This window comes from Nocardia sp. NPDC023852 (assembly GCF_040639505.1).
Classification (GTDB): domain Bacteria; phylum Actinomycetota; class Actinomycetes; order Mycobacteriales; family Mycobacteriaceae; genus Nocardia.
In genome coordinates this window covers 1-57,671 of record NZ_JBFAAB010000014.1, presented here as the reverse complement: position 1 = coordinate 57,671, position 57,671 = coordinate 1, and the positions used below count along the sequence as shown (strand labels likewise).

General features: G+C 66.3%; 46 protein-coding genes and 1 pseudogene (1 of these 47 running past the window's edge). 19 read left to right on the top strand and 28 right to left on the bottom strand.

Annotation, left to right across the window (positions count from 1 at the left end; all coding sequences use genetic code 11):
- A protein-coding gene (locus AB0H00_RS19590) for a non-ribosomal peptide synthase/polyketide synthase (RefSeq protein WP_357268002.1) crosses the window boundary here: on the bottom strand, positions 1-669 show its 5' portion. The gene continues 23,802 nt to the left of window position 1, outside the view; 669 of the gene's 24,471 nt are visible here — the first part of the coding sequence; the start codon lies at positions 667-669; its stop codon lies beyond the left edge, outside the window.
- Positions 670-2,259: 1,590 nt separating this feature from the next.
- Here AB0H00_RS19590 and AB0H00_RS19585 point away from each other — a divergent pair.
- The gene (locus AB0H00_RS19585) at positions 2,260-3,030 is read left to right on the top strand and encodes an MHYT domain-containing protein (RefSeq protein WP_357268000.1); all 771 of its coding nucleotides are present in this window, start codon (positions 2,260-2,262) and stop codon (positions 3,028-3,030) included.
- A gap of 69 nt (positions 3,031-3,099) precedes the next feature.
- On the opposite strand, the gene AB0H00_RS19580 is transcribed toward AB0H00_RS19585, so the two are convergent.
- On the bottom strand, positions 3,100-4,293 hold the full coding sequence (locus tag AB0H00_RS19580; RefSeq protein WP_357267999.1) for a 4-hydroxybenzoate 3-monooxygenase: 1,194 nt from the start codon (positions 4,291-4,293) through the stop codon (positions 3,100-3,102).
- A gap of 174 nt (positions 4,294-4,467) precedes the next feature.
- Entirely contained in the window at positions 4,468-4,926 is a 459-nt protein-coding gene (locus tag AB0H00_RS19575; RefSeq protein WP_357267997.1) for a MarR family transcriptional regulator, read from the bottom strand.
- Positions 4,927-5,260: 334 nt separating this feature from the next.
- On the opposite strand from AB0H00_RS19575, the gene AB0H00_RS19570 reads away from it, so the two are divergent.
- From AB0H00_RS19570 to AB0H00_RS19535, 8 genes and pseudogenes are all read left to right on the top strand, one after another.
- Positions 5,261-6,712 (top strand): aldehyde dehydrogenase family protein, encoded by a 1,452-nt coding sequence (locus AB0H00_RS19570; RefSeq protein WP_357267995.1) that lies wholly within the window; start codon positions 5,261-5,263, stop codon positions 6,710-6,712.
- A gap of 26 nt (positions 6,713-6,738) precedes the next feature.
- A complete protein-coding gene (locus AB0H00_RS19565; RefSeq protein WP_357267993.1) occupies positions 6,739-7,842 on the top strand; it encodes an NAD(P)-dependent alcohol dehydrogenase in 1,104 nt (367 codons plus the stop codon).
- A gap of 32 nt (positions 7,843-7,874) precedes the next feature.
- Entirely contained in the window at positions 7,875-8,798 is a 924-nt protein-coding gene (locus AB0H00_RS19560) for an SDR family NAD(P)-dependent oxidoreductase (protein ID WP_357267991.1), read from the top strand.
- Between the two features lie 220 nt (positions 8,799-9,018).
- Entirely contained in the window at positions 9,019-9,894 is an 876-nt protein-coding gene (locus AB0H00_RS19555; protein WP_357267989.1) for an amidohydrolase family protein, read from the top strand.
- Positions 9,891-11,426, top strand: a complete 1,536-nt coding sequence (locus AB0H00_RS19550; RefSeq protein ID WP_357267987.1) for a long-chain fatty acid--CoA ligase — start codon at positions 9,891-9,893, stop codon at positions 11,424-11,426. The genes AB0H00_RS19555 and AB0H00_RS19550 overlap by 4 nt, the downstream gene beginning before the upstream one ends.
- 21 nt (positions 11,427-11,447) lie before the next feature.
- Entirely contained in the window at positions 11,448-11,912 is a 465-nt protein-coding gene (locus AB0H00_RS19545) for a MaoC family dehydratase (RefSeq protein ID WP_357267986.1), read from the top strand.
- Positions 11,913-12,013: 101 nt separating this feature from the next.
- Positions 12,014-12,397 (top strand): annotated as a pseudogene (locus AB0H00_RS19540) (transposase); the annotation flags it as partial.
- 447 nt (positions 12,398-12,844) lie between these two features.
- The gene (locus AB0H00_RS19535; protein ID WP_357267984.1) at positions 12,845-15,253 is read left to right on the top strand and encodes an ATP-binding protein; all 2,409 of its coding nucleotides are present in this window, start codon (positions 12,845-12,847) and stop codon (positions 15,251-15,253) included.
- On the opposite strand, the gene AB0H00_RS19530 is transcribed toward AB0H00_RS19535, so the two are convergent.
- From AB0H00_RS19530 to AB0H00_RS19510, 5 genes are all read right to left on the bottom strand, one after another.
- The gene (locus tag AB0H00_RS19530) at positions 15,250-16,041 is read right to left on the bottom strand and encodes an alpha/beta hydrolase (RefSeq protein ID WP_357267982.1); all 792 of its coding nucleotides are present in this window, start codon (positions 16,039-16,041) and stop codon (positions 15,250-15,252) included. The two genes, AB0H00_RS19535 and AB0H00_RS19530, sit on opposite strands and share 4 nt — an antisense overlap.
- A gap of 57 nt (positions 16,042-16,098) precedes the next feature.
- Entirely contained in the window at positions 16,099-17,034 is a 936-nt protein-coding gene (locus AB0H00_RS19525; RefSeq protein WP_357267980.1) for a PDR/VanB family oxidoreductase, read from the bottom strand.
- Positions 17,031-17,219: a hypothetical protein gene (locus AB0H00_RS19520; RefSeq protein WP_357267978.1), complete on the bottom strand. Its 189-nt coding sequence runs from the start codon at positions 17,217-17,219 to the stop codon at positions 17,031-17,033. Before AB0H00_RS19520 ends, AB0H00_RS19525 begins: the two co-directional genes overlap by 4 nt.
- Positions 17,216-18,298, bottom strand: coding sequence for an aromatic ring-hydroxylating dioxygenase subunit alpha (locus tag AB0H00_RS19515; protein WP_357267976.1), 1,083 nt, complete (start codon positions 18,296-18,298; stop codon positions 17,216-17,218). The genes AB0H00_RS19520 and AB0H00_RS19515 overlap by 4 nt, the downstream gene beginning before the upstream one ends.
- A gap of 102 nt (positions 18,299-18,400) precedes the next feature.
- The gene (locus tag AB0H00_RS19510) at positions 18,401-19,144 is read right to left on the bottom strand and encodes an IclR family transcriptional regulator (protein ID WP_357267974.1); all 744 of its coding nucleotides are present in this window, start codon (positions 19,142-19,144) and stop codon (positions 18,401-18,403) included.
- Positions 19,145-19,507: 363 nt separating this feature from the next.
- Between AB0H00_RS19510 and AB0H00_RS19505 the strand changes: the two genes are divergently transcribed.
- A complete protein-coding gene (locus AB0H00_RS19505) occupies positions 19,508-22,861 on the top strand; it encodes a protein kinase (RefSeq protein ID WP_357267972.1) in 3,354 nt (1,117 codons plus the stop codon).
- Between the two features lie 204 nt (positions 22,862-23,065).
- Here the strand turns inward: AB0H00_RS19505 and AB0H00_RS19500 are convergent, their stop codons facing one another.
- Genes AB0H00_RS19500 through AB0H00_RS19490 form a run of 3 tightly spaced genes read right to left on the bottom strand, consistent with a single transcriptional unit; the run spans position 23,066 to position 26,607 of the window.
- Positions 23,066-24,595 (bottom strand): long-chain fatty acid--CoA ligase, encoded by a 1,530-nt coding sequence (locus AB0H00_RS19500; protein ID WP_357267970.1) that lies wholly within the window; start codon positions 24,593-24,595, stop codon positions 23,066-23,068.
- A 37-nt stretch (positions 24,596-24,632) separates the two neighbouring features.
- Positions 24,633-25,760, bottom strand: coding sequence for a DUF5938 domain-containing protein (locus AB0H00_RS19495; protein ID WP_357267968.1), 1,128 nt, complete (start codon positions 25,758-25,760; stop codon positions 24,633-24,635).
- 43 nt (positions 25,761-25,803) lie between these two features.
- A complete protein-coding gene (locus AB0H00_RS19490; protein ID WP_357267966.1) occupies positions 25,804-26,607 on the bottom strand; it encodes an SDR family NAD(P)-dependent oxidoreductase in 804 nt (267 codons plus the stop codon).
- Between the two features lie 232 nt (positions 26,608-26,839).
- Between AB0H00_RS19490 and AB0H00_RS19485 the strand changes: the two genes are divergently transcribed.
- A complete protein-coding gene (locus tag AB0H00_RS19485) occupies positions 26,840-27,475 on the top strand; it encodes a TetR/AcrR family transcriptional regulator (protein WP_357268147.1) in 636 nt (211 codons plus the stop codon).
- A gap of 162 nt (positions 27,476-27,637) precedes the next feature.
- Here the strand turns inward: AB0H00_RS19485 and AB0H00_RS19480 are convergent, their stop codons facing one another.
- Positions 27,638-27,970 (bottom strand): hypothetical protein, encoded by a 333-nt coding sequence (locus tag AB0H00_RS19480; RefSeq protein WP_357267965.1) that lies wholly within the window; start codon positions 27,968-27,970, stop codon positions 27,638-27,640.
- 165 nt (positions 27,971-28,135) lie between these two features.
- Here AB0H00_RS19480 and AB0H00_RS19475 point away from each other — a divergent pair, with 165 nt between their 5' ends.
- Both AB0H00_RS19475 and AB0H00_RS19470 read left to right on the top strand, forming a co-directional pair.
- On the top strand, positions 28,136-28,276 hold the full coding sequence (locus AB0H00_RS19475; RefSeq protein WP_357267963.1) for a hypothetical protein: 141 nt from the start codon (positions 28,136-28,138) through the stop codon (positions 28,274-28,276).
- A 185-nt stretch (positions 28,277-28,461) separates the two neighbouring features.
- On the top strand, positions 28,462-29,337 hold the full coding sequence (locus tag AB0H00_RS19470; RefSeq protein WP_357267961.1) for a TIGR03619 family F420-dependent LLM class oxidoreductase: 876 nt from the start codon (positions 28,462-28,464) through the stop codon (positions 29,335-29,337).
- Between the two features lie 159 nt (positions 29,338-29,496).
- Here AB0H00_RS19470 and AB0H00_RS19465 read toward each other — a convergent pair whose 3' ends face one another.
- The 3 genes from AB0H00_RS19465 to AB0H00_RS19455 form a co-directional block, all read right to left on the bottom strand.
- Positions 29,497-30,462: a fructosamine kinase family protein gene (locus AB0H00_RS19465; protein ID WP_357267959.1), complete on the bottom strand. Its 966-nt coding sequence runs from the start codon at positions 30,460-30,462 to the stop codon at positions 29,497-29,499.
- Positions 30,459-31,238 (bottom strand): helix-turn-helix transcriptional regulator, encoded by a 780-nt coding sequence (locus tag AB0H00_RS19460; protein ID WP_357267957.1) that lies wholly within the window; start codon positions 31,236-31,238, stop codon positions 30,459-30,461. The genes AB0H00_RS19465 and AB0H00_RS19460 overlap by 4 nt, the downstream gene beginning before the upstream one ends.
- A gap of 70 nt (positions 31,239-31,308) precedes the next feature.
- Positions 31,309-31,554: a DUF3237 family protein gene (locus AB0H00_RS19455; RefSeq protein WP_357267955.1), complete on the bottom strand. Its 246-nt coding sequence runs from the start codon at positions 31,552-31,554 to the stop codon at positions 31,309-31,311.
- 337 nt (positions 31,555-31,891) lie between these two features.
- Between AB0H00_RS19455 and AB0H00_RS19450 the strand changes: the two genes are divergently transcribed.
- On the top strand, positions 31,892-32,122 hold the full coding sequence (locus tag AB0H00_RS19450; protein WP_357267953.1) for a DUF6480 family protein: 231 nt from the start codon (positions 31,892-31,894) through the stop codon (positions 32,120-32,122).
- A 42-nt stretch (positions 32,123-32,164) separates the two neighbouring features.
- On the opposite strand, the gene AB0H00_RS19445 is transcribed toward AB0H00_RS19450, so the two are convergent.
- Positions 32,165-36,730 carry a cation-translocating P-type ATPase gene (locus AB0H00_RS19445; protein WP_357267951.1) on the bottom strand — a complete coding sequence of 1,522 codons (4,566 nt, stop codon included), beginning with the start codon at positions 36,728-36,730 and terminating at the stop codon, positions 32,165-32,167.
- Between the two features lie 153 nt (positions 36,731-36,883).
- Positions 36,884-38,077: a zinc-dependent alcohol dehydrogenase gene (locus AB0H00_RS19440; protein WP_357267949.1), complete on the bottom strand. Its 1,194-nt coding sequence runs from the start codon at positions 38,075-38,077 to the stop codon at positions 36,884-36,886.
- Positions 38,078-38,335: 258 nt separating this feature from the next.
- On the opposite strand from AB0H00_RS19440, the gene AB0H00_RS19435 reads away from it, so the two are divergent.
- Together AB0H00_RS19435 and AB0H00_RS19430 are read left to right on the top strand one after the other, a co-directional pair.
- On the top strand, positions 38,336-39,799 hold the full coding sequence (locus AB0H00_RS19435; RefSeq protein ID WP_357267947.1) for an ornithine decarboxylase: 1,464 nt from the start codon (positions 38,336-38,338) through the stop codon (positions 39,797-39,799).
- Between the two features lie 33 nt (positions 39,800-39,832).
- Positions 39,833-40,444: an NAD(P)H-dependent oxidoreductase gene (locus AB0H00_RS19430; protein WP_357267945.1), complete on the top strand. Its 612-nt coding sequence runs from the start codon at positions 39,833-39,835 to the stop codon at positions 40,442-40,444.
- Between the two features lie 40 nt (positions 40,445-40,484).
- Here AB0H00_RS19430 and AB0H00_RS19425 read toward each other — a convergent pair whose 3' ends face one another.
- A complete protein-coding gene (locus AB0H00_RS19425; RefSeq protein WP_357267943.1) occupies positions 40,485-40,985 on the bottom strand; it encodes a hemerythrin domain-containing protein in 501 nt (166 codons plus the stop codon).
- Between the two features lie 156 nt (positions 40,986-41,141).
- On the opposite strand from AB0H00_RS19425, the gene AB0H00_RS19420 reads away from it, so the two are divergent.
- Entirely contained in the window at positions 41,142-41,624 is a 483-nt protein-coding gene (locus tag AB0H00_RS19420; protein WP_357267941.1) for a CinA family protein, read from the top strand.
- Positions 41,625-41,640: 16 nt separating this feature from the next.
- Here AB0H00_RS19420 and AB0H00_RS19415 read toward each other — a convergent pair whose 3' ends face one another.
- From AB0H00_RS19415 to AB0H00_RS19390, 6 genes are all read right to left on the bottom strand, one after another.
- Positions 41,641-41,850: a CDGSH iron-sulfur domain-containing protein gene (locus AB0H00_RS19415; RefSeq protein ID WP_357267939.1), complete on the bottom strand. Its 210-nt coding sequence runs from the start codon at positions 41,848-41,850 to the stop codon at positions 41,641-41,643.
- Between the two features lie 98 nt (positions 41,851-41,948).
- Positions 41,949-42,929 carry an iron-containing redox enzyme family protein gene (locus tag AB0H00_RS19410; RefSeq protein ID WP_357267937.1) on the bottom strand — a complete coding sequence of 327 codons (981 nt, stop codon included), beginning with the start codon at positions 42,927-42,929 and terminating at the stop codon, positions 41,949-41,951.
- Positions 42,930-43,136: 207 nt separating this feature from the next.
- Positions 43,137-43,472: an Lsr2 family protein gene (locus tag AB0H00_RS19405; RefSeq protein ID WP_357267935.1), complete on the bottom strand. Its 336-nt coding sequence runs from the start codon at positions 43,470-43,472 to the stop codon at positions 43,137-43,139.
- Between the two features lie 322 nt (positions 43,473-43,794).
- Positions 43,795-45,006, bottom strand: coding sequence for an alkane 1-monooxygenase (locus tag AB0H00_RS19400; protein ID WP_357268145.1), 1,212 nt, complete (start codon positions 45,004-45,006; stop codon positions 43,795-43,797).
- 528 nt (positions 45,007-45,534) lie between these two features.
- A complete protein-coding gene (locus tag AB0H00_RS19395; RefSeq protein WP_357267933.1) occupies positions 45,535-45,951 on the bottom strand; it encodes a low affinity iron permease family protein in 417 nt (138 codons plus the stop codon).
- 436 nt (positions 45,952-46,387) lie between these two features.
- Positions 46,388-46,792 (bottom strand): hypothetical protein, encoded by a 405-nt coding sequence (locus tag AB0H00_RS19390; protein ID WP_357268144.1) that lies wholly within the window; start codon positions 46,790-46,792, stop codon positions 46,388-46,390.
- 470 nt (positions 46,793-47,262) lie between these two features.
- Between AB0H00_RS19390 and AB0H00_RS19385 the strand changes: the two genes are divergently transcribed.
- The gene (locus tag AB0H00_RS19385) at positions 47,263-49,896 is read left to right on the top strand and encodes a LuxR C-terminal-related transcriptional regulator (protein WP_357267931.1); all 2,634 of its coding nucleotides are present in this window, start codon (positions 47,263-47,265) and stop codon (positions 49,894-49,896) included.
- A gap of 55 nt (positions 49,897-49,951) precedes the next feature.
- Positions 49,952-51,607 (top strand): alkaline phosphatase D family protein, encoded by a 1,656-nt coding sequence (locus AB0H00_RS19380; protein WP_357267929.1) that lies wholly within the window; start codon positions 49,952-49,954, stop codon positions 51,605-51,607.
- Positions 51,608-51,626: 19 nt separating this feature from the next.
- On the opposite strand, the gene AB0H00_RS19375 is transcribed toward AB0H00_RS19380, so the two are convergent.
- From AB0H00_RS19375 to AB0H00_RS19360, 4 genes are all read right to left on the bottom strand, one after another.
- Positions 51,627-52,760, bottom strand: coding sequence for a metallophosphoesterase (locus tag AB0H00_RS19375; RefSeq protein ID WP_357268142.1), 1,134 nt, complete (start codon positions 52,758-52,760; stop codon positions 51,627-51,629).
- Positions 52,761-52,924: 164 nt separating this feature from the next.
- A complete protein-coding gene (trpB, locus tag AB0H00_RS19370) occupies positions 52,925-54,166 on the bottom strand; it encodes a tryptophan synthase subunit beta (protein WP_357267928.1) in 1,242 nt (413 codons plus the stop codon).
- Between the two features lie 269 nt (positions 54,167-54,435).
- Positions 54,436-55,662, bottom strand: coding sequence for a serine hydrolase (locus AB0H00_RS19365; protein WP_357267926.1), 1,227 nt, complete (start codon positions 55,660-55,662; stop codon positions 54,436-54,438).
- Between the two features lie 374 nt (positions 55,663-56,036).
- Positions 56,037-57,257 (bottom strand): hypothetical protein, encoded by a 1,221-nt coding sequence (locus AB0H00_RS19360; protein WP_357267924.1) that lies wholly within the window; start codon positions 57,255-57,257, stop codon positions 56,037-56,039.
- Positions 57,258-57,671: the final 414 nt, after the last annotated feature.

The following is a 57,671-nucleotide window of genomic DNA, read 5'->3' as shown; positions in this document are numbered from 1 at the left end:
GGTGCGGCCGGACAGACTCACCGGCGTAGGAAGGTCGGCAACCTTGTCGAGCCAGTACGCTTTGTCGTTTTCGAACCGAGAGCTGGCGCGATAAGCACGCTCCGCTTCGATGACGTCGCGCAACCCGGCCGCCACCAACCGCGCAGGGGGCCTGTTCTCGACGATAGCGTTGTAGTGCTCGGCCATCCGGCTCACGACATTGAACGCGCCGTAACCGTCGATCACGAGGTGATGGGCACGTCCGTACCAGAGATACCGGTTCTCGGCGAGCCGGATGAGCCGCATCGCGGTGAGCCGGTCACGGCTGAGGTCGACGGCCTTGGTGTTGTAGTCGCGGCGCATCCATTCCATCGCCGCCGCAAACGGATCGTCCGCACCGCTGACATCCAGCACGGACTCGTCGTAGACGATGCTGCGATCGACGAATTGATATGGGCGACCGTCGGACTCGACTACCCGTACCACCAGGGACTCGGTCTCATGCCCGGCCTTGTTCACCGCCCGACTGAATGCATCGAGGTCTACCGGGCCTTCGATCTCGACGTACTGCGCGATGTTGACAGCCGGTCCGCCGGGCATGTTGTCCGCGAACCACATGCCGTACTGCGCCCTGGAGAGCGGAATCAGACCCAGATCGTGGTCGTCGGTTCCGGCTGACTGCAGATTCATCCTATGACCCCTCATTCAGACTCGGAGGCACTGAGGCACGGCCGTACTACGCAGCCCTGCCCGTGTCCGACATTTGCCGTTATATGCACTTCGTCTACGTCGAAGCGGCGCGGACCCCTGCTTCCGAACGCGCCGATCATGTACAGCGTTTGATCCACTCCGGCCGCGCCCAGGAATCCCTTCCCAGTGCCGACCGGCCTTGCACGGAGACCACCCACCTCTCATTTGGCGATGTTTTCCAACATCTCAAAATCTGAAAAGCAGGACTTTTGGACATGCAGATGATCGTCCAGGCCCACGTACGATCAGCTATCTAACAGCATTCGCGCTCAGTCTAGACACACCCAACCCTCAAACCTGCGTGGAAGGCGGGCGTTTCGATCTTCGGTTCGCAGGAATCGGCCGCGAAGACCGCGCTCGATCCTGTCATACGGGCGCAGGGTACTCCGCAAAATTTCCTGTCATCGAAGGGAATTCGGTGCAAACTACCCGAATTGGACATGACGATCACTTGCAGGAGATCCTCGCCCACAGGGGCGGACCCGACCATGGATGGCCGCCGCCGCACCCGTCGGCGGCTACCGTTCAGGCGACCGTGGGACGCCACTCCCCCTCCAGGTACCCCCGGTAGAGAAGTATAGCAATGGAATGGCAATTCCAAACGGCGCCCTCTGAATCAGGAATTAATACTGTTTTCCCAAGGGCGCGAGGCGAATTCGACACCGCCCGAGCCTTCGACGAAACGGCGTTCGCCCGCTCAGCCGAGAACAATAAATCGGGCAATTTCTACAAAATCCGATAATTCCCTCACGACACAATCGGAACTGGCCCGATTTTGGTGGACCGGCGGGGTTCCCATTTCGGGCTGAATGCCTTCTGGATCTCATTTTCGACGGGACATTCCTGCGATTCTCCCCAGCGGTTCCCGTGCGATCCCGGTGACGAAGGCCGGGCGCCATGCGCCGCGTCGATCAGCTGCGCATGCCGAATCACGTTGAGGAACAGGGTTTCTACGCCGCCTCTGGGATCACGAACAGACGCCACCATGGCTGCGTGTCACGGCGGGAGAGCAATCCCGTTGAGCGGGAGCGGGTCGAATGATGTCGATCGATACCATTTCCCGCTCGGACGGATATGGCCGGGCGCACTTGCGACAAAGCCCCTGACAGTGGTCGATAATCGCAGGCCTGAGCCGCGCGCCAAGGCGAGACGGCCCCGTACGGCGCGGTTTTCAGCCCGGCCACGTCTGAGTTTTGGTAGCCGGGAGGAATGTCGATGTACTCGACCGAGGCCATGGGTTTCCCAACACGTCCCACCGGGGGCAATGCGGTGTGACACAGCGCGGGTTGGCCCGTTCGACATGTGAGCCGAGAGTTTTCCGGCAGCCCTGATGGTTTCCAGCCCTCCAGAAGATCGAGTCGTGCGCTCTGACCGCCGCTACTCGCCAGCAGCGGTTGACGCATCGAGCGGTAGGGATCCGGCGCGTCCTGCGAATTTTACGGAGAATCGTGCTCTTTATTGCCTACCTGCTGGTATCTCTGTAGCCTCCGTCATCAACGCTCGCTGAAGATCCTCGATCGTGGAGTTCGCATGCTGGAAATCGACCACTTCAGCTATGGCTGGCTAACCCCTGCCATCGCCTACATCATGTCCGTCACCGGTTCGCTGCTCGGGCTTCGCTGTGCCGCCCGGGCGGAAGCAGGGAGCCGCGGTTGGCTCCTCGCCGCGGCGGTCGCCATCGGTGGTACCGGCATCTGGGTTATGCATTTCATCGCGATGCTCGGGTTCTCCATCCACGGCGCAGCTATTCGCTACAACGTTCCGATCACCCTGATGAGCGCAGTTCTCGCGATGGCGGTGGTCTGGTTCGGCCTGTTCATCGCGAACAATTCGATGTGGCGACCGTTCGCCCTACCCGCCGGTGGCGCGATCACCGGGCTCGGGGTAGCTGCCATGCACTATGCGGGCATGTACGCGATGAAGTCCGACGCGATCATCGACTACGACGGTCGAGTGGTGGCGCTGTCATTGGTGATCGCGGTGGTCGCGGCGACGGCGGCACTGTGGTTCGCTCTGCACGTTCGGGGTGTGTTCGTCACCGTCTGCGCGGCATTGGTAATGGGTGTTGCCGTATGCGGAATGCACTACACAGGAATGTTCGCGATGCATGCGCAGTCGCCTGGGCACCCGCACTCGCCCACGGGAGCAGGTGCGGCAGAGTTGCTGACCCCGCTCATGGTCAGTGTCAGCATGGTCACCATGCTGCTGCTCCTGCACATCGGCATCACCGACGTCGACGATCAGCCCGCCGCGCCTGCTCACGAACCACACTCTGCCCCATATTGGCCGACTCGGAATTGAGCCGAGTCGCACCCCCGTGCCGCACTGTTCCGAGCCACGGCAACGGGCTCACCTCGACAATCGAACGCGTCATCGAACCGGCCATCCGGTGTAAGCCTCGGCGAGGTAACGTGAGCCCGCTTCCGACCCGACGACGGAGCGTAGTTCGCCCAGTTGACGTCGGTCGTCGAAGTCGGCGGCGTTGTCGAGCCGGTGCAGCATGGTGGTCATCCAGTACGAGAAGTGCTGCGCCTTCCAGACTCGTTCGAGTGCACGCGCGGTGTACTGGTCCAGGGAGTCGACATCGTTCTTCGAGATCGCGAACTCCAGTGTCTGGGCGAGCACATGTACGTCGGCGAGGGCAAGGTTCAGGCCTTTGGCACCGGTAGGCGGGACGGTGTGAGCGGCGTCGCCGGCGAGCAGCATGCGTCCGTACCTCATCGGTTCCTGAACGAAGCTGCGGAAGGGCAACACCGCTTTCTCGATGATCGGGCCTTCGGCCAGGCGGAGCCCGTCTTCACCGGCGAGCCTGTGCTGCAGTTCGTTCCATATTCGGTCGTCCGACCACTGCCCGACATCTTCGGTTGCGTCGCACTGGAAATACATCCGCTGCACCGTGTCAGTGCGTTGACTGATCAAGGCGAATCCGCGGTCCGAACGTGCGTAGACGAGTTCATCCGCACTGCGCGGCGCGCGGGCGAGTATTCCGAACCACGCGAACGGGTATTCCCGAAAGTATTGCCGCCGTTGGGCTTCCGGTACTTCGTGGCGACAGATGCCGCGGGATCCATCCGCGCCGACGAGGTAATCGCAGCGAATCTCTCGCCTGGCACCGTCTTCGTCGGTGAACCGGATACCCGGCGTGGAGCTCGTGATATCGATGACTCGGGTATCGGTCACGCCGAAACGAATGTCGCCTTCGTCGCGGTCTCGTGCGTTGGCCAGATCGATGAAGACGTCCGTTTGGGGGTAGAGCCACGTCGACGCGCCGACGAGGGATTGGAAGTCGATGCGGTAACTGGTTCCATCGAAGCGCAGGTCGATTCCTTTGTGTTTGTGCCCCTCGGTGAGAACGCGGTCGGAGACACCGCTGTCGACAAGCATTCGGACGCTGTCCGGTTCGAGGATGCCGGCGCGATGGGTGTGTTCGATCTCGGTACGGGTGCGGGTGTCGACCGCGATCGAGTCGATGCCGGACAGGGCGAGCAGGTGCGACAGCATCAGTCCGGCTGGACCGGCGCCGACGATGCCGATGGCGGTCCGGACAACGTTGGGCTGAGCCATGGCGAGGTTCCTTCGGTCGAAGATCAGATCTGGTTTTCGGTTGTCAGCAACGGTCCGACCAGTGCGAAGCCGAGATTTGCGGCCGGGACGCCGCAGTAGCTGCGTGCGGCCGTCGCGCCAGGCGCCCGCGGCACGGGTCGCCCAAGCGTGTGACATCGCGCCTCGACGTGGCGGTCAGGACAATGCGTGCCACGCACGGGTCAGCGCCAGACGGAAATCTTCCGCTTCCTCGGGCGAGAGGCTGCTGACCATTCGCTGTTCGAGTTCGGCCACCTGGTCGGCGACATCGGCGAGTAGTTGCCGTCCAGCATCGGTCAGGTGGATCAGCAGCTCACGCCGATTACGTGAGTTTCGTTCCCGCCGAATAAGGCCGCCCTTTTCCAGCGTGCGCACCATGTCCGCCATCGATTGCGCGGTGACGAACGAATCCCGCGCCAGCTGCGCCGCGGGCAGCCCTTCGTGACGTTCGAGCACGGTCAAGGCGGTGTACTGCAGCGCGGTGATTCCGAACGGGCGCAACAGCTCGTCGAGATGGGCCCGCACCGCGAGTTCGACCCGTTTCACCGCGTACAGCAGGGAAGCACGGCCGACGCCGTACTGGCCGGCCGACAGGTCCGTAGCCGACACCGTCATGAACACCCCTCGGGTCCACCCCACACCGTCGCGGGCATCGAACCGGAACGTTCGACGAGTAGAGGATAAACTATTAACAGGAATCCTGTCGATGATGAGGGCCGACCCGGACGCGCGACATCTTCCGACAAGGCGACGACAGAAGATTGACAGGAATCCTGTTGATAGGGCATAGTGGCTTCTATCACATAAACCATCAGGTTTCCTGTCAATATAGCCTTAGCTATCGGCCGGACCTCACCAAGACGCCAACGGCATCCGCACGCCCGGCAAGCCCGAGATTCGGCACAGCCGCTGCCGCAGTCCGAACTTGTAGAAACTGGATCGAAATACCATGTTCGACAACAATATTCACGGTCAACTATTCATCGGTGGGCAATGGCGCGACTCGGACTCGGGTGGCCGCACCGACGTCATCGATCCGTCTACCGGGCGAGTGATCGGCACCGTCGCCGACGCCGATGTCGCCGACGCCGACGCGGCGGTCGCCGCCGCCAAGGACGCGTTCGTGCGCGACGAGTGGGCCGGATTGAGCGGGCGTGAACGCGCCGGCATTCTGCACCGCGTCGCCGACCTGGTGCGCGAGAACGCCGACGAGATCGTGCGCCTGGAGAGCCTGGACGTCGGCAAGCCGGTCGCCTTGTGCCGTCAGGTCGACGTGGTAACCACCGCCGAACAGTACGAGTACTGCGCGGCACTGGCGCAGACCCTCGACGGCGCCACCCGCAAAGTCCCGCTCAATGCGTTCGCCTATACCCGCCGGGAGCCGTTGGGTGTGGTCGCGGCGATCACCCCGTTCAACTTTCCGCTGATCCTGTCCACTTCCAAGATCGCTCCGGCCTTGGCGGCCGGAAACGTCGTGGTGCACAAGCCGGCGGAGGACACCCCTCTCAGCGCATTGTTCATGGCAAGCCTGTTCGAGCAGGCCGGTATACCTGCCGGAGTTGTCAACGTCGTGACCGGCTCGGGTTCGGTGATCGGGGAGGCTTTGCTGAAACACCCGGGGGTGGACAAGATCGCCTTCACCGGCTCGACGTCCATCGGTCGGCACGCCGCGAGCGTCGCCGGGGAGGCGCTGAAGCCGGTCACGATGGAGCTAGGCGGCAACGCCGCGCACATTGTCTTCGAAGACGCCGACGTGGAGAAAGCGATCGGCGCGATCATCAAGGGCTTCGTGTTCAACACCGGTCAGTTCTGCATGGGCGGGCCGCGCCTGCTGGTCGCGCGACCGCTCTACGACACGATCGTCAGGATCCTCGCCGACGCCGTCCCCGAGGTGCCGGTCGGCGCTCCGAGGGATCCGGAAACAGTTGTCGGCCCGATGGCCGCCGACCGTCATGTGAAAAAGGTCGAAGAGTATGTCGCGCTCGCACGCCAGGAAGGCGGCCGCGTCATCTGTGGTGGCGAGCGAATCGACCTGAACGGCGGCTATTACTACAAACCCACCGTCATCGCCGACCTCGCCAACGACTCCCGCGTCGTGCAGGAAGAGATTTTCGGCCCCGTCCTTACCGTGCAGCCGTTCGACACCGAAGACGAAGCGATCGACATGGCCAACTGCACACCCTACGGCCTCGCGTCCGGCCTGCAGACCACCGATCTGGCCCGAGCGCATCGCGTCGCCGACAAGCTGCAGGCCGGGATCGTCTGGGTCAACGACTGGGCCATGCTCGATCCCGCGATCCCGTTCGGCGGTGTCAAAGACTCCGGATTCGGCCGCGAATACGGACCGGAAGCGCTCGCCTCCTACACCAAGGTCAAATCCGTCGTCGTCTCACTCGACTGAGCTGACCACCGCAAAGGAATCCCGTCATGATCACCACCACGGCTGCCGTCGTAGCGAGCGGCGGAGCGCCCTTCACCCTCGTCGATGTCGAGCTCGACGAACCACGACCCGACGAAGCGATCGTGCGGATGGTAGCGGCCGGACTGTGCCACACCGACCTCGGCGTCGCGAGCGGCGGGTTGCCCTTCCCGCTCCCCGGCGTACTCGGCCACGAAGGTGCCGGAATCGTCGAACGCGTCGGATCCTCGATCACTTCCGTGGTACCCGGCGACCACGTAATCCTGTCTTTCACCTCGTGCGGCCGGTGCGGAAACTGCCACGATGGGCATCCCGCCTATTGCGCATCCTGGCTGCCGCTCAACCTGATCGGCGGCGTCCGCGCCGACGGCAGCCATACCGTCACACGTGCCGGCGTACCCGTTGGCGCGCATTTCTTCGGCCAGTCCTCGTTCAGCAGGCACACGCTGGTCGACGAACGCAGCATGGTCAAGATCGCCCCCGACGTGCCGCTGGAGTCGGTTGCCCCGCTCGGGTGCGGCATCCAGACGGGAGTCGGTGCTGTCTGGAACGTGCTCCAACCACGACCCGGCGCAAACATCGTGGTCCTCGGCGCGGGCGCGGTCGGACTGTCGGCGGTGATGGCAGCCGCGCTATCGCCGGCAACCACGATCATCGCCGTCGACAGGGTCGCTGAACGCCTCGAGCTCGCCCGCGAACTCGGCGCCACCCATATCGTCGATGCCGACGACACGGACATTGCGAGCGCGGTCGGGGAGATCACCGGTGCAGCCGGTGCCGACGGGGCCGTGGAAACCACCGGCAGTCTCAGCGTGCTGCGCACGGGCGCCGACGTCCTCGCCCCGCGCGGCACCCTCGTCATCGTCGGCGCGCCACCATTCGGATCCGAAGTCGCCCTCGACGTGAACGCCATGCTCCCCGGCCGAAAGGTGATCGGTCTCACCCTCGGCGACGGCGAAACCCAGACCATGATACCTGCGCTCGTCGCCCTCGTCCGTAGCGGCAGATTGCCCGTCGACAGACTCATCACCCGCTACCCCTTCGAGGGCATCGGACAAGCAGCGCAGGACATGGCGTCCGGCAAGACGATCAAACCCGTCCTCACCTTCTGACCTCCACGTCCACCCCTTCCGGAAGGAACCCCATGGATCTCACTGGCAAAGTCGCGATCGTCACCGGCAGTGGTCAAGGTCTCGGCCTGGCCTACGCCAGGGCGTTGGCCGAAGCCGGCGCCGCCGTCGTGGTCAACGATGTCGCCGAGGATCGGGCCGAGAAGGCCGCCGCCGAGATCGCCGAAGCCGGTGGTCGCGCTCTCGCTGTTCCCGTCGCCGTGGGCACCACCGAAGCCGCGCAGACGCTCGTCGATCACGCCGTCGATACGTTCGGGCGACTCGACGCGATCGTCACCAACGCCGGCATCCTGCGGGACAAGGTGCTGTGGAACATGTCAGACGACGATTTCGACGCCGTCATTCACGTGCACCTCCGTGGCACGTTCACGTGTGTACGGGAAGCCGTCAAACATTTCCGTGCGGCCGGACACGGCGGTCGCGTGGTGCTGGCCGGCTCGCCCGCCGGCCAGCGCGGCAACTTCGGTCAAACCAACTACGCCGCCGCCAAAGCGGGCATCGCCGCCATGGCACGCACCTGGGCCATGGAGTGCGCGAAAGCCGGCGTCACCGTCAACGCAGTCATACCCAACGCGGCCACCGCGATGACCGAAACCATCCCATTTCTCGCCCCTTACGTCCAAGATTTGAAACAGGGCGAACCAATTCCGTCCGTCGTTCGGCGGGCGGCTTCGTTCGGCGGCCCCGAAGACGTTGCCGGCTTGATCGTGTTCCTCGCGTCCGACGAATCCGTCGGCGTCACCGGCCAATGCATCGGTATCGGTGGTGACCGCCTCTCACTCTGGTCGCACCCGAGCGAGATCCGCAGCGCATTCCTCGACGGCGGTTGGACCGCCGAGGCGATCGCCGAGGCGTTCGACTCTTCCATCGGCGAACAGCTCGAAACCTACGGAATTCCGCTGCCCAAGATCCCGACGACCCAGAAGAAGCCGGCATGAGCGGTACGGGCCCGGAGACGGCAGCTCGCGTAACCACGCAGGGCCCCCGCTCATGCCACAAACGACACAGCATGAGCGGTACGGGCCCGGAGACGGCAGCCTGCGTAACCACGCAGGGCCCCCGCTCATGCCACAAACGACACAGCATGAGCGGTACGGGCCCGGAGGCGGCTAGCTTGCATAACCACAGCGGGCCCGCGAAGCCCGAGGAGGGCACAGTATGAGCCTCGACCTGGACAATCTCGTCGCGATTGACGTGCACACCCACGCGGAAACCGACGGTTGCGGTCACTACTCGCTTCCCGACGACCTGCGCGCAGGCGCCGACAAGTACTTCGGCGCCGAGTCCGGACCTCCGACCCTCGACGAGATGGCCGCCTACTACCGGCAGCGCCGGATGGCCGCGGTCGTGTTCACCGTCGACGCCGAATCCGCGCTCGGCCATCGCCGGCTCAGCAACGACGACATCGCGGCCGCCGCCGCCGAGCACGACGACGTTCTCATCCCGTTCGGGAGCATCGATCCGGCCAAAGGCAAAGTCGCAGTCCGGGAAGCGCGACGATTGGTCACCGAGCACGGCGTGCGGGGCTTCAAGTTCCACCCGAGCCTGCAAGCGTTCTGGCCCAACGACCGTGCCGTGTACCCGCTGTACGAAACCATCAGTGAACTCGGTGTCCCTGCCCTTTTCCACTCTGGACAGACCGGTATCGGATCCGGTCTTCCGGGCGGCGGCGGCATCAGGCTCAAGTACTCCAACCCGATGCTGCTGGATGACGTGGCGGTCGACTTTCCTGACCTCACCATCATCATCGCCCACCCGTCGTTTCCGTGGCAGGACGAAGCGTTGGCCGTGGCGACGCACAAACCGAAGGTCTACATCGACCTGTCCGGTTGGTCACCGAAATACTTTCCTGCGCAACTGATCAAGTACGCGAACAGCCTGCTCGGACGGAAAGTATTGTTCGGCTCCGACTTTCCGCTGATCTCACCGGACCGCTGGATGAGGGATTTCGACCAGCTCGACATCAAAGATGAGATCCGACCACTGATCCTGCGTGAAAACGCCATCACCGCATTGGGGTTGACAGCGCCATGATCGATCAAGGAATCGGCTCCTGGCCACGTCGCCGCGCTCGCATGGAACCGCACGCGCTCGCCCTCGTCCAGGGCGAACGCCACCTCGACTACGCGGGTCTGGCCGAGCGCACCGACGCACTCGCCTGTGCCCTTGCCGAACTCGGAGTCGGCAAAGGCGACCGCGTCGCATACCTCGGACCCAACGACATCGCGACCTTCGAAACTCTTTTCGCCACTACGCGTCTCGGTGCGATATTCGTCGCCTTGAACACGCGTCTCGCCGCACGCGAGATCGGCTACATGCTCGACGACAGCGACCCCATCGTGTTGGTCGTCGACCCAGCCAGTGAAGCGATCGGAGCCGACGCGATCTCGCACACCGCTAGGCCACCGCGCCTGCTGCGACTCCGGGCGAACGGCGACAGCAGATACGAGCGCGCGCTCAGCGAGCACATCGGAAGCACACCGTCTGTTGCGCCAGTCGGGCTCGACGACCCCGCGCTGATCCTCTACACGTCGGGAACCACCGGCCGACCCAAAGGCGCCGTGCTCACCCACGGGAACATCACCTGGAACACGCTGGCCCAGTTCGCTCACTTCAGCCTCAGCCGCGAAGACGTCAGCCTCTGCTCGGCTCCCCTGTTCCACGTCCTCGGGTTAGGCCAGATCACGTTGCCCACCTTGTATGCCGGTGGCACGGTAATCGTCATCCCCAAGTTCGAGCCGAGCGACTTCCTCGCCACCATCGAACGGGAGAAGGCCACGGCATTCCCACTCGCGCCCACCATGCTGCAGATGCTATGCGAACTTCCCGAATGGGCCGATGCCGATCTGTCCAGCATTCGTGTGGTCGCGTTCGGCGGCTCCCCGGTCGTGGAACGCGTCGCCACAGCGTGGCTCGCGCGTGGAATCCAAGTGCTGCAGGGCTACGGCATGACCGAGGCGGCCCCCGGCGTGTTCATGGCCCTGAGACACGGGGCAAACGCGCATCCCCTCTCGGTCGGGGTCCCCCACTTCTTCACCGACGTCGCCTTGCTCACCGGCGACGGCGAAATCATCGACGGCCCTGGTCGAGGCGAGCTCCTGGTCCGGGGCCCCCATGTCTTCGCCGGGTACTGGCACCGCCCCCAAGCCACCCGAGAGGCATTCATCGACGGATGGTTTCGCACCGGCGACATCGTGCGCATCGACGACGACGGTTGGGCTTACATCGTCGACCGCGTCAAGGACATCATCATTTCCGGCGGCGAGAACATCTACCCGGCTGAAGTCGAAGCCGTCATCACCCAGCTCGACAGCATCACCGAATGCGCCGTCGTCGCCGTTCCTGACGAGCAATGGGGCGAAGTCGGGTTGGCGTTCATCGTGGCACGCCCCGGCCACGCCGCTGACGAACACACGATTCGCGCACACCTCGAGGCAAACCTCGCCCGATACAAGATTCCCAGGTATTTCGTCTACCGGGAAAACCTGCCGCGCAACGCGAGCGGCAAGATCCAGCGGCTCGGGCTCCGCGACGCTGCCCGACAGAATCTACAACCCGCGCCCTGACCGGCAAAGAAAGCGACCGTCATGACCACTACCGTCAGCCAGCCCACCGACCTGCTCGACCTCGTCGGCGCCAACCTCGGCAGCAGCGACTGGATCGAAATCCCCCAGAGCGACATCGATATGTTCGCCAAAGCCACCCATGACGAACAGTGGATCCACACCGACGTCGAACGTGCGAAGGCCGGCCCCTTCCAAGGCACCATCGCCCACGGCTATCTGACATTGTCGCTGCTCATCCCGCTCTGGTCGGAGATCCTCGTGATCGAACATCGCGGCATGGCGATCAACTACGGCCTCAACAAGGTCCGCTTCCCCGCGCCCGTCCCCGCCGGATCCAAAGTCCGGCTCAGCGCCACCCTCGCCGACGTGACAGACCTCGGCGGCGGCGGCGTCCAAGTCACCGTCGACGCCACCATGGAACGCGAAAGCTCCGACAAACCCGTCTGCATCGCCCAAATGGTGCACCGCTACTTCGCCGAAAAGTGACAGTCCCGCCGACCGCAGGCCGGGGGGACTGTCTGAAAGACGGCGGATCTGACCTTGGTCTGACTGGCCGAGCCTGATGGTTCGGTGGGAAGGATCATCTGATGTCGGAGACACTCGAATCCGTGGTGGATGCGGTGGATCACAAGAAGCTGGCCGAGCAGCTGCTGGCCCAGGCCGAGCAGCAGGGCGTCGAGTTGCTCGGCCCGGGCGGGTTGTTGAACCAGCTCACCAAGAACGTGCTCGAAATCGCCCTCGAGGCGGAGATGACCGAGCATGTGGGCTATGAGAAAAACGACCCGGCTGGTCGCGGGACGGGCAACTCCCGCAATGGGACTTGATCGAAGACGGTGCTGACCGAGATCGGGCCGGTCGAGATCGAGGTGCCACGGGATACGAATTCGTCGTTCGAACCACAGATCGTCAAGAAGCGTCAGCGGCGGCTGACCGGGATCGATGAGATCGTCTTGTCCTTGACCGCGAGGGGTGCGCGCTCGCACCGACAGCGCTGTGGTGGGTAAAGGCGATGAGGATGCAGCGCCGGTGTCGCCTTCGTCTCCAGGTCAGCCGTACCGCTGTCGATCGCACCGGCCGGTATCGGCTGGCCGTCCTGCGCGCGCAACTGGTGATCTGTCGCTTGGCGTATAACGCGCGGACCGCTGGACGCGGTCACGGTGCTCCAGTCCCAGCCGACGCACCCAGCAATCTCCGTCGAGGTCGATGTGCTGTCTCCTCGGGTTGCGAGGGGCCGTCGCCGGAAGATCGTCGATCGTCCCTCTGCGTCTGCGTCTGCGGCAGATGTCCCTGATGCCGGTCTGCGGCCTCGGCGTACTCACGACGACCACCCAGTGGCACGCGATCGAGGTCATGCCCCCACCCGAACCGAGAGACAATAACGCTATCCGTTCGAGTTGCAGAAGGGATGGTGGCCCCCGATGAGCGACGTCGTCGATTTCCGTCGGTTGTTCGAATCGGCGCCGGGGCTGATTCTGGTTCTCGATCCCAGTCTGCACATCGTGGCGGTGACCGACGCGTATGCGCGGGCGACTATGACCGAACGCGCGCAGATTCTCGGGCGTGGCGTCTTCGAGATCTTTCCCGACAACCCCGAGGACGCGGATGCCGAGGGAGTGCGGAACCTGCGGGTGTCGCTGGAGCGGGTTCTGCGCGATCGGGTCACCGATGCGATGCCGGTCCAGCGCTACGACGTCCGCCGTCCGAACAGCACGTTCGAGGAGAGGTTCTGGAGCGTGTCCAACTCCCCGGTCATCGACTCGTCCGGCGAGCTGCGCTACATCATCAATCGTGTCGAGGACGTCACCGAGTTCATCCGACTGCAGGCCTCCGGCGCAGCTCAGCGGCGGGAAGCCGCCGCGCTGCGCGCCACGACACGGCAGATGGAACAGGAGGTCTTCGCCCGCGCACGCGAGGTGGCCGAGGCCAACCGCCAGCTCAAGGAGGCCAACGCCGAACTGGCCGATCTGTATGCGCGCACCAAGGAGCTCGATGAACTCAAAAGCCAATTCTTCGCCAACGTCAGCCATGAACTGCGCACTCCCCTGATGCTGATCCTGGCGCCCGCGCAGAAACTGCTGGACGCGACTACCAACGACAGCTCGAACCGCGCAGACCTCGAGCTGATCATTCGCAATGCACGGATGCTGGTCGGGCAAGTCAACAATCTGCTCGACGCGTCCAAGCTCGAGGCCGGCGGAGTCCAGCCCGATTACGCTCGCGTCGATGTTGCCGAGCTGGCTCGGCTCAGCTCGGCCCACTTCGAATCTTTGGCTGTCGATCGCGGGGTCGGATTCACCGTCGATGCCCGGCAGCCGATCACTGCCACCCTCGATCCCGAGCACCTGCAGCGGATACTGGTGAACCTGCTGTCCAACGCGTTCAAATTCTCCGAGTCGGGCGGCACGGTGCGCTGTTCGGTGTACGCGGGTCGAAATGATCGACTGATCATCGAGGTCGCCGACAGCGGTCCCGGTATACCGGCGGAGAAGCGGTCGGTGGTATTCGACCGGTTCCGGCAAATCGATGGCGGACCCACCCGCACGGTCGGCGGCACCGGCCTGGGCTTGAGCATCGTCCGTGATCTTGTCCGGCTGCACCGAGGTGAAGTCAGCATCACCACTGCGCCGGAAGGCGGGGCGATGGTGATCGTGGACCTGCCTCGGACCGCGCCTGCGGGCACTCCGGTCCGCGCGGTGCCCCCGGACACCGAGGTGGAGCGACAGCTCCGCGATCCGGTCGAAGCGATCGCGGAACTGACTTCCATGGCGGACGCGGTGCCAGGGCGGTCCCTGGCCGCTCCGCCGTCCAGGCCGGTGGTAGTGGTTGTCGAAGACAACGCCGACCTCAACGCTATGATCCGGCAGGCATTGTCCGGACCCTACCGCGTGCTCGCGGCCTTCGACGGCCGGTCCGGGCTGGAGCTGGCGCGGTCGAGCCGTCCGGACCTGATCATCTGCGACCTCATGATGCCGCGGTTGAGCGGAGATCAGTTGCTCGCCGAGGTGCGGGCCGACCCGGTGCTGGCGAACACGCCGGTGCTGATACTGAGCGCCCGCGCCGACGACCAGTCGCGGCTGGCGCTGCTGCGGGCCGGCGCCAACGACTACCTGCCGAAACCGTTCCCGCTCAGCGAACTTCACGCACGCGCGGACAACCTGGTAAATCTACGGCTCGCCGAAGCCCGCCTGCGGACTGTACGGATCGCCGGCGAGCGTGAACGCATAGCAATCGAATTGCATCGCACCGTGGTTCACCGGTTGTTTTCGATCAGCCTGCAGCTGAGCGGAATACGGTCACTCGCCAGGCGACCCGCTGTTACCCACCGCCTCGACGACGCAGTCGCCGAACTCGACACTGTGATCAACCAGATCCGCTACACCATCAACGAACTCGACCCGCGATCCGAGGACGGCGGGTTTCGGGCACAGCTGCTGGAACTGATCAGCGAGACCGCCGAGACGCTGGCAGCCCGCTCCGAAGTCTCCTTCACCGGACCACTCGACACGATCGACGAAACCCTCACCGCCGCTGTCTACGACGCCATACGGCACCTGATGACCGTGATCATCCGCCGCGCAACGGCCACGGAAATCGCCCTGCAGGCCACGCTCGATACCGATCTTGTCGTGACGGTCAAGGAAAAGGCGGATGCCGCAGCATACTCGGCGACAAGCCGTGGCGACCCGGGACTGCTTTCCGAGCAACTCGCGAACCACGCTGCGGCCCTCGCCATCACGACACCATGTCCCGGCGAAACCGCGTGGACGTGGACGATACCCGGACCTCGCGCGGATTTCGCGCAGCCAGGGGAGCCTCTACAGTCCTAGGCGGCCGCCTGATGGGCATCCAGGAAGGCCCGCACCAGCGCGGTAAGCTCGGTCGGCTTCTCGAAGAACACCACATGGCCGCTGTCGATTTCGGCGTATCGGCTGTGCTGGATCGCGGCGTGCAGGTCGCGGGTGTGTTGAACGGGAACCAACTGGTCCTGGGTGCAGCCGACCACGAGGGTCGGAGCCGTGATGCGGCGTAACTCGTCGCGAATATCGACATCCCGGTTGATGGCGATCTGGCCGAGTGTGCCCGGTTCCGGTCGCACCGACCGTAGCCCAGCCAATCCCTCGTGACCGAGCTGGCTCAGAAACGCCGGGCTGAATGCCAACAGCGGACCGACCCCCGAGGCAATATCGGCTTCAGCGATCAGCGAGGCCGCCCACGTCTGCAGAACCAGCTGCATTCGGGGGTCTTCGCTGGTCGACCAGCCCGCCACCAACACCAGTCTTCGCACGAGATCGGGACGACGTGCGGCGAGCGCCGCCGCGACGACAGCACCCAGTGAGAAGCCCAAGAGGTCGACCGGGCCGGTGCTCGCCTGGTCGATGACCGCGACGATCTGGTCGACCAGCAGCTCCAGCCTCGGTCCGCCGTCAGGTTCAGTGGTCTTGCCGCTGCCGGCGTAGTCGGGTGTCAGGACGGTGTAGCGGTCGGTGAACGCGGTCAGCAGATGTCCGAAGTTCGACTCGGCGCTCATACTGCTGCCGTGGACGAGGACCAACCCGGGACCGGAGCCTGAGCTCGAGTAGTGCACATCCGTACCAGAGACATGGACAATGGGCATGAGGGTGAACCTTTCGCGAGGGGGGGGGACGTACTCGTGCCGTCCTGGTGGTCGGGTCTACAGGTCGAGGACGAGCCTGGGTGTCCGGGCACGGGACCGGCAGATCATCATCAGATCGGTGTCCTTCGCGTCCAATAGGCTGTCGCGATGGTCAGGGAGTCCGTCGAGGACGACGGTTTCGCAGGTGCCGCAGGTGCCCTCCCGACAGGAGGAGAGCGCGGATATGCCTGCCTGCTCGACGGCTTCGAGGATCGAGATGCCCGCCGGAACAAGGACAGTCACACCGGATTGCGCGCATTCGACCTCGAACTCACTGTCGGCCGCGGCATGGGCGACGGGCTTCGGTGCGAATCGCTCGACGTGCAGCGCGCCCGCCGGCCACGTGGTGGCGCACCGTTCTTCGACGGTGCTGAGTAGCGATTCTGGACCGCAGCAATACACGAGAGTGCCGGGGTCGGGTGCCAAAATCGTGTCGAGGTTCATCCGGCCGGTCTCATCCTCGGTGTGTACGCGAAGATCGCCGAGCGCCGATAGCTCGGGCAGGTAGGCCATGCTGCCGCGGGTTCGACCGCCGTAATGCAGAGTCCACGCGGCCCCCCGGCGGGCGACGGTGCGGATCATTGGCAGTAGCGGCGTGATACCGATACCTCCCGCGATGAATCGGTAGCGTTCGGCGTCGTGCAGCGGAAAGTTGTTGCGCGGTCCACGAATCCGCAGCGTGTCGCCTGCCGAAAGGTGTTCGTGCACATATGCCGAGCCGCCTCGGCTCACCTGTTCGCGCAAGACGGCGATGGTCAGGGTGTTGCGGTCGTCCGGATCACCGCAGAGTGAATACTGGCGAACCATGTCCGGGCCGAGGATCAGGTCGATGTGTGCGCCCGATTCCCATTTCGGGATCTGACCGTCGGCGCCCACCAGGGTGAGTTCGACAACGTCGTCGGCTATGCCGCGGATGTCGGCGACAGTGACCGACCATTTCGGTTCAGTGTTCATGCCCGGACTCCGGTCAGCTCGACGGGGTGCGGATCGGGAAGGTGGCTGGTGTGGCCGGCGGGGTGGGCGAGTAACCACCGCCAGATCTCGGTCGGCGTGTCGGCGACATCCGTTGCACCGCAATGACATACGCCCAGTAGCTGGTCGGTTCCCGGGTGCCACTCCACCCGGTAGCGGACATTCATGTCCGGCTTTCTTCGGCTTGGGCGAGTTTCGCGATGAGCCGCCGCGCCGCCAGGGCGCCGGTGTCGATGTTGATCGACAATTCCTGATAAGCACCGCCGTTTCTTTCCTCTTCGGCGAGGACCTCCTCCACCAGGTTCAGCGCGACGACGTCCTGCATGACGACGATGTGATTATTGGCGTAGAGGTAATCGGTGACCCACTGGTCGTCTGTCGCGAAGTCGCGTGCCACGGCCCAGAAGTCGTGCACCGAGTGCGCTGTCTCAGGGGTCAGCGCGTAGACGATCTCGACATGGAAGGCGCCTGGATCAGCGGCGGCATCGTAGCCGGGGATATAGCCGTCCGGCGGGTAGTGGCCCTGTCGCGCGACTCGACTGTGCAGCCGGTAGAGGCATGGCGGGGAAAATTCGATGTCCTGCCAGCGCGTGATTCTGCCGTGTACGCCGGTCGAGCTGGCATAGAACGGTGGGCTCTCGGCGTCATCGATATGTCTGCTCACCCGCACTACCCCGGCTGTCTCGTCGACCTCCGTGGTGATCGGCGTGTCGGCCACTTCAGGCGTGCCGATGTAGCCTCCGTGCAGATAGGTTTCGTGCGACAGGTCCATCAGGTTGTCCATCAGCAGGGCATGCCGACCCTGGATCGTCTCCAGGCCGCGGATCGTGGTCCATCCGTCCCGGGTCAACCATGGTGCGCGCGGAATCGTCGCTGGATCAGCGTACTCGCGGTCGCCGATCCATACCCAGATGAACGAATCCTGTTCCACCACAGGATAGGAGGCCACCCGGGCGCTGCGCGGAATGCGCTGCTGCGCGGGCACCGCGACGCAGGTTCCGGTGCGGTCGTAGGTGAAACCGTGGTAGCCGCAGACAATCCGGTCACCGTCGACCAGCTGCGACTTCGACAACGGGTAGCGTCGGTGGATGCAGCGGTCGGCCAGCGCTACCGCACTACCGTCCTCGGCGCGGTAGAACACCAGCGGCTCGTTGCAGATGGTTCGGGCGAGCAGCTCGCGGCCGACCTCATGACCATACGCGGCCACATACCACTGGTTACGGATAATCTGGGTCGTCGGACTCATCGGGAAACTCCTGAGCTGGGCACCGAACGGTGCGTTGTGATCCACATCGTGTGGTGTCCGGAGGCGTGAGCCAAGACACACTTCCGCTGGACGGAAGTCCGTTCACCGCCCACCCAGCTGTCTGCTGACCCCGTTGGCCGCGGTGCGCACCGCAGGCGCCCAGGCGGCACGGCGGGAATCGCTCACCGGCACGACGATCGAGACCGCCGCGACGACCTCGCCGCCTGGGCCGAAGATGGGTGCTGCGACCGAATAACCCTCCAGCGTGACCTGGCCCTCACTGATCGCGACGCCGATGCGGCGCACTTCGGCCAGTGCCCGACGCAGTTGGTCGGGCGTGCTGATCGTCTTCGGGGTGAATACCGCAAGTGGCCGGGCGAAGATTTCGGCTACAACGTCGGCGGGCGAGTATGCGAGGATGGCCAGTCCCACACCGGTCGCGTGCATCGGCCAGCGCGCCCCCACCTGAGTGCGCACGGATACGGCCTCCCGCGCCGCGAGGAACTCGACATACACGACGTCGGTGCCGTCAGGGACCGCCAGCTGCACGTTCTGGTGGGTCGCCTCGTAGAGGTCTTCCATGAAGGGAAGTGCTACGTCGCGCAGCGGACGGCCCCGCGGACAAAAGGACGCGATTGCCACCATCCGCAGACCGATCTGGTATCCGCCGCCCGGTGTTCGGTCGAGCGCGCCCCAGCGTACGAGATCGACCACATGCCGGTAGACCGTGGTTTGCGGCAGCCCGGTGCGCTCGGCCAGTTCGGACAACTTGAGCACCAGATGCGAGCTGTCGAACGCTTCGAGCACCCCGAGCGCCCGTGCCAGTACCGACGATTTGGCAGTCATCATCGACTCCCTCTCGCACACGGTCGAGTAGTAAGACGAGCACCGGCGAGGCGACCGGTCCGAGGACTACCCTTCCATGCGGTCGCCGCTGCCACGACCAGATCGACCAGCGGCGATTTGTCACATCGACCGATTACTTTCGGCACGGACCAGCGCAATCGTCGACAGCGAGTCGCGTCTCTGGGCCATCCGCGGTTACCCCGCGGCCATACCGGGGTTATCGTTGGTCGACGGCTCGGAATGCTTGTCCTGCCGCGGAGGTGATCGCATGGTTCGACAGCTCGACAACGACCTCGCAGGGCCGAACTGCCGGCTCGGGCTTACGCCGATGCCCGGCCACCTGACAATGTCTGCGGGCGCGCGATGGCGGAATGCGACGACTTAGCGACCCAACGGGATCTGCCCCTCGGTATCGCAGTGGAACTGGCGGCGGCCGGCCTCGGCGATGCCGGGGAGATCGGCCGCGGCGGATTCGGCGTGGTCTACTGCTGTTATCAGTACGCCCTGGAACGTCACGTCGCCGTCAAGGTCCTGACGTCGGAGGTCCGCGGCGACGAGCGTGAGCAATTCGTGCGCGAACAACGCGCACTCGGGCGCTTGTCCGGCCACCCGCACATCCTGCAGGTGCTGCAGGCCGACATCACCCCCACCGGCCGCCCCTACATCGTGATGCCCTACCACGCCCGCGGCTCGCTGGAACAGGTGCTCCACAAGACCGGCCCGCTGCGCTGGCCCGAGGTGCTTTCGGTGGGCGTCAAGATGGCCGGGGCTCTTGCTGCCGCACACGCGATCGGCATCGTGCACCGTGACCTGAAGCCGGGCAACATCTTGCTCACCGATTATGGCGAACCCCACCTGGCGGACTTCGGTATCGCCCAATTCGGCGAGGCGACGACCTCGTCCCTGCAGATCATCCAGGGCACACCCGCGTTCACGGCACCCGAGGTCCTCGGCGGCGCGGCGCCCACCGCGGCCTCGGACATCTACGGCCTCGGCGCGACATTGTTCAGTCTGCTCACCGGACGTGCCGCGTTCGCCCGGCGCACCGGCGAACAGTTGGAAGTCCAACTCGCCCGTATCGCCACGGGATCGGTTCCGGACCTGCACGCCTACGGCATCCCGCATGCGGTGTGCGAGGCCGTTGAGACCGCGATGGCGGCCAAGCCCACAGATCGCCCCACCACCGCGGTCGAATTCGGCGAACAACTGCGGGAGGTACAACGCAACTGCGGGCAGGCCGTCGACGCCATGGCCGTGCCGCCGGATACACCCGTTGCCGAGATGGAGCGGAGGGCGGCACTATCGGTGTTGCCTGCCTACTCCCCTGGCTCGGTGACGCCACCGGTGCCGCCGATCGCCGCGACGAAGTTCCGGCCGCCGAGCACACCGCGGACGCTGATCGAGCGCACGCGCATCCTGGACATCCTTCGCCACGGCGAGCAACGGCGACTGACGGTGATCCATGGCCCGGCCGGTTTCGGCAAGACCACGCTGGCCCTCCAGTGGGGGCGCCGACTGGAATCCGACGGCGCGCCGATGGCTTGGCTGACCGCCGACTCCGACGACGACAACGCCGTCTGGTTCCTCGCCCACCTGGTGGAGGCGATCCGGCGCGTGCGGCCGGAACTCGCCCGCGAACTGGGTGCAGTGCTCGAGGAACGATCGTCGGACACCACGCGATACGTGCTCTGTACGCTGATCGACGAAATCCATGACAGTGGCCAGGCAATGGTGCTGGTGATCGACGACTGGCATCGAGTGACCAGCGACGCCACCCGTGCCGCTTTGGAGTTTCTGCTAGAGCACGGCTGCCACCACCTGTGGGTCGTGGTCGCCAGCCGTACCCGGGCCGGGCTGCCGCTCACCCGGATGCTGGTGCGCGACGAACTCGTCGAGATCGACGTCACCGCATTACGTTTCGACGCTGCTGAAACGACTGCCTTCCTCATCGACAACGGTCTGCTCCTGAGCGCCGCGGATGTGACCCGTCTACAGGAGTCGACCGAGGGATGGCCTGCCGCACTCCAATTGGCATCCCTGTCGCTGCGCGGCCGCAACGATCCGTCCGCGTTCATCGATCGCCTCACCGGCCGCCACCACGTCATCGGTGAATACCTCGCCGAGAACGTTCTCGACGCACTCGAACCACAACTGCTCGACTTCCTGCTCTCGACCTCGATCACCGGCAAGGTGCGCGCCGACCTCGCCACTCTCCTCTCCGATCGGGCCGACAGCCAGGAAATGCTCGAACAGGTCGCCGACCGCAACCTGTTCCTCTACCGCCTGGACGAGGATGACGAATGGTTTCGCTACCACCACCTTTTCGCCGAGTACCTGCAGCGCAGGCTCGTCCGCTCCGACCCGGACCGGCTCGCACAACTGCATCAGCGAGCGTCCGCCTGGTTCGCCGAACATGAGATGCTCACCGACGCAGTCGATCACGCCATGTCCGCCGGTGATCCACAGCGTGCGGCGGACCTGGTCGAAGCCCGCGCCCTCGACCTCATCGAGCGTTCCCGTATGGCCACTTTCCTCGGGATGATGGCGAAACTGCCCGGCAGCCTCACCGAATCACGGCCACGACTGCAGCTGTGCGTCGCGTGGGCGAATCTCGGCCTGCAACGCCGGCAGCGGACTCGGACTGCGTTGAAGAACGTTTTCGCGGCACTGGATTCCGGTGCGGTACCAGCCGAGGAGGTGACCGCGCTACGCGTCGAGGCGGCCTTGGTGACCTGTGTCGAGGAGTACGTGACCGACCGCTTCGACGGCCTGCCGAAGCTGGTGGCCGAACATATCGACGATCCAGCCGCGCCGTTCGTCGCGAACAACGCAGCCACACTGGCCGCCACCGATGCGTTGAACCGGTTCGACTTCGCGGCAGCTCATCAATGGCACCAGCGGGCGGCTCCCTACCATCGCGGTCGCACCTTCGGCATGACACACAACTACTGCGTCGCAGGTCTGGCTGCCTATGAACAACTCGACATCACCAGGGCCGAGGAACATTTCGAGGATGCCGTGTCGATGGCGCGGCGCTCAGGCGCGCCAACCCATTCCTCGATCTTGGCGGGCGCGCTGCTGGGGGCGCTGCGATACGAACAGGGACGCCTCGCCGAAGCCGAACAACTGTTGAACTCCAGTGCCAGACTCGGCCGGCAGGGCGGACCGGTGGATTTCCTGTCGGCCACCTACGGCACCGGGGCGCGCCTCGCGGCGCTCCGCGGTGATCTCTCCCTCGCCCAGAAGCTTCTCGCCGAGGGCGGGAGGATCGCCGAGGATGCAGCACTGCCCCGCCTAGCCGCACGAATCGTCAATGAACATATCCGCATCGGCCTGCCGATCCCGGATGACGTTCGTACCCACCTCACACATTTGCGGCTGTATCGCAAGCAGGACAACAGGATTCGAGCCGGTATCGCCGAACTCGAACAGGACTCCGCGATCCGGCTGCTGTTAGCCGAACACTCCCCCACCCGCATCGAAGAGGCGTGCGCCCGAGCCGATCACATGGTGCGGGAGATCGAAACCCAGTCCCGTCCACGGGCCCTGGCACAGGGACAATTGCTGTATGCCTGCTGCCTCTGGGAGGCACATCGAATCGACGACGCGAAAACCGTACTGGCCCCAGCACTCTCGCTGGCCACCCGACAAGGACTTCTCCAGTTTGTCACGGATGCCGGCCCGCATATGTCGGACATCGTCGCCGCATCGGCATGATCGCCCGTATACAGGCCATGGTGAACGACGGGGGCACGGAATCAGCCGAAGACGGGTGACTCGAGGACTGGCTCCACGCCACCACCACCGACTCGTCCCGAACAGCGAGCGGCCTCCTGTGAACTCAACTCACAAGACCTGGCGACACCACGTCACGAGCGGGGAATCGCGCTCGACTTCCGATCCGGTGCCCACAGTTCCCGGTCAGCCGAGCTGAGCTTTGATATCGGTCTTGAGGACTTTGCCGATCTTGGAGCGGGGCAGGTCGGGCCAGATCTCGACTTGCTTGGGAGTTTTCACGCTGCCGAGGCGGTCTCTGACGAAAGCCCGGAGATCATCGGAGGTGGCACTGTGGCCGGCGCGGGTCTGGATCACCGCGGTCACCCGCTCGCCCCATTTCGGATCGGGGAGTCCGATCACTGCGCAATCCTGTACCGCCGGGTGAGCCAGCAACGTCTGCTCGACCTCCGCGGAGTAGACGTTGAATCCGCCGGTGATGATCATGTCCTTTGCCCGGTCGACGATGTAGAGGTAGTTGTCCTCGTCGAGGTAGCCGATGTCGCCGGTGTGGTGCCAACCGAATCTGCCCACATCGGCGGTGGCTTCGGGATTCTTGTAGTACCCGGCCATGACCAGGGGACCCCGGACGACGATCTCGCCGCGTTGCCCGGCGGGCAGCAGGGTGCCGTCGTCGTGCATGATCGCGACTTGGGTCAGCGGCGTGGGCCGTCCGACCGAGGACAGGTGTTCGCGGGCGAGGGAACCGTCGGCACGGAAGTGTTGCCGTGGCGCCAGAGTCGAGATCATCATGGGCGCTTCGGACTGCCCGAACAGTTGCGCCATCACCGGTCCGATCCGTCCGAGGGCTTCTTCGAGACGAGCCACCGACATGGGTGCCGCGCCGTACCACAGGCATTGCAGGGAGCTCAGATCGGCTGTGGTGAGTGCAGGATGATCCAGCAGCAGGTAGATCAGGGTCGGGGGCAGGAAGGTGTGCGTGATCCGGTGCCGCGGCACCAGCGACAGGAACTCCGTCAGGTCCGGTGCGAGCATGACGACGACCTCGCCACCCAGCGCCAGAACAGGGAAACACAGCACCCCGGCCGCGTGAGTCAGCGGCGCCAGCGCGAGGTAGCGCGGGCGGCCCTCGAAGGGGTAACTCATCAGCGTCAGCGCCGACATCGTCTCGACATTGTGCCCGGTCAGCACCACCCCCTTGGGGCGCCCGGTTGTTCCCCCGGTACCGACCAGCAGGGCGATGTCATCGATCGGGTCGGCCTGCCACGGCTCGTCCCCGACACCGCGGATCCATTCGTCGAACGGGACGGCATCGGAAACCGCACTGCCGTCCAGACTGATCAGTGTGAACAGTGTCGGCAGGTCGCCGATGATCGTGGCGACCAGCGGCGCGAACGAATCCTGGAAGATCAAGCACGTGCAGTCGAAAAGGTCCAGCAGATCCCGGTTTTCGTGGGCCTCGTTGCGGGGATTGATCGGGCACCACACCGCCCCCGCCCGCGCGATACCGAAAACGCAACCGAACGCGACCGCGTTATTGGCCGACAGTATCGCCACCTTCTCGCCGGGACGTACCCCGGACCGGGCCAGCGCGCGAGCGACCTGCCAGGAAAGCCGCTGGACCGCGCCGTAGGTCAGTGTCCGGCCGTTCATAGTCAGGCAGGGTGCGGCCGCGCCGAGTGTGGCGCCCTTGTCGAGGTAGTCGGTCAAACGCACGAATGATCCTTGTATCGTCGAAACAGCCGGGGCTGGGTCAGCTGTGCACGGTCAGGACCGGCTCCATGACAAGTCCGAAACCACGCAGCACACCCAGCAGCTCACGATGGCCGAACGCCTGGCAACCGGAAGCGAAACCGGCACGCTTTGGCGAAGTTTGCAGCAGCGTGTACGCCGCGTACGCCTGTAACAGGCCGGTTTGCTTGTAGTTGCAATTGCCGTAGATGACGCAGTGTGCGCGTCCCAAGGGACCCGACGCGTACACCGAGTCCAGGGAGGTGTTGATCCGCGGGTTCTCTCGCGGCGGCATCTCGTTCATCACGCCCGCAGCATGCTCGGCGAGCACCTTGTACTTCTGTTCCCGCGAAAGATCCTTCACCTGTTCGACGACGCCCGCCACGATTTGTGGTACACCCTGCATCAGCGTCCGGTTGAAGACCCCACCCAGTACTTTGACGTTGGCCACCCGAGGGTCGCGTTTGAACCACACCGGATGCGACGTGCCGCCCCACGGCAGCGCCAGCTCGGTTTGATGCTGCCCCGGCACCACCACGTCGTACAGTCCGGCATCGGCGGGCCATTCCACGTACTGGTTCTGCTCCAGGTAGTAGGCCTTCGACAGCGCCGCGTTGACCAGGATGGTCCGCGTCGACGCGATGGTTGGGAAGCCCTTCCAGAACACCTGGATATCGAGGGTATCCAGGCCAGGGGTCTCCAGGCAGATATTGGCGGCGATCTCACCCGTCGTATACATATGCGCAAGCCCCGGCGACAGTAGCAGTTCCCGGTCTGCCATCCGCCGGCCGTAGTTCTCGTCGCAGTCGATCAGCCAGTCCTGTTCGCCGGTCGTGTCCAGGTAATGGCATCCCACATCGAGGCATGCCTCGACAACCTCCCGGCCATACTGCGAGAACGGCCCCACCGTATTGCACACGACGCGTGCTCCCCGGAACAGTTCGGTCAGCGAGGCGACCTCGTGTGCGACCTCGACCACCTCGTAGTCGGCGGTCTCGATTCCGGGGAGCTGGTCCATTGCCTGCTGGACGCGCACCTTGTCGCGTCCAGCCGCGATGAACGGGACATTGAACTCGCGCAGGTATTCACACACCAACCGGCCGGTGTAGCCGGAGGCGCCGTAGACGATGACGGGCTTGTCAGTGCTCATGGAATATCGAACCTTTCGTGTTAGCCGGTGTGCCTGACCGCGGTCACATGCCCATGCCGCCATCGACCGGCAGGCCGACTCCGGTGATGAAGCGGGCGGCGTCCGAAGCCAGGAACACCACCGCATCGGCCATGTCCGAAACCTCGCCCAGCCGCCCCTGGGGAGTCAGTCCCACTACCGCGCCGACCGCTTCCTCCGGACTGCCGAACAGTCCGATGTCCGCCACGTCCTGGGCAAGCCGACTGCCCATCACGGTGGGGACGAGCCCGGGATGAATACAATTCACGCGGACGCCGTAGCCCAGCTTGCCCGATTCCATGGCCGCGACCCTCGTGAGCCGATCGACACCCGACTTCGTCGCCGAGTACACGGCAATGCCTGGAAACGCGATGGTCGCGGCGACCGATGCGATATTGACGATCGCCCCACCCTGACCCGCCGGACCGCCCGGGCGCATCGCACGGAAGGCATGTTTGATGCCCAATGCGGTGCCGAGCACGTTCACCTCGAGCATGCGGCGAATCTCGCGGGGATCGAGATCGACGAAAAGACTGGTGATCTCGATTCCCGCGTTGTTCACTACGATATCCAGCCCGCCGAGCGTATCGACGACGTGGGCTGTGGCCTGCTCCCATGCGGCATCGTCGGTCACGTCCAGCGGAACGAACTCGGCGGTGGCACCGGAACCGCGGAGCGACTCGACGGTGTCCTTCCCGAGGTCTTCCTGGACATCACCGATGGCAACGGCCGCACCGGCACGCGCCAGCGCCTCGGCCATCCCGGCCCCGAGCCCGCGCGCCCCACCGGTAACCAACGCCTTGCGTCCGGCCAGGTCATACCCACTCATCCGACATCTCCTCCTCGGGGTGAACGTCCACTTCGACTGCCGCCACCCTCACCCGGTGCCGCGCTTGGACCGGCCGAAGAGTGCGACGTGGATCACAGCCTATAGAGATTTTGACAGTCGTCAAGATTTTTCTTGACGACTGTCAAAACATCGCGGCGCGACTGCGCCGACCTCGCGATAAACTGCAAGCGTGCCCGCAGACAGCGGGCGAGAAGACGGGAAGAAGTCCACGGTGACCGAGATCGTCGAGACGAGCCGCGAGCGGATATCACGCCGCCGGGTCGACAAGTTCGGCGAGCGCCGGGCCCAGCTGGCCGCCACGGCGTTGCACACCCTCGCCGAACTCGGCTATGCCCGCACCAGCCTGCGGGAGATCGCACAGAACTCCGAGTTCTCCCACGGCGTGCTGCACTACTACTTCAGCGACAAGAATGACCTCATCACCCACGCTGTCCGCCAATACGAGGTCCTCTGCGTGACGCGTTACGACGAAGTCGTCGACGCCGCACAGACTTCCGAAGAACTGCGCGACGGCTTCGCCGCAGCCATGGCCGCCACCCTCGATACCGACGCCCACCTCCACCGGCTCTGGTACGACCTGCGCAACCAGAGCCTGTTCGAGCAGTCCTTCCGCGACGACGTGCTCGAGATCGACCAGCGCCGTGAAGACATGATCTGGCGCGTCGTCAGTCGCTACACCGAACTCGCCGACACCACTCCCGCCGTATCCCCTGGCATCGCCTACGCAGTCTTCGACGGCATGTTCCAGCAAGCGCTGCTCCGCAAACTCGGCGGCGAACCCAACGCCGCAACAGATCTCCACGCCAACGTGGAACAACTACTGGACCGGCTCACCATCTGCGACTGACGTGCCGCCCGACCAACGTCTTATCACCACCATCGCCCTGTCGGGCCTCGCGGCAGTCGACGCGCACGCGCACACCCTGCGGCCGCCGAAGCCGGAATGAACGATACCCAGCTGACAGAGGTTGACGGGCAAACCACCTCGCTGAGTCGGAAAGGGTTCCCGTCAGGGCGTTCCTCCCGGATGTTCTTGCAGATGCATGAACACCATCCCTAGACTGGAGCGGGTCCAGTAGAGAGAAATCGCGGAGAGTCCGAGGAGGCAAGCGGGATGCTGTTGTCGCCCCCGAACAGACGGCAGGCAGCCGACGGAACCGAACGGCGCGGTCACCGCCTCGGGCTCGAAGATGTCGCAGTCGAATTCGGCATCGATGCGATACGTGAGCGAATCGCCGAGCTCCGTCTCGCTGGCCTGGATCATGTCGCCTCGGTCATCGAGCGTGAAATGCAGACCGTGCTGGCTCGCCTGAACCCGGGTTCGTTGCCCGGCGATCCGCAACTGGATCCGGCGAAGATATAGCGCGTTCCCATGAGTCGAACCCGAGCACGCCGATGATCGCACATGGCCCGATCTTCCAGCTGTGCCGGGCGGTTCGGGATATCGCCGCAGCTCAGCGAGTGTTCACCGAGCGGTACGGTGTCTCGAGCTGGTTCACCGTTCCGGATGTCCACTTCGGTCCGGAGGAGTGCGAATTACGCGGGGCACCAGGCCAATTACACGATCAGTGTCGCGCTCGGCTACGCGGGCGGCCAGCAGCTGGAGCGTATCTCGACGGCGGCCCGATCGGCTCGCACGTCGAACTGATGCGGCTATCCGAGGAGATGAGGACGATTTTCGACCACCTGATCCCGGAAGGTTTCACCAATCCATGGCAGTAGACGCCGAACTCCGGCAGCCGGTGCACAGGATCCCGCCTCGGCGAGGGCTCGTTTCGCGGGCACCGCGCCGGGCCCGAACGGCGCGCTCGACGCACCAGGAATGCGACTGACATGCGTTTCACTTATGCCGAGACCATGACCGTCCCGTCGTACTACCTGCCACTGGCCAAGGCCGCCGAAGAGGCGGGATACACCTCGATGTCGGTGGCGGACAGCGTGGCTTATCCGAAGGAATCGGACGCGAAATACCCCTACACTCCCGACGGGAACCGAGAGTTTCTGGAAGACAAGCCGTTTATCGAGGCGTTCGTCCTGAGCGCGGCGATGGCGGCGGTGACGACCACGTTGCGCTTCACGCCGTTCGTGGTGAAATTGCCGATCCGCCCCCCGGTGCTGGTGGCCAAGCAGGCCGCCTCGGTCGCCGCGCTCAGCGGCAACCGGTTCGGGCTCGGCGTCGGAATCAGTCCGTGGCCGGACGATTTCGAGATCATGGGCGTGCCGTTCGACAAGCGCGGTGCACGCATGGACGAGTGCGTCGACATCGTGCGCGGTCTGTCGGCGGGCGGCTACTTCGAATTCCACGGCGCGTTCTACGACATTCCGCCGATCAAGATCAGCCCGGTGCCCACCGAACCGCTGCCGATCCTGATCGGCGGGCACAGCAAGCCTGCGCTGCGCCGCGCAGCGCAGCGCGGCGACGGATGGATGCACGCGGGCGGCGACGGCGCCGAACTCGACCGGCTGCTGGTCGAACTCGACGCCCTGCGGGCCGAGTACGGAACACGCAAGGACTTCGAGGTGCATGTCATCTCGCTGGACGGATTCACCGTCGACGGGATCAAACGTCTGGAGGACAAGGGCGTCACCGACGTGATCGTCGGGTTCCGGCTGCCCTACACCACCGAGCAGGACACCGAGCCGCTGGACACGAAGATCGCCAACCTCTGCCGATTCGCGGAGAAGGTCATCGCGCGGGTCAACGGCTGAGCACTGAGACAGCGTCGGCAACGGTTCGTCGGGGATGAGCGGAGATCGACCACCTCGAAACTGCTCCGTCTAGGCAGGATAAGCACGTCGACACGGATGGCCGACCGCACTCGCGCACGTGGATACCCGAACACCTGGGCGCATCCGACCGACTCGGCGCTATTCGGCGAGGGCCGCCGTGGCCGCCGCGAGAGTCTGGATGCGGTAGTCCGCACCGAACAACACGACGTGCACCAACAAGGGATGCAACTGGTGCAGCGGAATGCGCGCTCGCCACCTCTCCGCAAGCGGATACGTCTCGTGATATGCGGCGAGGATGCGATCCAGGTGCGGCGCGCCGAAGAGCGCGAGCATCGCGAGGTCGGTCTCCCGATGGCCACCGTGGGCCGCGGGGTCGACGAGCAGCACGCGCTCGACGGTCCACAGCAGGTTGCCCGACCACAGGTCACCGTGGATGCGCGCCGGGGGTTCCGCCGGACCGGCCAGAGCATCGATGCGGTCGATGACGCGCTCCAGCAGGCGGACTCCGGCCTCGCCCAGGTGCGCGGCCGCGCGGGGCAGATACGGTGCGAGGCGATGCTCGGCGTACCACTGCGACCATGGTCCGGCCGTCGGGGTATTGGACAGTGGCAGCGTCGCGATCCAGCCCGGCCACGGTGCACCGAACCGTCCAGGCGTCTTCGCGTGCAGTGCGGCGAGTTCGCGCCCGAATCGCTCAGCGGCTGCGGGCGTCGGCCCGGCTTCTGCCAGCCAGGGCAGCACCAGCATCCGATCGTCGGCGGCAAGCACCTGCGGCAGGAGCATCGTTCCGCGCTCCGCGGTCGTGTTCGGACGGGCACTGCCGGAATCGGCAACGCTCGGATCGCCGTCGTGGATCGAAGTCGAACCAAGCACCGGCTCGTCCGGGCCAGACCGGCGTTCAGCGCCAGGGTCGGCATCGGCAAGCCAGACAAGCCCAGCGGCCTCTGCTGCGAAAACCGACGTCGACGCCGCCGAGGCTTTGACGAAAACGGTTCTGCCGTCCAGCAATTCGGCCCGGTGGAGCGTCCATGCGTGGCGCGAGCCGAGGTCGGTGACGCGGCGGACCGGGCCGAGGCGGGAGGCGAGACGCTCGGAGAGCTTCATCGGGCGTTCGCGGTCAGACGCTTCATGGTGTCCTCGTCGGCGGGGAAGAACGACTCGATGGCCAGTTCGGCGACCGTGACGTTCATCGGAGTGCCGAACACCGTCGTGACGCTGAGGAACGAGAGCTCCGCCCCATCGTGCTCGATCCGCAGCGGGACGACCGCCTGATCGGGTTCAGGCAGGGATAGCTCGACCTCGCCACCGGGATAGCAGCGCAGCTCGTCGAGTAGATCGGCCAGTTCCGCGGAACCGGTGATCTGGGCCTGCCGCGCCAGACGGGCGAAAATGTGGCCGCGCCATTCGGCGAGGTTGGTGATGCGGCCGGCCATCCCGTCGGGATGCAGGCTCAGGCGCAGGGCGTTCACCGGCGGGGTCGCCAGCGCCGGGTCGATGCCCGTGAGCAGCAGTCCCACGCCGCCGTTCGCGTCGATCATCGTCCAGTTCCGATCGATGGCCAGCGCCGGGAAGGGCTCATGCCCGGCCAGGACCTGGCGCATGGCGCCACGGACCGCGTCCATGGCGGCCGTGTCCAGAGCGGGTTCCGCGTAGGCGGGGGCGTAGCCCGCGGCGAGCAGCACGCGGTTGCGTTCGCGCAACGGGATCTCCAGGTGCTCGGACAGGTGCACGATCATGGTTCGACTCGGCGTGGCGCGTCCGGTCTCGATGAAGCTCAGATGCCGTGCCGAGGTGTCGGAGCGCCCGGCCAACTCCAGCTGGCTCAGCCTGCGCTCCAGACGCCAATGTCGCAGTAGGTCACCGACCGTAGGGCTACTCACTCCGTCGATCCTACGAACGACAAGCGGCCTCGACCATTACCTCTCGGGTAATGGAGCTGCGCGGCGATGATCACCTGGAACGATGCGCGCTGGAATCGAGAGAGCAAACAACCTGGGAGACCCTGTACGCGATTCCGCCTTCGACAGGTACCCCGACCCGACGCAGACAATGTCGTTGAGCCACGCGTACTGCTTCGCGCCTGTCTCGAAGAGCGGGCACCAAGGCGTCGTCGTGGGTCCGCAATGTCAGTCGGACATCGAGTATCAGCGTTCCGTCGGGACGCAACAGTGCCCAGTCGCCGCCACCCGCCAACACTGCGCCGCGCAGGATCGGTTCTTGGAACGACCCTCCGCCGAACCGAACAGAACCCGCCGACCGAACGAACCATGGCCGATGTTCAGCTGCGGATTCAGGTCGACGACCCTATCGAACAGGTACTCCGTCTTCGCCGCAGAAAAAGTCCGCGCCCTTGGAGAGCCGGGGCTTCCGCTCGATTGGCGCTCCGGATACTGGGTAGCTCCCCGGCATGGAACTGTTGGTGATAATCGGACTCGCGGTGCTGGTCGGCGCGGTGATTCTGTATCGCAAAAGGTTCGGCAAGCGACCGGATTCACCCGAAATACCTGGAAACGACGGCGAATAGGTGGCGCACATGTCCGCGATGGATCCCGATCCCGGGAAAACTCCTGACCTGGAACCCGGCGGCGGAGTGCCGCCAGGCTCGACACCGCCGGACACACCGCAGACCTCGGGTTTGTCCGCGCCGGAGCCAAGCACCAGACATCACTTCCCCATCACCGGCATCGCGGCGCTGATTCTCACCGCTGTGCTGGTTCTGGTCTTTCTCGTGGCCGCGGTCGCCATCGCGGTGTCGATACTGTGACCCGATCCGACCTTGAATCAGCACGCCGATCCGCGATCTGGCCTAGTCCGCGACCGGCGTAGGCAGGAGCCGAGGCAGGAACGCCGCGCCGGCGGTGGCCGCCGCCGCGGAGGTCATCGCCGTTGTCCACCCCGCCGGCCCCAAAGGCCTGCATCCGAAGTACGTGCCCAGCCCCGGTGTCATCACCACGGCGGCGAGCACGGCTCCACTGGCCGCGGTCGTGATCCACACCAGCGGGCTGCGGTATCCGGAGAGCAATGTCTGTCCGAGCTGGGTGCCGATGAGGGCGACCAAGCCGATGGTGGCGGCCCGGCGGCGAGTGCCGGTGTAGTGGCCGATGGTCCAGGCGACCGAAGCGCCGACGGTCGTCGCGACTCCCCGCACGGCAAGGCCGCGTACCAGGTCAGCGCCCAGGTGCGCCGGGGGAATCTCGGCGAGCTGTTCGGCCAGCCGCTGCGCCTGTGCCGGCGGATTGTCCGCGTCACCCGGATCGACCGAGTCTCGGTCCCGAGACAGCGCGAGTGCAAGGGCGGGGAACATATCGGTCAGCAAGTTCACCAGCAGGAACTGGCGGGTTCGCAGCGGTGCCTGTCCGCTCAGGGCGGTGCCGTAGAGCGTGAACGCTACCTCGCCCGCGTTGCCGCCGACCAGGACACCGACGGCGTCGGTGACCCGCTGCCACATGCCGCGACCCTCCAGCAGCGCATGCAATAGAGCCAGCGGGTCGGGGCGGGTGAGTACCAAGTCGGCGGCATTGCGTGCGGCGGCTGAACCCTGGGCGGCGACACCGATTCCGACGTCGGCGGTGCGGATCGCGGCGGCGTCGTTGCTGCCGTCGCCCGTCATGCCGACCACGTGGCCCGCGTGTCGAAGCGCCGCCACGATCCGTACCTTCTGTTCGGGGCCGACCCGGGCGAAGACGGTGCCGCGTTCGATCAGCTCCGCCTGCGCGGTGTCGTCCAGACCATCCAGATCGGCGCCGGTGATCACCTCGCCCGCCGCGATGCCGAGTTGCCTGGCGACCGCCGCGGCTGTCACCGGGTGGTCGCCGGTAATCATGCGGACGCTGATGTCGTTGCGTTGCAAGGCGGCGACGAGGGGAAGGGTCTGCGGGCGGGGCGTGTCGGCAAGTCCGAGGAAGCCGAGCAGCGTGAGGTTGCCGACCATCCCCTCCACGTCATCGGGTTCGCTGCGCAGGTCGCGGCGCGCCACCACCAGCACGCGCAGACCCTGCTCGGCGAGATCACGAACCGCCCGCTCGGCGCGATCGCGTGTCCGGTCGTCGAGCGGTGCGCTGTCCGTGCCGCGCAGCCGCACCCGGGTGCAGCGCCGCAGGACCACCTCGGGTGCGCCCTTCACGATCAGTCGCAGCTTGCGCGTGGTGTGGCCGAGGACGGCGGCGTACCCGCGGTTGGACTCGAAGGGGATCTCCTCGATCGGATCCCAGCGGCGGGCGTCGTCGTCGAGGACATCGTCGGCGGCGTCCAGCACCGCGCGGTCGGTGGCGTGCACGACCGGGCCTTCGGCGGGATCGGGACAGGCACGGGCCGCCGCGCGCAGCAGTCGACGGGCGTCGTCGGTGTCGGCGTCCGGGGACCACCGCCCCTCCAGGTCGGCGACCGTGGTCAGACGCAGCCGCCCTTCGGTGAGCGTGCCGGTCTTGTCGAAGCAGAGGGTGTCGACCCGGCCCAGCGCCTCGACGGTCCGGCTGGCGCGGACCAGCACGCCGTGCCGGGAAAGTCGGCGCGCCGCCGCTAGCTGAGCCACCGTGGCCACCAGCGGTAAACCCTCTGGCACCGCCGCGACCGCTACCGCTACCCCGTCCGCGATCGCGGTTCGCAGCACCCTGCCCCGAAGCACTCCCAACGCGGTGACGATGCCGCCGCCGGTCAATGTCATCGGCAACGCGCGGTCGGTCAGTCGCCGCAATTGCGCTTGCACACCGCCCTTTTCGGGTGGAATGGCGCCTGCGGTGGCACGCCCGGCCTGGGTTTCGGCGCCGACGGCCACGACAACCGCGCAGCCGGTGCCGTTGACCACGGTGCTGCCTTCGAAGACCATGCAGGCGCGTTCACCCAGCACCGCGCCGGGCGTGGCGGCGAGCTGTTTCTCGACGGTGACCGATTCACCGGTCAGGCCGGATTCGTCCATCTCCAAGTCGTCCGCGCGGAGCAGACGCGCATCGGCGGGAACCACATCCCCTGGACGCACCACCAGGACGTCCCCGATGGTGAGCAGGTCCGCGGGCACGATGCGTTCGTGGGGATCGTCCTCGTGCGTCGCGGCGCGATCGATCAGGCGGCCGGTGAGTTGCTCTCCCTCGAACAGCCGGTGCAGCGCGCCCTCCGCGCGCTGGCGCTGCCGAGCGGAGACCACCGCGTTCACCGCGAGCACCGAAGACAGCAGCACCGCATCCGACGGCGCGCCGAGGATCGCGGTGGCGACCGCGCCGACCCCGAGGATAGGGGTGAGCGGATCGGCCAGTTCACGGCGCAGATGACCGAGGAACGACGCTGCGGACGTAAACGCGGTGAAACCCGGGAAAGGGGCCGATGGTGCGGGCTCGGCACGGTCGTCCGGCGGGCTCGGCTCGGGCAATCGGCTCAGCACTTCGTGGGGTTCGAGCGCATGCCAGGGCAGCAGCGGCGCTAGCGTGGCTTGCGGGCCGCTGCGCGCCGCCCGCCATCCGCTGTACGCGCCGGTCAGCAGGCCGGTGTAGTGCGCGGCGGTCACGGGCGAGGTCCGGCCGCGGCGCGAGGGCGCGACGGCCAGCAGCAGACCGCCGAGAGCGGCCGCCGACAGGGCCAACGAGCGGCCGCGCTCGCTCACCTGCCGGGCCGGAACAATGGTGGCCAGAACTCGATGCACCTGGCTCAAGTCACGGCAGACCGCGTCGGCCGTCCACGGCACTTGCGGCGCACCATTTTCCCGGCGCGCGAGCCCGATCGCCACATCGGCCGACGCGAGCGCCTTGTGCGCACGGGGGCTCAGTACGGCGACCACGTGACCGTCGCGCTGCAAGTCGTGCACCCGCTTGCTCAGTGAGCGACCCGGGGCGACGAATTCGTCTGTCACCGAACGCAACTCGGCTGCGTCCGCACTCGCGACCAGGATCACGCGCAGGCCTGCGCCGCGTGCTTCGCCGAGTACCGCGTGCGCTCGCCGGTCGAGTTCTCGTCCGATCATGACCCGCCCGACCGGTCTGCCGTTCGCGTGCAGGTCCCGCCACACGGGGCGCACCGTCCCACCTCGGTCGGGTTTTCCGGTACCGGCGTGCACCAGTCGCAGTGTGCGACCGCTGCGCGAGGAGCGGCGACCGGCAGTGTCGGCCGGCGACGGCCTCGAGTCACCGCCGGTGGTGTCGTCGGCGGCCGGGGCCCGCAGCAGGCGCTGGCCCGCACTCCAGACGTCGGCGACCGACCACTCCTCGTCGGTCGCTTCGGCGTCGAGCACGACCCTGCGCGAGGTAAGCAGCGACTCCCCATCTACTACCAGCGCCGACACCCGATCCAGCCGCCGCCAGATCACCGGGTGCAGCGTGAGCACGCCCGCCCGAGCCAACCGGACCGACACCGCTGCGCTGTAGGCCTCCCGGCTCGCCCGCGCCGCCTTCGGCGCACCCAATTCCAGCACGTCCGCCGCGTCGGCGAGGCCGCGTCCGCCGAGTACGGTGGTCACCGCGCCGACCAGCGAGCCCGCGGCCGCCTCGTCCGCTACTCGTTCGACCGGTCCCCGCGGCATCTCCACCACGCGGGAGTGTGCGGGCAGTGGCTCGGAGACCTCTGCGGGGCGACTGCCCATGTCGGCCTCCCAGAGCCGCCATTGCGCGTACCTGGCCAACGCCTCCGCCAGCATCATGCTTCGCTGCACGGTGTCGACGATCAGATTGGCTGTCCCTTCGGCGGCGCTGTTGCCGAGAGCGTTGCCGACGGCGTTGGCCGTGCTGAGCAACAGATCGGTCCGGGCACGGCCGAGCCGCTCCTCCAGCAGACCACGCACACGCGGCTGGGTATCGGTGAACGCCGCCGCCGCGCGCAACGCCCTCGCCGGGCGGCGCAACGGCAGCACCGCCCCCGCGACGCACAGCCCGATCGCGCACACATCGCCCGCGACCTGGATCCCTGCCGCCACCAGCGGCTCTCGATCGGCGGGGTATTCGGCGGCGCGGCTCCAGTCCAGGTCCGTGACCGCGGCGTCGGCCTCCACCGACTCGATCGCCGCCAACAGGTCGGGCAGGTCCGCGGAGCCGTGCGCGAGCGCGGCGACCACACGCCCGGTCACCGCGTTCACCCGCCACCAGCGCACGGCGCCTCGTCGATTCAACTGCTTCCGCAGCGCCCGCCCGACGGCCCGGCTCTTGCCTGAGTCCAGGCCGCGCACCTCCACCGTCGCGCGATCCTCGTGCACCTCCACCCGGCGGCGGGACCGGCGTGTATGCGGATCGACCAGCGCCGCGACCTCTTCCCGCAGATCGACCTCGCGCCCCAGGTCCAGCAGTGACGCGCTCGCCCGCGCGCCTGCTTCGACAGCGTACAGCGGCGCCTGCGCGGCCTTGGCGGTCAGCGCGAGGCCGAGCAGCGCGCCGGTGCGTACCGCCCCCGTCGCCACGGCTGTCGGCTCCTCCAACCACCATGACGAGACAACTCCGCGTAGTGAAAAGCCCATACTTGGCAGCTACCCCGGGGCGCATTCCACAAACAGCCGTCGAAAGATACGGTCCAGAACCCGATTCCAGGTCGGTTTCTCGGCGGAGACGACAGATCAGCTCGAGGCACTGGGTTCGAGCACGATCTTCACCGCCCCATCCGACTTGTGCTGGAAGTTCGCGTAGGCCTCCGGCGCCGCGGACAGCGGAAGGCGGTGGGTGGCAAAAGTTTCCACACCGAGCGGGTCTCCGTCCCCGAGCAACGGCAGGATGTCATCGACCCACCGTTTGACATTCGCCTGGCCCATCCGCAATTGAACCTGCTTGTCGAACAACACCCGCATCGGGATCGGGTCGGCCATCCCGCCGTAGACGCCGACCACCGAGATCGTGCCGCCACGACGAACGATGTCGATCGCGGAGTTCAATGCCGCGAGACGGTCGATCCCCGCGGTGTCCATCACTTTCTGTGCCACCGGATCCGGCAGGAACGCGGCCGACCGCTGTGCGATCGAGGCGATCGGCGATCCGTGAGCCTCCATGCCGACCGCATCGATCACCGCGTCGGTGCCGCGACCGTCGGTCCACTCCCGGATGATGTCGCCGACCGGCTGGCCGACCGCGCTGAAGTCGATCACCTCGATGCCGCGGTCCGCAACCCGCGCGAGCCGTTCCGGCACCCGATCGACGCCGATCACGCGGAATCCTCGGTGCGCGGCAACGCGGCAGGCCATATCCCCGATCGGGCCGAGACCGAGGACCGCTACCGAGCCGCCCGGCGGCACCGAGGCGTATTCCACCGCCTGCCACGCCGTCGGCAACACGTCGGACAGGTAGAGGAACCGTGCGTCATCGGGTCCCTGGGGCACCTTGATGTGTGTGGCATCGGCGTGGGGTACCCGCAAGTATTCGGCCTGCCCGCCCGGCACATGCCCATAGAGCTTGGAATACCCGAACAACGCTGCACCGCTTCCGTATTCGCGCACCTGCGTGGTCTCGCACTGGGTCGGCAGACCGGTGCGGCACATGAAGCAGTCACCGCAGCTGATCTGGAACGGCACCACCACCCGGTCACCGCGCTCCAGGCCGGTGACGGCCGATCCGGTCTCGACCACGTAGCCCATCGGCTCATGACCTAGCACATCGCCACTGCTCATGTAGGCCCCGAGTATTTCGTACAGGTGTAGATCCGATCCGCAGATCCCGGAGGAGGTGACCTCGATAATCGCGTCGGTCGGCTCCTCTATCCGGGGATCCGGCACCGACTCCACCGCGACCTTGCGTCGTCCCTGCCATGTCACAGCCTTCATGCGTGTGCTCCTCGGTCGAGGGATTGAGTACGTTCCCGACCTACCCGGGCGCCCGCGCTCGAAACGAGCCGCTCGGGTCTGCCGGAGGGGCCCACCGGGTTGGCACGGAGGTCGATCCGCCTTTCCACCAACCCCTTTTCCGAAACCGCGGCTGCCGGCACATGCGGCTGCCGGCACATGCGGCGGCTGTCGTGAGGGCCGCACTCGTGGCTGAGGAGCGGGAGTGTGCCGCCGCCGATTCTGGGTAAGGCGATAGTCGTGGATCACACAAGAGCTCCGCTAGTGGAAGCGCTGGCCGACTATCACCGCCTCGGCAGGTACGGGTTCACACCGCCAGGGCACCGGCAAGGACGAGGTACCGACGAGCGCGTTCTCGAGGTGATCGGGCGGGACGCGTTCGAGTCCGATGTCCTGCTCACAGCAGGCCTGGACGACCGCCTGTCGCGGAGCGGATACCTCGCTCGGGCCGAAGCGCTCATGGCCGACGCGGTGCGCGCCGAAACCGCGTTCTTCTCCACCTGCGGAAGTTCGCTGTCGGTCAAGGCGGCCATGATGGCGGTCGCGGGTGGACAGGACGGCGGCCTGCTCGTCGCGCGCGACAGCCACAAGTCGATCGTGGCAGGGCTGATCTTCTCGGGCGTTCTGCCACGCTGGATCACCCCGAGATGGGATGCCGCCCAACATTTCTCGCATCCGCCCTCCCCGCAGGATGTACGCCAGGCATGGGAGCGGCATCCGGACGCGGCGGGCGCGTTGATTGTGAGCCCGAGTCCGTACGGCACCTGCGCGGATATCGCCGGTGTCGCCGAGGTCTGCCACGAACGCGGCAAACCACTGATCGTCGACGAAGCCTGGGGGGCCCATCTGCCGTTTCACGAGGACCTGCCAACCTGGGCAATGGACGCGGGCGCCGATGTCTGCGTAGTCAGCGTGCACAAGATGGGCGCGGGCTTCGAACAGGGCTCGGTCTTTCATCTGCAAGGCGACCTGGTCGATCCGGCCAGGCTCAGCGAATGCGCCGACCTGCTGATGACGACCAGCCCGAACGTGCTGGTCTACGCGGCGCTGGACGGCTGGCGCAGGCAGATGGTCCAGCGCGGACACGAGCTGCTCGAGTCGGCGTTGCGCGTCGCCGAGGAAGCCAGGCGGCGGTTGGCCGAGATTCCCGGCATCGCGGTGCTGGAGAAGGAACTGCTCGGCGCCGAGGCCTCCCATGATCTGGACCGCATGCAAGTGTTGATGGATGTGTCCGGCACCGGGGCCAGCGGCTACCAGGCGGCGGACTGGCTACGCGAGCACCGCCGTCTCGACATGGGCCTCACCGATCACCGCCGGTTGCTCGCCACACTGTCCATGGCCGACGACAAGAGCACCATCGACACCCTGATCGACGCGATCGAGGCCTGGCGCGGACAACTGCACGATCCCGCGCCGCCACGCATTGCGCTGCCCTCGCCATCCGACCTGGAATTGGAGACCGCGATGCTGCCTCGCGACGCGTTCTTCGGGCCCGTCGAAGCGGTGCCCGCCGAGGAGGCCGCAGGCCGGATCGCCGCCGAGCAGCTCACGCCGTATCCCCCGGGCATCCCTGTGGCCGTGCCGGGCGAGGTGCTGGACGCGGCCGTCGTCGACTACCTGCGCACCGGTCTGGACGCGGGTATGAACGTGCCCGACGCCGCGGACTCGCGACTGCGCACGATTCGTGTCGTGGCCGGCACCTGATCCGAATGTCTCAGCAATCCAGGAGGTTTCCCGATGGCCGCATCGAGCGCCGTCGCACTCGTGTGCACCTTGAAGAAGTCGCCCGCCCCCTCCAGTAGTGAGGTCATCGCCCGACAGGTGCTGGACGCACTGGGTGAGAACGACGTCAAAGGAACGGTGGTCCGGGTCGTCGACCACGATATTCTTCCCGGTGTGGGTGCCGACGAAGGACCGGGAGATCACTGGCCGCTCGTGCGCGAGCAGATCGCCGCCGCCGACATCCTGCTGGTCTCGACCCCGACCTGGGTCGGGCATATGTCCTCGGTCGCCCAGCGCGTGCTGGAGCGATTGGACGCCGAGTTGTCCAACACCGATGACGCGGATCGACCAGCCATGGTCGGCAAAGTGGCCACGGTCGCGGTGGTCGGCAACGAGGACGGCGCGCACAAGATCGTCGCCGATCTCTCCCAGGGGCTCAACGACATCGGCTTCACCATTCCCGCGCAGGGCTGCACCTATTGGAATGACCAAGCCATGGGCGGCACCGACTATCAGGATCTCGATTCAGTGCCGGAGGCGGTGGCCTCGGCAACCGGAGCGCTCGCCAGAAACGCCGCGCACCTCGCGAAAGTGCTCGGCGCGCAGCAGTACCCCTCCTATCGCTGAGACGTCGATTCGACCGCGCCGACACACGGGCTCGGCGCGGTCAGGCCAGGACGGCGTCGACGGTCTTCTTCAGCGCCGAGGGTTGGGCCGGTGCGGTCGGTGCCTCCTTCCTCAGCTCCAGCATTCGCGCACCGATTTCCTGTAGTTGCTTGCGGCCCAGGCGTTCTCGCACCTTCGGGAACCACGCGTTCTCTTCCTCGTCGATGTGGTGGTCGACGTTTTCGATCAGCACGGCGGCTTTCGCGGTGAAGTGTTCGTCCTCGGGCTTCATCGTCGCCAGTTCCGTCGCCAGCACGTCGGCGACGTGATGCTCTTCGTAGGACTCCAGGATGTCGTCCTCCAGTTCCGGGACAAGCCTACGGACCTCGGGGTACATGCATTCGTTCTCGAGATAGGTGTGCACTGTGAGCGCTGAAATGATCTTGTCCACCAGACTTCCCTTGCTGGCGTGTGCGTCGTGGCGCGCTCGCTCGAACTCCCGGAAGAGCTTGCGAATCGCTTTGTGGTCGTCACGCAGCAGCACGATCGCGTCGGTAGTCATCTGCTTCTCCCTCGCATTCGGAACACTATCGGGGCTGGTTCTGCCGACATTCCCACCACCTTCTCGGCGAAACCCCAGAGGCGCGAGCGAACGCCGTACCGGATCCGCACCGTGTGGTCGTATCGTGGTCGGAGCCGAAGCGCAGAAGGGAAAGCGATGGCCCCCGCCGACAATCACGCACACGAACTGGCCGAACTGGCGCGGCGAACCGGGATCACGGTCGCGGTCGCGGAATCGCTGACGGCAGGTCGGCTCGCCGCCACGCTGGGGGCAGCGCCGGAATCCGCACGCTGGTTCCGTGGCGGTGTTGTGGCTTACAGCTCGGAGGTCAAGCGAAAAGTCCTCGGTGTACCCGACGTGCCCGTGGTGTCGCGGACCGCGGCCGAAGCGATGGCCGAGGGCGTTCGGTCGTTGCTGGAGTCGGGCGTCGCGGTGGCGGTGACAGGAGTCGGCGGGCCGGACGCGCAGGATGGCGAACCCGCGGGCTCGGTCTGGTTCGCGGTGGCTACCGAGACCGACGTGCGCGCATGGCATCGCCAGTACGACGGCGATCCCGAACAGGTGTTGAAACAGACGATCGAGTGCGCTGTCGAGTGGCTGCTCGCCACCGCCGAGACGCTCGGAACGGGCCACCGTTGAACTCCGGGCGCGGCGGTCACGGTGGGGGGCGGCGATGCTTGCGGTGGCTGGTGTCGCACAGCGGATAGTTCTTCGATCGTCGGCACAGGCAAATGGCGACCAGGAACCGGTCGCAGTGGATCGTCGTGCCGTCCGCGGTCACCAGGTCGACCGGCCCCTCGACCAAGGCGGGACCATCGGCGGTGAAGGTTATTCTCCGCCGGTTATTGTCGGGTTCGGTCGGCACGGATCATCACCAGATCTTCCTGTTCCTCGGCGGGCTCGATCAGTGCCGTCGACGCCTGGTCAGTCCACCCGCCCAAGGGATAGCCGGGATCGATCGCGTTAATCGCTGTCGCGCAACGAGCTGCGTCCCGTGCGCCAGCAGCCGAGGACGTGGTCGGCGAAGCGGTCCTCGAGAAGGTTCGTCACCTGGATGCCGAACACCATCGACTCCGTCAGCTCGGGTTCCCGCGCGATCAGCGTACCGATCACGTCGTTGCGCATCACCTGCTCGTGCACGGCGTCGGCCTCGACGTGCTCGCGGTAGAACAGCACGCAGGCCGGGTCGGCGTCGAGGCGTTCCAGGGCGTCGACCAGCCGCTGGGCAGCCGGGGGCGAGGTGATCTCGACGGTCGCGAAGTGACCGACCAGCGCACCGCGAAGCGACCGGTGCAGGCCGAACAGCGACATCATGTTCACTATCGCGAGCATCGGCGCGGGCACCAGGTCCAGGTAATGCAGATACTCGTCGTTCAGACCGGCGCCCGCCATCAGGTCGGCGTACAGCTGCGCGTGCACGCGTTCGCCCCGCCCACCTCCGAACTCGTCGAATTCGACCGCGACCAGGGAAGCCTTGGCCTGACCGCGCAACCGCGGAATCACCCACGCGTAGGGATCGGCTTCCTTGTGGTGAAAGATCGACCGGTGCACGAAGTACTCGCGCATGTGCCACCATTCGCCCTCGTCGCGGAGATACCGGCTGGGGCCCGACGGCTCCGGGGGCGTAACCAGCAGCTGATCGAGCTCACCGTCGAGATCCGTCCCGCCGGGCACGTCGTCGCGCAGAGCACACAAAAGCTCCTGTTCCATCGAGGCGCGCAGAGCCAGTAGACCCGGGTCCCATTCCCACCCGGAATCCACTGGCGCGAAGCCGTGATAGTGCAGCTCGTAGCAGGTGTGCAACGCCAGGTGCAGGTCCTCGCAGTAAGGGTCCACCGACCTGAACCGGGGCATGGGCCCGCCGGGCGCCCCACGCAACACTTCCAGCACCGCGTCCGACAGCTCGCCTCGCGGCCGCGGCAGGTTGTGTGGCCGAGTGCCCATCGTGACCTTCATGGTGGTCGCTTACCCCGGTCCGGCGCCGTTATCGCGATAGGCGGAGATTCCCGGTCGGCGGATTTCGACCGGGCGGCAGCCGGCGACGGTGCGATGTGCTCCCCACCGTATGACGGTTTCGTGGCCGCGAACCCGCACCGCACGGCTACCTAGCCCGCCGGAGTGCGGACCGCTTCGCCGCTACTGCTTCCGGCGCTACCCGTTGGCCTTCTTGTACGCCTCCACAACGTCGGCCGAGATCCGCCCGCGGGCCGACACATCCATGCCGTTCTTGCGCGCCCACTCCCGGATGACCGTGGCCTGCTCCCGATCGGTCGCCGACCGCAAAGCACCGCCCCGGCCCCGACGTGCGCGACCGACCTTGCGGGCGTACGGAATCCACTGTTCGAAGAACACCCGCAACTGCCCGGCGTTGTCCCCCGACAAGTCCATCTCGTAGGCCGCGCCATCCACGGCGAATGACACCGTTTCCTCGGCCTGAGACTTGCCGTCGTAGTCATCGACCAGGGTCACGACGACCTTGCGTGCCATAGAGATAATCCCTTCACGGTTACCGAACGCGTACAGGCGAAAAAACAATCGTAGCCAGTAGATAACAGATCTGTTGCGCCGCCTGGAGCGCCGGGGCCCTTCTCGCACCGCGGCGTACACCAAGACCCCGGTCAGCCCCGGAGGAGATCGGCTCCACCAACGGTGGCTCGCCCCCACGGTTCGGGCTGTACTGCGGTTTCGCGAGGCCCAGCCGAAGGCATCCTCGGGCTCCGCTTACTGCGCCTACCCGACTCCGGCAGGCCGTCGCCACCGTCGTTCTCGGGCCGCTCGGGCTCGCGCGCAGCTTCCTTCGCGCCGGACGTCATGACCCAGCGCTGCCGGCACCTGTCCGGTCCGGGCGTTCGCGCCAGGTGGCGGCCGCCCCGGCGGGCCCTACGGTCACCCGGTGACGTCGGCTCCGTGGTTTGGCGTTGACCAGTGTGATATCCCCGCCATAGTGGGCCAGCACGCGGTGGTCCATGACCGCGCGCCACAGCGGAGGCACGGCGGCGAGTAGGACCATGGTGGCGTAGCCGGCCGGAAGTTGCGGCGCCTCCTGGGAGCTGCGCAGGGTTTGGTAGCGGCGACCGGGGTTGGCGTGATGGTCACTGTGGCGCTGCAAGTGGAACAGAAAGAGATTCGTGATCAGACGGTCGCTGTTCCAGCTGTCGCGTGGCGAGCACCGTACGTAGTGGCCATTGGGGCGGCGCGGGCGCAGCAGCCCGTAATGCTCGACGTAGTTCACCGTCTCCAGCAGCCCGGCACCGATCAGTGCCTGTAGCGCCAGAAACGGGACAATGCCGACTCCGAAGATCAGGATGAGCGTGCCGAACAGCACTACGCTCATCGCCCAGGCATGCAAAATGTGATTCCCCCTGCTGAACCAGGGTTTTCCCGTTCGGGCAAGACGCTCACGTTCCAAGGCCACCGCCGAGCGAAACCCGCCGACCATGCTGCGCGGCAGGAATGCCCACAGCGACTCGCCGAACCGGGCGCTGGCCGGATCTTCGGGTGTGGCGACTCGCACGTGATGGCCACGGTTGTGTTCGACGAAGAAATGCCCGTACCCGGATTGCGCAAGCGCGATCTTCGCCAGCCACCGTTCGAGACGTTCGGACCGATGCCCCAGTTCGTGGGCGGCGTTGATGCCGATGCCGGACACGAAACCCAGGGTCACGGCCAGTCCGAGCTTGTCCAACAGGCTCAGTTCGCCACCGGCCCACAGATATCCGGCGATGAACAGACCGACGAACTGCATCGGCAGGAAGAGGTAGGTACACCAGCGGTAGTAACGGTCGTTCGACAACAGCTCGTAGTCCTCATCGCGAGGATTGGTGCCATCCTCGCCGACCACCCAGTCCAGGATCGGGATCAGCACCAGTACAATGAACGGCCCGATCCACCAGAACACCTCCAGCCCCGTGCGCGCCACCGCCTGTGAGGGAAGCAGGGCGCACGCCGGAGCAATCAATCCCAGGACCCATAGGTAGCGCTTGGGGTCGCGCGCGTCTGCGCGCATGCGGAGTAGGTTCATAGTCGTCTCGCTGGTCTGCCAGCACAACAACATCGAGATCATGTCCGTCACGGAAGCTTGCGCTGAATTGTCATTCAAGGGTAGTTGTTTCTCGCCAACAGACCCCGAACTGTTACAGACAGTGGAAAGGCGCTGGCCCGCTAGGAGGCCTCGACCGTGGTCGCCTGCGCGGTCGCGAGAATGGTTGGGCGGCCAACTGGAGGTCGTCGATCAGCGGAACGTCACCGACGCCGGCCAGGGTGTGGAAAATCGGCCTCTGGCAGCCGTTCTCGGTCGCGCCGTACGCCGGGCCGCGGGCGGCCCACGTCGGTGGTGCCGTACAGCAGTCGGAGTGATCACCTCGTGCTGTGCGGTCAATAGTGGTATGACGTCGTCCCACACCCGCTCGGACATGGTGACACCGTGGAGCAGCAAGAGTGGGCGCTTGCTGGCGGGCATAGCCGTCCTTCGGATTCGTAGTGCGGATCTGGAAGGGTGGATACGCAACTCGGGCTACGGCGGCGACAGGCCCGCGCACCGGACGGACGGCTAGGCCGATCTGCCGTCGCGCACCAGACCGCCCCCGACGAATCGCTCCTCGCCGCGACAGCACAGCGCGGAGTCGGTCTCGCCTTTCACGACCGACAGCGCGTTCGCGAGCGCGTTGAGTCTGACCTGCATCGCATAGGTCGCGCGACTGTGCGCGTTGTGCAACAGGGCGACGAGCACGAACGTGACTATCGTCGTCGCGGTGGTGAGCAGCCGTGGCCAGTTCTCGACGTCGCGTTCGAACACCAAACTCACCGCACACGTCAGCACCAGCGCGACGGCCAGCACGAAGAACAAACCCTTCGACACCCACGTGCCTGCCACAGCGGCGAAATCGTCGAACACAGAGGCCGGCCGCACCACATCCGTGGGCATCATCACCACCGTTACGGCGGACTGCTTGGTGTGGTTACCCACAGTAGACCCCTTCCCATCGCCACGCCGCGGTATCTCCGCGCTGCCCTGCACCCGCACCGAGAGCCAACCAGGCCGCGGTGGCCACCCTCCGCGTACCCGATCTCGCCTGCCACACTCCGGCAAGCGCCACAAGACATTCGGTGCTGAACGCCGCTGGGCTGGGTTTCGGGCATCATCGATTTGCTCGAACGTGGCTGCGCGGCCGCCGAGCTGGACCGGGTCAACGGCGTTTCAGATCAGAGGGCGGACCTCGGCCCGGGCCAGCGCAGGATTCCGCCGGCACGCACCCAGGAGGGGACCGTGGGCGGGCACGGCCGACTCGTGGTCGGCGATGATGCGCTCGAAATCTCTTGCCTGCCTCGCCGACCACTCGACCACGCCTGCCGACAGCACGGAATTCGGGGCCTATTGCGTCGATACTGTCAGTGGATTCCCGTCAGATCGCCTCTGGCTTCCATGTGGCAATGGCCCAGATGACCACGACGTTCAACGCGATCACCAAGATCGACCAGGCCGGGTAGTACGGCAGCCACATGAAGTTTCCGAGAATCGACAAGGCCGCGACGCAGATCGCAGCGACCCGGGCCCAGGTGGCGCCGGTCATCAATCCCAACGCGGCGATGATGAGCAGGATGCCCAGCACGATATGGACCCAGCCCCATCCGGTGGTGTTCAACTTGTAGGCGTAATCCGGCCCAACGACGAGCAAGGCGTCCTCGGCGACGGCGGAGATGCCCTCGAAGATCGACAGAACACCGACGGTCAGCAAAAGAATCGCGGCAGCGATGGACGTGCCCGCCGCGAAACCCTGGCGCACGGGATGTTGGCGCGGTTCGGTCATGTGCGTCATCGGTCGCCCCCTTTCTCGGGAAGTAGTGGACGCCTTTCGAATCTCCTCCCACCGCGGGTCGGGCACTTCACCCGTTTGGGATGACCCGGCACCGACTGGCGACCGCGCGACGACTCGGTGGCGAGGCGGCACGGCCGAGAGTTTCTCTTCCACGATCCGGGCCGATCGACTGCACCGACCCGGCATCTCGACGCCGTCGGCGGCACTGCGGTGGCGAACGAGGCCTAGGCGTTGCGCTCGGCACCCATCGCGCGCGGGAGCCACCGCGTACCGCGTGACCGAGGACGACCACGACGACGCCAATCAGCAAATCGACGATCCGACCTCATCCAGTTCGAGTGAAATTTCGATAACTACCGCAAATGACCTGATCAGCGCACGGTACATTTCGATAACTAGGCGCGGTAGTGATCTTTCAGCACACGGCAGTGATCTTTCAGCACACGGCCAAGGGAGGCTCGGTGACTGCACTGCACGGCTCCGATCAACGCAGCATATCCTCGGCTGGTGCCGGAATCGCCTCGGAGATCCCGTCATTGCCGTTCGCACCGATTGCTCGTACGGATATCTATGCCGACATCGACACCGTCACGCGCGCGTGCAATGGTCGCGTGCTGCTCATCAGCGCACCCGCGGGAAGCGGAAAGACCGTTCTCCTCACAGATTGGGCCGCCCGGCGCTCGTCACACCCCGAGTGCGAACGAGAGGTGGCGTGGCTGACCATCACCGAAGGCCTCAGCGACCCTGCCGCGCTGTGGACCGCTGTGAGCAAGCGGTTCCGCATCGCCACACCGCCACGCCGTCCCGGTCCGGCCACGGCGGACCCGGCTCACCTGATCGATGCCCTCAGCGCGCGAACCTCGCCGGCGGTCCTCGTTCTCGATGACGCTCATCTGATCAGCGACCAGCTCGCGCTCGCCGGACTCGAATACTTCCTGCACCACGCACCGCCTGCCCTCACGACGGTGCTGTGTGCCCGTTTCGCTCCGCCGATCCGGTGGCATGTCCTCGATCTACCCTCGCGGCTGACCCGCTGGGGCTCGAGCGAACTGGCCTTCACACCTGATCAGGTCCGCGCGCTGTGCGGCGAGCACGGCTGCGAACTCACCGACACGGAGCTGGACACGCTCGTCGCCCTCACCCGAGGTTGGGCCGCGCTGGTACGTATCGCCGCGACCCACCTTGCGGCGTACCCGGACGACCACGCGGCCGCGCTGACCGTCCTCGCGCGCCCACCGCACGCGGTCTCGGACTTCCTGGTCGGCGAGCTCGTCGACGCTCTCCCGCCCACACTGCGCCAGTTCCTCACCTACACCAGCGTCCCGGTTTCGTTCACCGAGAAGCTCGCCGACGAGTTTGTCGGCGGCGGCGCCGGGCACTGCCTCTACGAACTCGACCGGATCAGCTTCCCGATTGTCTCCGCCGTGCGCGACAACGCAGTGTGGTTCACCTATCACCCGATGCTGCGGGCCTATTTTCTCGCCCAGATCGATCGGCTCGGGCCTGAACTACGCTCGGATCTGCAGATGCGGGCGGCGCAGTGGTTGCGGGCGGCGGGCCTGCCGCGGGACGCGCTCCCCCATCTGCTGGCCGGACCAAACCAGCGGCATCTCGGTGAATTCTTGTCCGAGTGCGCGCTGACAATGATCCTCGACGGCGCGGGTGACGCTTTGTTCGACGCCCTCGCCCGGGCAGCACCCGCACTGCTCGACGATCCTTTCCTGTGGCTGGTACGGGTCGTCGACGCGCTGGTCCGCGGCGACACCGCCGCCGCGATCGGCTGTCTCGACACGGCAACGGCGCGGCGGGCGGCCAAGAAGTCCTTCGCGCCCGCGGACCGCGTGGAGGCACTCGCGCTCGCCGTGGCGGTCGACGCCGCCGTGACCAGCGGCACGGTGATCGGTGAACTCCCGCACACCGTCGAGCCGATCGGCGAACCGGATTTCGACGCATACACTTCGATCCAACTCGCTACCGCGCTGATCGCCCGCGGCGCGGTGGCGCGGGGCGAGGAGCTGCTGCAGTCCAGCCTCGTGCTGGCCGAACACCTCTGCCATCCCCGGCTGGTGCTGCACGCGCTCACCCGGCTCGCTTTCGCGGCGAGCGCCGTCGACAGCGCCTGCGCGATGCGCGACCGCGCTGCCCGCGCGCTGGCCGTCGCCGCAGAGCAGGGCCTGCTAGAAGCGACCGATGCCGTCCAGGCGTCTACCATCGCCGCCTACGGCGCGTATCTGCACGGCGAGGAGCCGGATCCGGCGCAGGTGGCCGCCGCGCTCGCGGTCCATGTCGATCACGACGGGTCGACCAGTCCCGTCGCTGGGTGGCACGGCAATGTCATCGGCCATCTCCTCGCGCTCGAGCGGGCCGGCGACCAAGGCGCGGCGGCCGACGCACTGCGCCGGAATCTGCTGGTGATGTTGGAGACGAAGACGCTCCCGAACGCGACCGGCAGCCTGGTTCCTCCAGTGGTGTGGGCGCTGCTGCGCGTGCAGGAGGTCGGAAAGGCACAACTGTTGGTCGAGCGTTCTCGCGGCGTCGTCGGCGACCTGCCCGATATCCGGCTGGCCGACGCCGCACTGACCTACGCGGCCAACCGGCCCACGGCGACCTGCGCCCTCCTCGAGCCTCTGCTCGACGGCTCGGCGGCCCTGCATCCGGTCACCGAGATCACCGGCTGGCTGTTGTACGCCACGGCTCAGCACGACTCCGGCGCGCCGTCGAAGACCGTCGCTGCGCTCGACAACGCGTTGCGCACCGCCGCGCCACAGCGGCTCGTGCGACCATTTCTCGACGTGCCGACCGCCATCCCCCTGCTGGACCGCTATGTCGGCCGGTTCGGCCGAGACGAGCGATTCGCCGACCTCGTCCGGCGGCATCCCGCCGCGCGGCGTCGGACGACCTATCCGGCACTGACGCACACCGAGATGACCGTGCTCAAGCTGCTCCCGTCCGGCCGCACGGCCCAGCAGATCGCCGCCGACCTCGGCGTTTCGGTCAATACCGTGAAGACTCACTTGCGCGGCATCTACGCCAAACTGGGGGCGAACTCGCGGATCGACGCCCTTGACAACGCCCGCCGCAGCGGTCTGCTCTGAGTCGGGCCCGGTCCGCTTGTCATGGCTTGAACGGAGCCAGACCGTACCCTGATGTATGGCTTTGTCTCGTCGGCAGTTGTTACGAGTGGGCGCCGCGGGATCGGCCGCGGTGCTGGCGGGGACGGCGGCGGCGAGCAGCGCTCGGTTCCCGGCGCCGAGGTGGCCGGGGGACCCATTCGCGCTGGGGGTGGCATCGGGCGATCCGACGCCGGACGGTGTGGTGCTGTGGACGCGGTTGGCTCCGGACCCGTTGGCACCGGACGGGCTCGGTGGAATGTCGTTGGATCCGGTGACCGTCGAATACGAGGTCGCGCGGGACGAAAATTTCCGGCAGGTGGTAACGCGGGGGACCGCGGTGGCGACGCGCGCGCTCGGCCACAGTGTGCACCCGGAAGTCCAGGGGTTGGCGCCGGATCACTGGTACTTCTATCGGTTTCGGGCCGGCTCGGCGATCTCGCCGGTGGGGCGGACCCGCACGGCTCCACTGCCCGGACTGCCCCTCGCCCGGCTACGCTTCGCGTTCGCCTCGTGCCAATCGTGGAGCTCCGGCTACTACACCGCCTATGAGCACATGGCCAGGGAAGACCTCGACCTGGTTGTACATCTGGGCGACTACATCTACGAGCGCGCCTGGATACGCGGCCGCGAGGGAATCACGGTGGGCCCGCACTTTCGCGACGAAGCCGTCGATCTTCCCGGCTACCGGCTGCGCTATGCGCTCTACAAGGCCGAGCAGCCGTTGCGCGCCGTGCACGCCGCGTTTCCGTGGCTGGTCACCATGGACGATCACGAGGTCGACAACAACTGGGCGGGCGACGCACCGGGCGCGGGGTTCGATGTCTCCCGTGTTCGCGCCCTGTTCCGCCGCCGCCGGGCCGCCGCCTTCCAAGCCATGTACGAACACCAGCCGCTGCGGATCGCGCAGCTGCCGTCCGGGCCCTCGGTGCGTTTGCACCGCCGCTACCGATTCGGCGACCTCGCGGAGATCACGATGCTCGATACCCGGCAATATCGCACTGAGCAGGCCTGTGGCGGGACGGTCATCTCCGACTGCGCCGACCGGTTCGCCACCGATCGCACGATATTGGGTGCAGAGCAACGAAATTGGCTGATCGATGGCCTCGCCCGCTCCCCAGCCCGCTGGCAGGTCATCGGCAACCAGGTGGGCATGAGCCAGAACGACAGCGACCCGGGCCCCGACGTCACGGTGTCCACCGACTCCTGGGACGGCTATGTCGCTGATCGCAACACCGTGCTCGGAGCGGCCGCCGACCGCGGCGTCCGCAACCTGGTAGTGATCACCGGCGACCGGCACGAGAACCACGCCGCCCACCTGCGCCGCGACTACGTCGATCCCGAATCACCCGTCGTAGCAGCGGAATTCACAGGAACCTCCATCTCGAGCAACGGCGACGGAGCCGATCTCAACGACAAGGGTCGTCTGCTGCTGGCCGCCAACCCGGATCTCGAGTTCTTCAACGCCCAGCGCGGGTACGTCCGCGTCGAGCTCGACCATCAGCTGTGGCGCAACGACTTCCGCGTCGTGCCCTACGTCCGCCGCCCCGGCGCGCCCATCCACACTCGCGCCAGCTACGTCGTCCGAGACGGGGTGCCCGGGGTCACCGAGGCATGGCGGCCCGACAACTCGAGCGAGCCAGAATCCGCAGCCGACGCCACCGGACCGATCGACAGCACCCGCGGTACCCGCTGACACGCGTGCGACCGAGCCCTCAGCTGCTCGCCGACTCCGAACGCAGAACCAGAACGGTGATTTCACTCGGGGCGAAGACACGCAACTGCGGTCCCCAGAAGCCTGTGCCACGGCTGGTGTACAGCTGGGTACGTTCGCCGTGGCGGCTCAGGCCCGCGACGACGGGCTGGTCGAGGCGAACCAGATAGTGGAAAGGCCAGATCTGGCCGCCGTGGGTATGGCCGGAAATCTGCAGCGCTATGCCCGCCGCGGCGGCGTCTGTGATCTGTTTGGGTTGATGGGCGAGCAGAACGACCGGCGCGTGCGGGTCCGCGCCCGCGAGCGCGGCGGGCAGGTCGGGGCCATGACCGGTCAGGCCGACGCCGGTGGGGTCATCGATGCCCGCGATCACCAACTGGTCGCCGCCGCGGCGCACGGTCTCGTGCTGATTGTGCAGCGGCTGCCAGCCGAGGGAAGCCATGTGGTCGATCCAGCCCTGCGCGTCGCCGAAATACTCGTGGTTGCCGGTGATATAGAACCTGCCGAGTTCGGCCTCGACCTTGCCGAGCGGGTCGACCTGCGGGTGCCGCTTCGCCACCGAACCATCCGCGAGATCACCCGCGTGGCAGGCGATATCAGGGCGCTGCGCGTTGACGACTTCGACCACACGTTCCGACCAGCGCAATCGGTCGAGTGCGGCGAAGTGGGTGTCGGTGACAACCACCATGCGCAGGCCGTCCAGGGCGGGCCCGAGGCCCGGGATGGCGACCTCGACGGTGCGCACTCGGGGCAGTCGACGCGCCTCGACCACTCCCCACACCACGAGGACGGTCGCGGCGGCGAGCACGCCCACCGCGACGACGCGGGAGCGGGCCGGATCGTCGAGGCCCGCGGCAACCAACCCCATCCGGGCGAGGTTTCCGAACACCGACCAGGTGAACATCACCCACATCACGCCGAGCAGCGTGTCGCCGACGATGGACGCGGCATCCGACTGCACGGGCCCGTGTCCGAGGAACATCGACGCGGGGAGGCAGGCGAACCCGAGCAGGAACAGCGCGGAACCGATCCAGAACAGCGGCCCCGCTCCCTGGGTGGGCGCTTCCACCAAGGTCCACCAGGGAAGCAGGAACAACACAGCAGGAATCGCCAGAAACAACATCAGGCGGGGCACGTACTTCAAGTGGACTCATCCTCGTCGGCGCAGGTGTAGCGCGCGGTCCCATCCCCGGCGCCATGGGGCGCTATCGACGATAGCGTCCTGCTCCCGAGGCCGCGGATGGCCTGCCGGGTACGTGATGCGCAGCCCGCTGCGGCCGGACCGGACTTGTCAACCGGTCAGGACACCCCGAGCCGCTCGGCTACCACGGCGAGATCCTTGTCGCCGCGGCCGGACAGGCACAGCACGATCAGTGCGTCGGCGGGAACCTCACCACGGTCACCCATCTCCAGCAGATGTCCGACGGCGTGAGCGGATTCGAGGGCCGCGAGGATGCCTTCGGTGTGGCTGAGCGCTTGCATCCCGCGCAGCGCGACGGCGTCGGTGGCCGCGCGGTAGGTCACCCGGCCGCTGTCCTTCAGGTGACTGAGTTCGGGACCCACGCCCGGATAGTCCAACCCCGCCGCGATGCTGTGTGTCCGTGCGATCTGACCGTCCTCGTCCTGCAGGAGATAGCTGTAGGAGCCGTCGATCTCACCTGGGCTGCCCACGCAGAGGGTCGCCGCGTGATCGCCGGTCTCGACACCTCGTCCAGCCGCCTCGACGCCGATCAATCGCACCTCAGGATCACCCGCGAACGGATGGAAGATTCCGATGGCGTTGCTGCCGCCGCCCACACAGGCGAGGATGTAGTCGGGCAGTCTGCCTTCGGCTCGGACGATCTGGTTGCGGGTCTCCGCACCGATCACCGTCTGGAAATCGCGCACGATCCTCGGATACGGCGCCGGCCCTGCCGCGGTGCCGAACAGGTAGTGGGTGGTGTCCAGGTTCGCCACCCAGTCGCGCACCGACTCGCTGATCGCATCCTTGAGCCTGCGGGAACCGCTGTCCACCGCGCGCACCTCGGCGCCGAGCAGATTCATGCGCACCACGTTGGACGCCTGACGGCGCATGTCGTCGGTCCCCATGTAGACGACGCAAGTCAGGCCGAGCATCGCGCACACCGTAGCCACCGCGACGCCGTGCTGCCCGGCGCCGGTCTCGGCGACGATCCGTCGCTTGCCCATCCTTTTGGCCAGCAGCGCCTGCCCCAGCGCATTGTTGATCTTGTGTGCGCCGGTGTGCGTCATATCCTCACGCTTCAGATAAACACGCACCCCAGGCATTCTCAGCAATTCGGCGAACCGTCGCACCCGATGCAATAGCGTGGGCCGCCCGACCCGGTCGCGGAGCAATTCATGGTACTCGGCCACGAAGCTCGGATCCGCCTGCGCGAGTCGATAATCCTGTTCGAGATCCAGTAGTGCGGCCATCAGACCTTCGGGAACGAATCTGCCTCCGAACACGCCGAATCGTCCACGCTCGTCTGGAAACATTCCGTGCCGGTACCCGTTCGCCGACACTTCGTGATCAACCCTCATCAAACACCAACGCTTTCACCGCCACAGATCCGACGGATCAGTCTGTTCTGCTTGTGCTAGCACAACGCCACTGTTCGGCAACAGCAGAGTTAACAGACTAGATTTTTCGGATGGCTAACGTCTTCTCACTGCTGGAGGTGGTCGGCCATCGGGATGTGCTTCTACTGCCGTCGGGCGCGCATCACCATGCGCGCGGCCGGCTCATCGGCCACGCGCACCGGTGAGGTTCGAGCGATGGTGCCCCTGCGCGGGTCACGCTCGTGTGGCTCTCACTGACGTTCGGCGACGACAGTGTCGGAGATCTGCGCGACCAGCTGCCATGGGCGCTTGATGTCGGTCGTCGCCTTGCCGCTGGTGAGGATCGCACCGGACAGCCCGCGCGCCGGGTCGGCCCAGCCGTACTGGGTGGTCAGTCCGCTGCGGCCGAAATGCGCCGCGGTGTCGCGGCCGAACTTCGATCTCCGCCCGCCCAGTTCGAAACCCGCGCGACTGACCCGACCGACCACACCGGGCAGCCAGCGAGCGGGCCGCACCGCCTCGCGCAACGTCTCCGGCCCGATGATCCTGCGACCGTCCGCTCCACCGCGCATGAGGATTTCATAGAAGCGCGACAGCTCGGACGCGGTGGTGATCAAATTGCCCGAGGGCAGCTCGGCAGTCAGGAACGCCTGGGTGGCCGACCGGGATGCGCGGTCCATCCGTCCGCCGATCGCCTTGCTGGCCAGATAAGTCGACATCCGAGACGGCGCGGGACCGGTCTTGACGCTCGGTACGACCTTGTCGACATCCTCGGGCGGCACCCCGAACGTGGTCCACCGGAACCCGAACGGCTCCAGTACCTGTTCGGACAGATGCTCCCGCAAGCGCTTTCCGGTCGCCCGGTGTACCAGAAGACGCACGATCAAACCGCTGGTCAGCGCGTGGTAGACCCGGAACCGGCCCGGCTTCCAACTCGGGACCAGATCGGCCAATCCGCGCACGGCCAACTCCTCGTCGAGCACCAGATCGACGCCCCGGTACGGCGGCGTGACGAAGGGCACCCCCGCGGAGTGCGAGAGCACGTCGCCGATCGTGATGTCGGCCTTACCGTTCGCGGCGAATTCCGGAACGTAGTCGCACACCGGGTCGTCCAGCCCGAACGCGCCCTGTTCGATGAGCATGAACATCAGCGCGCCGGACACGCCCTTCGCCGTCGAGAAGCCACAGAACGGGGTGTCCGGTGTCGCGAGCACTTTTCTCGCGTCCGGTCCATCGTGCGGTGCATTGCCCCAACCGTGCCCGATAGTCCGGTTCAGTGCGATCCGGCCGTTTCGCCGCAGGCACACCTGGATAGCCGGGCTCGTGCCCACGCGGTACCACGCCCGCACCGACTCCCACAGCGCCTCGACGTCCCCCCGACTGAGTCCGACCGCCGCCGGATCGTCCTCGTGGCCCACCGTGGTAACGGTGTCCAGGTCCTCGGCAATCGCCACCGATCCGGCCGTAAGCATGCTCATTCGGCCAGCTTATCGATCACGGGCCGGAACCAGTGTGCGGTGGCTGCCCGCAATCGCTGGTTGAACAGTTCCTGGCCGAGCTCGTGATCCCAGGACGCTGTTCTGGGCGCATTCGAGCGGGTGAGCCGCGCCACTGATGGTCGATGTCGGCACAGCGAGTGCCGCGTTGGCCGGCCCGTGTGCAATCCTTCTGCCACCAGCCGCGATGAGCTGGTCCCGCAGCTGCGCCGGCACTGATCGACGCGGTGGGCGGGAACTGATCGATGCGGGTATGGCACGACAGACCGCCGGTGCAGAACTGCCTTGAATTCGGCACTGACGGCCGCCGGGCTGTTACGTCAGCTTCGAGTGGTTGTTCCACCGTGCCCGCACGATCACGGGGTCGGCACCCACTGGCGGAGGCGGTGCTTCACGGGGGAACAGCAGGGCCCCCCGCTCGGCGGACCGATGGTGGTCGTCGCGAGCGGACTCCCCGGCGTGGGTGTCTCGAGCGGGCCGACCGTGGTCGTCGGCGGCGGGGTCTCCGGCGTCGGTGTATCGGTCGGGCCGACCATGGTCGTCGGTGCGGCCGGTTCTTGTGCCCCGGAGGGCACGACCGGGCCGGTTCGGACTTCGGGCGTGGGAGCCGACCAGGTCGTCGACACCGGCCACTCGGCGGGCGGCACAGTGGGCTCGACCTGCAGGGCCGACGGCTCGGCCATCGGTGTCGGCACGGCGGCTGCGGGGCTCGGCGCGCCTGGCGGGGCTTCCGAAGCCGGAGGGGAGACCGGGTTCCCCGCGGGGTCGCGGACTTCGCCGTTGTCCGGTTGGTCGGCACGCAGCTGCACGACCGCGATCCCGGCCCCACCGAGCAAAGCGGCGACGGCCGCGCCGACCAGGACCACTCGTCCGGTGCGCCGCCGACCGGACGGAGCTTCCACCGGCACGTTTCGGAACGGTGCTGCGGCGACGAGAGCGGCGCCGCGCGCCGCCGCGGTGGCGAAGTCGGGCACCTGGATGACGGGTGCGGCGAGTCCGCGTTGCAGTGCGGACACGACCTCCGGCGCCTCTGCCGACGAGCCGCAGAGGACTACGGCATCCGGAAGCACCCCGACCGCGTCCAGGGTCGTCCAGAGGCGACCGATCGCCACGTTGGCGCTGTCGGTGTCGACGACGCCGGACGACCAGGAGTCGCTGGCGAGGATTTTGTCGCGCCGCCGCCCGACCACGAGGAAGGACGTGCAATAGTTCACGATTTCCAGCACCAGCACGGTGCCGTAATGATCGAGTCCCGACATGTCGTCGAGCAGCGCGAGCAGCGCCATCTTGGTGGAAACGAGCGACGATGATCGCCACGGCGCCGACGACAGTCCGGACACGATCGCGCGCCGTTCGGCCACCGTCCGATACGCGACGGCGACGTCATCGATCCGGGTATCGGACTCGACATCGGCCGTAATGGTGTCGAGCGCCGCGGCGACCGACGCGGCGGTCGATTCCTCCGCCGGCTGCTCGACCGCGCGCAGCACAGTCGGCCGCACTCCCTGCTGCGGCATGGTGAGCACTACCCCACGCACCACGGACTGTTCCGCTGATATTCCAACTGTGGCCCTCATGAATCCACCTCTGCTCGGACGCCGTCGGTAAAGGTTCGTCACGAGAGCGTCCAGCGATTGGCACCGGTTCCCCAACACACGCCGAGTAGGTCAGAACCTACCCTCATGGACCTGTGCTGCGAGTGCCGTCGCAGCCTGGCAAGCACCGCACCAAAACATCATGGCCAGGCGGCACCACGGCCGAGCGAGCACCGCGGCCGAACAAACGACACGTCGGACAAGCGCCACGCCGGGGCAGGCAGCGCGGCGGGGCAAGCTGCCGCGGTCGAGCGGACAGCGCGATCAGGCCAGCGGACTGGGCGCTCGCTCGGTCACTTCTGGGGTGTGGGTAGGGGGATGACGATGCCGAAGGGGAGGGTGATGCCGGGTGGTGGGGTGGGTGTGGGTGGGGTGGATTCTGCGGGTTCGACGGGT

What these genes read in the sequence shown, in the direction of transcription:
- AB0H00_RS19585 (WP_357268000.1), top strand. Translation starts at nt 2,260, where the DNA reads ATGCTGGAAATCGACCACTTCAGCTATGGCTGGCTAACCCCTGCCATC.
- AB0H00_RS19580 (WP_357267999.1), bottom strand. Translation starts at nt 4,293, where the DNA reads ATGGCTCAGCCCAACGTTGTCCGGACCGCCATCGGCATCGTCGGCGCC.
- AB0H00_RS19575 (WP_357267997.1), bottom strand. Translation starts at nt 4,926, where the DNA reads ATGACGGTGTCGGCTACGGACCTGTCGGCCGGCCAGTACGGCGTCGGC.
- AB0H00_RS19570 (WP_357267995.1), top strand. Translation starts at nt 5,261, where the DNA reads ATGTTCGACAACAATATTCACGGTCAACTATTCATCGGTGGGCAATGG.
- AB0H00_RS19565 (WP_357267993.1), top strand. Translation starts at nt 6,739, where the DNA reads ATGATCACCACCACGGCTGCCGTCGTAGCGAGCGGCGGAGCGCCCTTC.
- AB0H00_RS19560 (WP_357267991.1), top strand. Translation starts at nt 7,875, where the DNA reads ATGGATCTCACTGGCAAAGTCGCGATCGTCACCGGCAGTGGTCAAGGT.
- AB0H00_RS19555 (WP_357267989.1), top strand. Translation starts at nt 9,019, where the DNA reads ATGAGCCTCGACCTGGACAATCTCGTCGCGATTGACGTGCACACCCAC.
- AB0H00_RS19550 (WP_357267987.1), top strand. Translation starts at nt 9,891, where the DNA reads ATGATCGATCAAGGAATCGGCTCCTGGCCACGTCGCCGCGCTCGCATG.
- AB0H00_RS19545 (WP_357267986.1), top strand. Translation starts at nt 11,448, where the DNA reads ATGACCACTACCGTCAGCCAGCCCACCGACCTGCTCGACCTCGTCGGC.
- AB0H00_RS19535 (WP_357267984.1), top strand. Translation starts at nt 12,845, where the DNA reads ATGAGCGACGTCGTCGATTTCCGTCGGTTGTTCGAATCGGCGCCGGGG.
- AB0H00_RS19530 (WP_357267982.1), bottom strand. Translation starts at nt 16,041, where the DNA reads ATGCCCATTGTCCATGTCTCTGGTACGGATGTGCACTACTCGAGCTCA.
- AB0H00_RS19525 (WP_357267980.1), bottom strand. Translation starts at nt 17,034, where the DNA reads ATGAACACTGAACCGAAATGGTCGGTCACTGTCGCCGACATCCGCGGC.
- AB0H00_RS19520 (WP_357267978.1), bottom strand. Translation starts at nt 17,219, where the DNA reads ATGAATGTCCGCTACCGGGTGGAGTGGCACCCGGGAACCGACCAGCTA.
- AB0H00_RS19515 (WP_357267976.1), bottom strand. Translation starts at nt 18,298, where the DNA reads ATGAGTCCGACGACCCAGATTATCCGTAACCAGTGGTATGTGGCCGCG.
- AB0H00_RS19510 (WP_357267974.1), bottom strand. Translation starts at nt 19,144, where the DNA reads ATGACTGCCAAATCGTCGGTACTGGCACGGGCGCTCGGGGTGCTCGAA.
- AB0H00_RS19505 (WP_357267972.1), top strand. Translation starts at nt 19,508, where the DNA reads ATGGCGGAATGCGACGACTTAGCGACCCAACGGGATCTGCCCCTCGGT.
- AB0H00_RS19495 (WP_357267968.1), bottom strand. Translation starts at nt 25,760, where the DNA reads ATGAGCACTGACAAGCCCGTCATCGTCTACGGCGCCTCCGGCTACACC.
- AB0H00_RS19490 (WP_357267966.1), bottom strand. Translation starts at nt 26,607, where the DNA reads ATGAGTGGGTATGACCTGGCCGGACGCAAGGCGTTGGTTACCGGTGGG.
- AB0H00_RS19475 (WP_357267963.1), top strand. Translation starts at nt 28,136, where the DNA reads ATGTCCACTTCGGTCCGGAGGAGTGCGAATTACGCGGGGCACCAGGCC.
- AB0H00_RS19470 (WP_357267961.1), top strand. Translation starts at nt 28,462, where the DNA reads ATGCGTTTCACTTATGCCGAGACCATGACCGTCCCGTCGTACTACCTG.
- AB0H00_RS19465 (WP_357267959.1), bottom strand. Translation starts at nt 30,462, where the DNA reads ATGAAGCTCTCCGAGCGTCTCGCCTCCCGCCTCGGCCCGGTCCGCCGC.
- AB0H00_RS19450 (WP_357267953.1), top strand. Translation starts at nt 31,892, where the DNA reads ATGTCCGCGATGGATCCCGATCCCGGGAAAACTCCTGACCTGGAACCC.
- AB0H00_RS19440 (WP_357267949.1), bottom strand. Translation starts at nt 38,077, where the DNA reads ATGAAGGCTGTGACATGGCAGGGACGACGCAAGGTCGCGGTGGAGTCG.
- AB0H00_RS19430 (WP_357267945.1), top strand. Translation starts at nt 39,833, where the DNA reads ATGGCCGCATCGAGCGCCGTCGCACTCGTGTGCACCTTGAAGAAGTCG.
- AB0H00_RS19425 (WP_357267943.1), bottom strand. Translation starts at nt 40,985, where the DNA reads ATGACTACCGACGCGATCGTGCTGCTGCGTGACGACCACAAAGCGATT.
- AB0H00_RS19420 (WP_357267941.1), top strand. Translation starts at nt 41,142, where the DNA reads ATGGCCCCCGCCGACAATCACGCACACGAACTGGCCGAACTGGCGCGG.
- AB0H00_RS19410 (WP_357267937.1), bottom strand. Translation starts at nt 42,929, where the DNA reads ATGGGCACTCGGCCACACAACCTGCCGCGGCCGCGAGGCGAGCTGTCG.
- AB0H00_RS19405 (WP_357267935.1), bottom strand. Translation starts at nt 43,472, where the DNA reads ATGGCACGCAAGGTCGTCGTGACCCTGGTCGATGACTACGACGGCAAG.
- AB0H00_RS19400 (WP_357268145.1), bottom strand. Translation starts at nt 45,006, where the DNA reads ATGAACCTACTCCGCATGCGCGCAGACGCGCGCGACCCCAAGCGCTAC.
- AB0H00_RS19390 (WP_357268144.1), bottom strand. Translation starts at nt 46,792, where the DNA reads ATGACCGAACCGCGCCAACATCCCGTGCGCCAGGGTTTCGCGGCGGGC.
- AB0H00_RS19380 (WP_357267929.1), top strand. Translation starts at nt 49,952, where the DNA reads ATGGCTTTGTCTCGTCGGCAGTTGTTACGAGTGGGCGCCGCGGGATCG.
- trpB (WP_357267928.1), bottom strand. Translation starts at nt 54,166, where the DNA reads ATGAGGGTTGATCACGAAGTGTCGGCGAACGGGTACCGGCACGGAATG.
- AB0H00_RS19365 (WP_357267926.1), bottom strand. Translation starts at nt 55,662, where the DNA reads ATGAGCATGCTTACGGCCGGATCGGTGGCGATTGCCGAGGACCTGGAC.
- AB0H00_RS19360 (WP_357267924.1), bottom strand. Translation starts at nt 57,257, where the DNA reads ATGAGGGCCACAGTTGGAATATCAGCGGAACAGTCCGTGGTGCGTGGG.